We start from the raw sequence: 54,430 nt of genomic DNA, 5'->3' as shown, positions 1-54,430 counted from the left end.
ACCGCTGAATTCCCGATGCGCGGCCACGGCACCCGCTACCGCGCACAATGATCGCCCAACTTCCCGTTGAGCGACGATGCGGCACCCGCTTGGTGCTCGCACCGGGACCCGCTGGAGAACCCGATGCCAGCTCGGGCATGAACCGCCAGAATCCTGATCCTGCCGAACCCATCAGAGGAGCAAAATATGCTGTCAGACACCGCCTACCCCGTTGTGAAGGCCACCCTGCCCGTGGTCGGGGAGAACATCCACGAGATTGCCCGGCGCTTCTACGCGCACATGTTCGGCGAGCACCCCGAGCTGCTGGACGGGCTGTTCAACCGCGGCAACCAGGCCGACGGCCGTCAGCAGCAGGCCCTGGCCGGGTCCGTGGCCGGCTACGCCGGATACCTGGTGAACCGGCCCACCGAGCTGCCCGACCATCTGCTCTCGCGCATCGCGCACAAGCACGTCTCCCTCGGGCTGCACCCGGACCAGTACCAGATCGTCCATGACCACCTCATGTGGGCCATCGTCGATGTCCTCGGCGAGGCCGTCACCGAGGAGGTCGCCGCGGCCTGGGACGAGGTGTACTGGCTGATGGCCAATGCGCTGATCACCCAGGAGCGTGGCCTCTACGAGGCCACCCGCCTGTCCCCGGACACCGTGTGGCGCACCTGGCGGGTGGCCGAGAAGATCCCGGAGACCGCCGACGTCACGACCTTCGTGGTGGAGCGCGTCGATGAGCGGGAGGTCAAGCCCTCGCTGCCGGGCCAGTACGTCACGTGCAAGATGCCGATGCCCGACGGGGTGCACCAACCGCGCCAGTACAGCCTCACGAAGGCCGACGACGGGCGGCACCGGGTGTTCGCCGTCAAGCGCGTCCACGGCAATGGCACCCCGGCCGGGGAGATGTCGACCCTGTTGCACGATCAGGTGCAGGTCGGCGACGAGATCACCCTCTCGGCGCCCTTTGGGGACGTGGTCCTGGAGTACACCGACCGCCCGGTCGTGCTGGTCAGCGCCGGGATCGGCATCACCCCGATGGCCGGGATGCTCTCCCACCTGGTCGCGGCCGGGGCTCAGCGCAAGGTGGTGCTGCTGCACGCTGATGTCTCCCCTGAGGCCTTCGCGCTGCGCACCCAGGTCACCACCGACCTCGGAAAATTGATGGACGGGTCCCTGGCCGTGTGGTTCGAACACCCCTCCTCCACCCCGGGCTCGAACGAGCACGCCGGACTGATGGACGTGCGGGCGGTGGAGCTGCCCACACAGGCCCAGTACTACCTGTGCGGGCCCCTGCCGTTCATGCAAGCGGTGCGCAGCGACCTCATCGCCCACGCAGTGCCGGCCAAGGACATCCAGTACGAGGTGTTCGGCCCCGACCTGTGGCTCGCCGATTTCGAGTAGGAACGCAAGTTCTGAGGAGGATGTCATGACCGAGGAGTACGAGGAAAGAATCGAAACGCTGTCGGCCAGTGCTTGCTGGACGCTGTTGCGGGCGACCGGCATCGGCCGTCTGGCGGTCTGGGTGGAGGACCACCCGGAGATCTTCCCGATCAACTACGTGGTGGATCACAGCAGCTTGGTGTTCCGCACCACGGAAGGCACCAAGCTCTCGGCGGCTCTCTCAGGTGTGCCCGTGGCCCTGGAGATCGACGGGTACGAAGCGTCGGTCAACCGGGCGTGGAGCGTGGTGGTCAAGGGACGGTCCGAGCAGATCCGCGGTATCGAGGAACTGACCGACACGCTGAGCCTGCCGCTGCTGCCCTGGCAGAGTGGACCGAAGGGACGGTTCGTGCGCATCGGCCCCACCACCGTGTCGGGACGCCGGTTCCAGGTGGCCGACCCGAAGGCGTGGCGCACCGGTCTGTCGGAGGCACCGCGTTCACCCGTGGACTGACCCACCGCAACGCCGACCGTCTGGGTCGGTTCTTCAGTCCAGCCCTGTGGCCTCGCCCGTGCGAGGCCACAGGGCTCGACGACGAGCACCGGTGACACTGGGCGATGCGCCGGGGCCGGCAGTGCTGCCGGTGTCAGCAGTCCGCTCTGACTCCGCCCTGCTCGGTCCTGCTGGCTCCACCCACCGTCCCCGTGGCGAGGCCATGCGAGCCCCGGAACAGGGACGGGGCCGCGGTGGTGGCGGGCGCGTTCATCCACGGCATCACCAGGCACCTCGACACCGCAGCTGGGGTTGTGCCAGGAGCCGGGGCAGGATCAGGTGTCTTGTGGATCCGCAGCAGGTACCGGTACGACCGCGATGACGTCCTGAATGGTGTGGGCGGCGCCGTGATCCGGTGCCTGCCGGGTGCGTAGTGCCGCGAGGTATCCGGCGACATAGGCCGTGACCGGCACGGCGGGGCGAGCCACCCCGGTGGAGACTACCCCGGCCAGAGCCAGCAGGTCGTCCAGAGGCACGTCCATGGCGTCCAGCTCGAACTCGGTCTTGAGCTGGGCGATCCATTCGGAGAGCAGGCGTCGTTCCTCAGACGTCATCTTCTTCGCCATGCCGCGTTCCTTTCCTCGGGGTCTTCTGTCAGCTGAGCCGGAACTTGTGCACGTCGTCCCAAGTGTCCACGTCCGCGGTGGCGTCCTCGGCCACAGTGACCTCCTGCAGGAGAAGGTCGTGGGTGAAGGAGCGTACCGAGCGGTTGGTGGGGTCCTGGTCCGCGTAGGCCGCGCGCAGCGCCTCGGTGCGGTACAGGGCGGCCAGCGGCTGGCGGCGACCGTCGGGGGTGACGCCGATGTGTCCGTCCGTTTCGGGCGCGGCCCCGGCGGACCCCAGCAGCAAGGGTACGGCGCGGGCCACTTCGGGCATGTCGCAGGCCAGGGTCATGGTCCAGTCCGCCAACGGCAGCGCCTCGAGGGCGGCCAGCCCGGCCGCGATGCCCGCAGCCGGCCCGGAGAACGGCGGATCCTCCCGGGTGCGCAGAACGCCCGCGGGGACGGCCAGCTCCGCGGGTCCGACCACAACGACCCCGGCAGCCCCTTGGACCGCTTCCACCGTGAGTTCCACGAGGGTGCGCCCGTTTCGCCGCAGGCTCGCCTTGGGTGTGCCGCCCAGCCGGGAGGATCGGCCCCCGGCCAGGACCACAACATGGAAGAGCAGAGCACCGGCCGGAGTGTTCATCCGCCGGAAAAGGGCGGCAGGACGTCGAGCACGGCCCCGTCCGGGATCTCGGCCGCCGCATCTGGGCAGGCCACCCCGTCGAGCAGGAAGCTGGCACGGGACAGCACCTGGCCCAGCAGCGGTTGTCCAGGCACCGGTTGCTGGTGGCGTTGCGCGAGCAGTACCTCCACATCAGCGCGGGTACGGGGCGCGCCGTCTCCGGTGGGCAGCTCAAGGGTCTCGGCCTCGGTCCCGGCGGCTGCGCGTGCAGCCGCGAAGTACCGTACCCGCATGGTCGTACTGGTCGCGGAGGTCAGGGTACGGGGGTTGCTCTCTGTGGTGTTCTGGGTCATCGTTCCTGTTCCGGTCGGTGTGGTGGGGCGGCCACGGGTTCAGCCCCCGATCGCGCTCATCGGCCGCTCCGGCTGGACGTAGTCGGGTGAGTCCAGGCCCGTGTGGTCCATGCCGTGGGCGGCCGGCTTGGCCCACATCGCCGCCCGCCACCGCTCGGCGAGCTCGGCGTCGGTCGCACCGGCGCGCAGCAGCGGCAGCAGCTCGACCTCCTCGTGGGAGAACAGGCAGGACCGGACCCTGCCCTCGGCGGTGATCCGGGTCCGCTTGCAGTCGGCGCAGAAGGGCTCCGTCACCGAGGCGATGACACCCACGGTCCCCAGCGGCGCCTCCCCGGCCCCGGGAACCTCCTCGGGGGCCCCGGCGGGGGTGGTGGGGTGGACGTCCCAGAGCTCGGCCGGGGCGCCGTCGCGGGCGCCGGGGTGCGGGGTGAGCCGGAACCGGGTGCTGAGCCGGTGGCGGATCTGCGCGGCGGTGACCATCTCCGCCCGGGTCCAGCCGTGGTCGGCGTCCAGCGGCATCTGCTCGATGAACCGTAGGGCGAAACCGCGCTCCAGGGCCCAGGCGAGCAGCTCGGGGGCCTCGTGGTCGTTGACCCCGCGCATTAGCACCGCGTTGATCTTCACCGGGGCCAGCCCGGCGGCGGCCGCGGCCTCGGCCCCGGCCAGCACCTGCGCCAGGCGGTCCCGGCGGGCCAGGGCCCGGTAGGTCGCCGCGTCCAGGGTGTCCAAGGAGATGTTGATCCGGCTCAGCCCGGCCGCGGCCAGGGCCTGGGCCCGGGTAGCGAGGCCGATGCCGTTGGTGGTGAGCGAGACCGGCAGCTGCGGGTGGGCGGTGCGCACCCCGGCCACGATCTCCTCCAGGTCGGCCCGCACCAGGGGTTCCCCGCCGGTCAGGCGCAGCTCGGTGATCCCCAGCTGCCGGACCCCGACGTCGACGATGCGGGTGATCTCACCGGCGCTCATCAGCCGGGCGGCGGGCAGCCAGGGCAGGCCCTTGGCGGGCATGCAGTAGGTGCAGCGCAGATTGCACTTGTCGATGACCGACAGCCGCAGGTCGGTGGCCCGGCGGCCGTGCCGGTCGGCGAGCCCCGCCTCCCGGGGCGCGCCGCTGGGGCCCGGACCGGCACCGCGGATCTGCGGAAGTCCCAGGGAAACGCCCACGTCACCGCCTCCAACATATCGATCAGCGCAATAGCACAGACATCACTTGCGTTATTTGACCCACCTTATGGGGTCACCTTGCTGGTCCCCAAAAGTTACTGATCGTTCCTTGGGTTGCGCACAACACCGTGCGTCCCGGGCATTAGGGACACGATTAGGGCAGGCCGATATGACGAAATCCCAGTGATTCGAATCGAACGATTTTCGAAGCTTTCGGCTAGGGGAGCCAACCGCCCTAGATCCCCGACATGCCGCCTCAGGGAGCGCAATGGGCTCGCCTTCTGAAACAAAGTTCTCTTTCTGAAACATATGACACGTCAGCATTTACCACGGAATGCATTATGGCCAGAACAAGTCGTGGCGCGACGATCAGTAACGCGTAAGAATGGCATTCTTGCCGGCGCATTACTAGGTTTCTTTCCATGACGACCGAATCCGTCCCGCCGCGCACCGATGGTCCTGCCTCCGACGCCCTGCTCAAGCTCGGGAAGTTCTTCACCCGCTGGGAGGAGTCACCGGACGGCCGCGCGGTCTTCCGCGAGGGCGGGCGGGCCGGGGACGCGTTCTACCGGAACCGGTGGAGCCACGACAAGGTGGTCCGCTCCACGCACGGGGTGAACTGCACAGGCTCCTGCTCCTGGAAGATCTATGTCAAGGATGGGATCATCACCTGGGAGGCCCAAGAGACCGACTACCCCTCCGTGGGCCCGGACCGCCCGGAGTACGAACCACGCGGCTGCCCCCGCGGGGCCGCCTTCTCCTGGTACACCTACTCCCCCACCCGCGTGCGCTATCCGTACGTGCGCGGGGTGCTGCTGGAGATGTACCGGGCCGCCAAGGCAGAGGTCGGCGGGGACCCCGTCCTGGCCTGGCAGGCCGTGGTCGGGGACCCGGAGAAGCGCCGGGCGTTCCAGCAGGCCCGGGGCAAGGGCGGGCTGGTGCGCTCCAGCTGGCAGGAGGCCCTCGAGATGACCGCGGCCGCCCACGTGCACACGATCAAGACCTACGGCCCGGACCGGGTCACCGGGTTCTCCCCGATCCCGGCGATGTCCATGGTTTCCCACGCGGCCGGCGCCCGGTTCTTTAACCTCATCGGCGGGGTGATGAACAGTTTCTACGACTGGTACGCGGACCTGCCGGTGGCCAGCCCCCAGGTCTTCGGGGACCAGACGGACGTGCCCGAGTCGGGCGACTGGTGGGATGCGACCTATCTGATGATGTGGGGCTCCAACATCCCGGTCACCCGCACCCCGGACGCGCACTGGATGGTCGAGGCCCGCTACCGCGGCACCAAGGTCGTCTCGGTGAGTCCCGACTACTCCGACAACACGAAGTTCGCCGACGAGTGGCTGCCCGCCCAGGCCGGCACCGACGCCGCCCTGGCCATGGCCATGGGCCACGTGATCCTGAAGGAGAACTTCGTGGACCGGCGGGTGCCGTTCTTCGAGGACTACGTGGTGCAGTACACCGACCTGCCCTTCCTCGTCACCCTCGAGCAGCGCCCAGACGGCACCGTGGTGCCCGGCAAGTTCCTCACTGCCCAGGACCTGGGGCAGACAGAGGCCGCGGACGCGGCGTTCAAGACCGTGCTCCTGGACCGGGACGCGGGCACTCCGGTGGTGCCCCAGGGGTCGACGGGCTTCCGCTACAACGAGGCCGACGAGGGGAAGTGGAACCTGGACCTGCAGGGGGTGCGCCCGGCCCTGTCCGTCGCCGACTCAGCGTCCTACGAGCAGGCCACTAGCGTGATCGATCTGCCCGCGTTCACCGATGCCACGGGCGAGGGCTCGGTGGTCCACCGCGGGGTGCCGGTCACCGAAGTGGCCGGACGCACGGTGACCACGGTCTTCGACCTCATGCTCGCCCAGTATGGGGTGGGCCGGGCCGGGCTACCCGGCCAGTGGGCGTCCGGGTACGACGACGTGGCGACCCCCTACACCCCGGCGTGGCAGGAGGAGATCACCTCGGTCCCGGCGGCGGCGGTGGCCCGCATCGCCCGGGAGTTCGCCACCAACGCGGAGAAGTCCGGCGGCCGGTCGATGATCATTCTCGGGGCCGGCATCTGCCAGTGGTACCACGGGGACGTCACCTACCGGGCGATCTTGGCGATGCTGATGCTGTGCGGGTGTCAGGGCCGCAACGGCGGCGGGTGGGCGCACTACGTGGGCCAGGAGAAGACCCGACCGATCACCGGCCAGGCCACGATGGCCGCGGCCACCGACTGGACCCGCCCGCCGCGGTTCATGATCGGCACCGCGTTCTGGTACATGCACACTGACCAGTTCCGCTCCGACGGGTACTCCTCCGACTCGCTGCAGTCCCCGCTGGCCCAGGGTCACCTGAAGGGCATGCACACCGCCGACGTGGTCGCCAAGTCCACCCGCATGGGGTGGATGCCGTTCTTCCCGCAGTTCGACCAGAACTCCCTGGACGTGGCCGACGCCGCTTCCGAGGGTGTGGCCCGCGGGGAAGCACCTGATGAGGCCCGGTGGGTCGCGGATCGACTCAAGGCGCAGGACATGCGTTTCGCCGTCGAGGACGTCGACGCTCCGCAGAACTGGCCGCGCACCCTGATGCTGTGGCGTTCCAACCTGCTGGGCTCCTCCGCTAAGGGTGAGGAGTACTTCCTCAAGCACCTGCTGGGCACCCACCACAACGTCCTGGGCTCCGACCACTCCACCTCCCGCCCGAAGGACGTGACCTGGCACGAGCAGGCCCCGGAGGGCAAGCTCGACCTGCTCGTATCGGCCGACTTCCGGATGACCAGCTCCACCCTGCTCTCCGACGTCGTGTTCCCCGCCGCGACCTGGTACGAGAAGCACGACCTGTCCTCCACCGACATGCACCCCTACGTGCACGCCTTCACCCCGGCGATCAACCCGCCGTGGGAAGCGAAGACGGACTACGACCTGTTCCGGCTGCTGGCCGAGGAGTTCTCCCGGCAGGCGAAGGTGCACCTCGGGGTGCGCAAGGACATGGTGGCCACCGCGCTCACCCACGACACCCCGGGCGAGCTCGCCCAACCCGGGGGCCACGCCCCGGATTGGAAGGGCACCGACGTCCCGGCGGTACCGGGCAAGAACCTGCCGAACCTCCAGGTGGTGGAGCGCGACTACACCGCGGTCGGGGAGAAGTTCTCCGCGGTCGGGCCACTGGCTGAGAAGCTGGGCCTCACCACGAAGTACATCACCTACGACGTCTCCCACCAGGTGGACCAGCTGGCGCGCCTGCACGGGGTGTTCGACTCCGGGGCCGCGGCGGGCCGCCCGGCCGTGGACACCGACGCGCGGATGGCGGAGGCGATCCTGCTCTTCTCCGGGACCACCAACGGGGAGCTGGCCGTGCAGGGCTTCGAGACCCTCGAGAAGCGCACCGGGGTGGAGCTCGCAGACCTCGCCCGCGGCTCCGAGGAGAAGCGCATCACCTTCGCCGACACCCAGGCCGGCCCGGTCCCGGTGATCACCTCCCCGGAGTGGTCCGGCTCCGAGACCGGGGGGCGGCGCTACGCCCCGTTCACCGTCAACATCGAACGGCTCAAGCCCTTCCACACCCTCACCGGGCGGATGCACTTCTTCCTGGACCACGACTGGCTCAAGGACATGGGTGAGTCCCTGCCGATCTACCGGCCGCCCCTGGACATGCACCGCCTGTTCGGGGAACCCAAGCTCGGGCAGCGCGGGGAGCTGTCGATCGCCGTGCGGTATCTGACCCCGCACAACAAGTGGTCGATCCACTCGGAGTACCAGGACAACCTGTTCATGCTCTCCCTGGCCCGCGGGGGCACCACGGTGTGGATGAGCCCCCAGGACGCCGCACTCATCGAGGTCGCCGACAACGACTGGGTCGAGTGCCTCAACACCAACGGCGTCTACATCGGCCGGGCCATCGTCTCCCACCGGATGCCGGCCGGGGTGGTCTACGTCCACCACGCCCAGGAGCGCCTGATCGACGTCCCGAAGTCCGAGGCGACCGGGCGCCGCGGCGGGATCCACAACTCGGTCACGCGCATCCTCGTCAAACCCACCCACATGATCGGCGGCTACGCGCAGCTGTCCTGGGCCTTCAACTACCTCGGGCCCACCGGCAACCAGCGCGACATCGTCTCCGTGGTCCGCAAGCGCTCCCAGGAGGTCCAGTACTGATGCGAGTCATGGCCCAGGTCGCCATGGTGATGGCCCTCGACAAGTGCATCGGGTGCCACACCTGTTCGGTGACGTGCAAGCAGGCGTGGACGAACCGCGCCGGCACGGAGTACGTGTGGTTCAACAACGTGGAGACCCGTCCCGGGCAGGGCTATCCCCGCCGGTACGAGGACCAGGAGAAGTGGAAGGGCGGCTGGGAGCTCAACCGCCGCGGCAACCTCAAGCTCAAATCCGGCGGGCGCTGGGCGAAGCTGGCCGGCTTGTTCGCCAGCCCCGTCCAGCCCGAGCTCAACGACTACTACGAGCCGTGGACCTACGACTACGAGACCCTCACCAACGCCCCCGCCGGCACCGACTTCCCCGTCGCCCGACCGAAGTCCCTGATCACCGGCGAGGACATGAAGATCTCCTGGTCGGCCAACTGGGACGACAACCTCGGCGGCGCCCCGGAGATGGGCCACCTGGACCCGATCGTGGAGAAGGTCCGGAAGGAGTCGGAGGAGAAGATCAAGTTCGAGTTCGAGCAGACCTTCGCCTTCTACCTCCCCCGGATCTGCGAGCACTGCCTGAACCCCTCCTGCATGGCCTCCTGCCCCTCGGGGGCGATCTACAAGCGCACCGAGGACGGCATCGTACTGGTCGACCAGGACAAGTGCCGCGGCTGGCGCCAGTGCGTCACCGGCTGCCCGTACAAGAAGATCTACTACAACCACAAGTCCGGCAAGGCCGAGAAGTGCACCTTCTGCTACCCCCGCATCGAGGTCGGGATCCCCACGGTGTGCGCCGAGACCTGCGTGGGCCGGCTGCGCTACATCGGCATCTTCCTCTACGACGCCGACCGGGTCACCGAAGCCGCCGCGACCCCGGACGAACAAGACCTCTACGAGGCGCAACTGGACCTGATGCTCGACCCGCACGACCCGACAGTGATCGCCGCCGCCCGGGCCGAGGGCATCCCCGAGGACTGGCTGGACGCGGCGCGGAAGTCCCCGGTCTACACCCTGGCCAAAGAGCTGCGGGTGGCCCTGCCCCTGCACCCCGAGTACCGGACGATGCCGATGGTCTGGTACGTCCCGCCACTGTCGCCGGTCGTGGACCTGCTCAAGGACCAGGGCCACGACGGCGAGGACGCCGCCAACCTCTTCGGGGCGATCGACTCCCTGCGCATCCCGGTCGAGTACCTGGCCGAGCTGTTCACCGCCGGGGACACCGAGAAGATCCGGGAGGTGCTCAACAAACTGGCAGCCATGCGCTCCTACATGCGCGACATCGCCCTGGGCGAGGAAGCGGACGAGGCGATCGCCGAAGCCGTCGGGATGACCGGGACCGAGATCCAGAAAATGTACCGGCTCATGGCGATCGCCAAGTACGAGGAACGCTACGTCATCCCCTCCGCGCACCTGGAGGACGCGCACAACCTCGAGGAGATCGGCTGCTCCCTCGACGTGGACGGTGGGCCCGGCATGGGCCAGACCGGGGTGTTCGGCGAAGCCTCCGGAACGCCGATGCCGGTCGCGGCCGAGAACTTCGCGGCCCTGCAGGCACGGCAGCGCGGGACCGACCCCACCGGAAACGAGGAACTGGGAGGGCGGGTCAACCTGCTCAACTGGGACGGGCGGGGCAAGCCCCAGGGCCTGTTCCCGCCCCAGGACGGGAACGGGGCGCGCTGATGGGGCTGCTGGAGAAGCTGCTCGGCAAGGCCGGGCCGGGCACCCTCGACCCGGGCGCCTACGCCGACCCGGACCCCCGGCGCAGCGCGGTGACCCGGCAGGCCGCCGCAGTGCTGCTGGGCTACCCGGACCCGGCGATGCTCGAGGTGCTCCCGCTGCTGCACGGGGCGCTCACAGAGGTAGAGGCCCCCGTGGAGGAGGTCGAGGAGCTGTTCGAGTGGTTCACGGCTCGCCCCTTGGATGAGGTGCAGGCCGACTACGTCCAGGAGTTCGACCTGTCCCGGCGGCACAGCCTGCACCTGACCTACTGGACCGACGGGGACACCCGACGCCGTGGGGAGGCACTGGCGGCCTTCAAAGAGATCTACCGCTCCCACGGGGCGCAGCTGGACGAGTCCGAGCTGCCGGACTACCTGCCACTGGTGCTGGAGTTCACCGCGAAGGTCTCCCCCGAGGACGGCTACGAACTGCTGCAGCGCTACCGCCCGTCCCTGGAGCTGCTGCGGCTGTCCCTGCGCGACGACGGCCTGCCGCACCGCGGCGCCCTCGCCCTGGTGTGCTCCACCCTGCCCGGGGTCTCCCCGGAGGACCGCGACGCGGTGATGCGGATGGCCGGCTACGGCCCGCCCACCGAATCCGTGGGCCTGGACCCCTACGACCCCCGGCTGCTGCCCGTCACCGAAAGGAACAGCCCATGATCCCCACCGCTCCGCCTCCCGAGACCGTCGAGATCGGGGTGGGGGACGTCCTGTTGTGGGGTGCCCTGCCCTACGTCGTGCTGGCGCTGATCATCGGCGGCTCGATCTGGCGCTACAAGTACGACCAGTTCGGTTGGACCACCCGCTCCTCCCAGCTCTACGAGTCCCGCATCCTGCGCATCGCCTCCCCGCTGTTCCACTTCGGCATCCTCGCAGTGCTGGCCGGGCACGTCATGGGGCTGGTGATCCCCCGCACCTGGACCGACGCCGTCGGGATCAACGAGCACCTGTACCACATCATGGCCCTGGGCATCGGCACGATCGCCGGGGTGGGCACCCTGGTCGGGATCGTGCTGCTCATCTGGCGCCGGCGCACCACCGGGCCGGTGTTCATGGCCACCACCAAGAACGACAAGCTCATGTACGTCATGCTCGTCGGCGCGCTGCTCACGGGCCTGGGCACCACGGTGCTGTCCCTGTTCGACACCACCGTGGTCGACTACCGCCAGACCGTCTCCCCGTGGTTCCGCTCCATCTGGATCTTCCAACCCGACGTCGCCGCCATGGCCGCGGCCGGCCCCGGCTTCAAGGTGCACGCCCTGTGGGCGATGGCGCTCTTCGCGCTGTGGCCCTTCACCCGCCTGGTGCACGCCTTCACCGCACCGGTGCACTACCTGTTCCGCCCCTACATCGTCTACCGCTCCCGTGACCGCGCCTCCGGAACGAACCTGGCCCCGGTGCGCCGGGGTTGGGAGCCCGTGGGCACCCGGGACCGGGCCCGTGGCACCACGAAAGCACCCACGGGCCGCAACCGCGCCGGTCGCCACTGACGTCTCGCCCTGCCCACCGAACGCACGAGGACAGCCATGTCATCCACCTCCCCCGCGACCTCTTCCGGCACCACTGCCCCTGACCTCAAGGCCGGGCAGCTGCGCAACCTGCTCCTGGCCACCCTGGCGTCCGCAGTCGGCTTCTGGGCCTGGACGATCGTGGGGCCGCTGGCCAAGCGCTATGCCCAGCAGATGGACCTCGACGCCACCCAGACCTCGGTGCTGGTGGCCATGCCGATCCTCGTCGGCGCCGTCTGCCGGGTGCCCGTTGGCGCGTTGACCGACCGCTACGGCGGGCGGGTGATGTTCACCGTCATCCTGGGCATCACCGCTCCCCTGGTGCTCGTCACCGGGCTCGTCGGGCAGCTGGGCAGCTTCGGACTGCTCGTGGCCGTGGCGTTCTTCCTCGGCATCGCCGGTACCGTCTTCGCCGTGGGCGTCCCGTTCTGCTCGGGGTGGTACGAATCCCACCGCAAGGGCTTCGCCACCGGGGTCTTCGGCGCCGGTATGGCCGGCACCGCCGTCTCCGCGTTCCTCACCCCCCGCCTGGTGACCGGGATCGGATACCTGGGCGCCCACGTCCTGATCGCGGTGATCGTGGGAGTCATGGCTGTGCTGTGCTGGGCGCTGCTACGGGACTCTCCCGTGCACGGGGCCAAGGCCCCCGAGCCGGTCCTACCGAAGATCAAACACGCGTTCACGCTGAAAGTCACCTGGCAACTGTGCTTCCTCTACGGGGTCGTCTTCGGGGCGTTCGTCGCGTTCTCCAACTACCTGCCGACCTACCTCGACAACGTCTACGACTTCGACGCCACCGCCGCCGGCACCCGCACCGCCGGCTTCGCCCTGGCCGCCGTCATCGCCCGACCCATCGGCGGGATCCTGGCCGACAAGATCGGGCCGAAGACGGTGACCCTGACCGCTCTGTCCGGCACCGCCGTGCTCGCCATGGTCGTAGCCTTCCAACCCGGTCAGGAACGCGTCTACGGCCCCACCTTCCTGCTCATGGCACTCTTCCTCGGCCTGGGCACCGGCGGTGTCTTCGGCTGGGTCGGCCGAGCCGCCCCGGCCAAGGACGTCGGCACCATCGGCGGCATCATCGCCGCCGCCGGCGGCCTGGGCGGATACTTCCCGCCGCTGGTCATGGGCGCCACCTACAACGCCGAGCACAACAGCTACTTCGTGGGCCTGACCCTGCTGGCCGGCTTCGCGATCCTGTCCCTGCTGCTCGCCCTCACCGTACGCAACGGCGGGAAAGTCGACGAACGAACCCACCCCTGAACACCACCACCAACTGCCCCCACCGCCGGCGCGGAGGTCCCCGCGCACCGCGCTGACGGCCACCCACGACAGGACACACATGACAGGCCATCCCTCGGCCGATGACGCCATCCCCCACGCACCCCCGCTGGCCGGACCCGCCACGGCACCGGGACCGGCCACGGATCCCGTCCGGTCCGATTGGAACCCGCGGGGCCCGCAGGTCCGTCGCGATCCTGTGGCCGCCTACGACAAGCTGCGCTCACGCTGTCCCGTGGCCCGCGATGCCAGTGGTGCTTGGACGTTGTTCACCCACGCTGACGTCACTGCCGCCGCGCTGGACCACGAGAGCTTCTCCAACGCAGTCTCCCGCTACCTCCAGGTGCCCAACGGTCTTGACGGCCCTACCCACACGGCCTTCCGCGCCCTCGTGGAGCGGTTCTTCACCCCTGAGCGGATGAGCGCCCTGGAGCCGGTGGTGCAGCGGGTCGCCACCGACCTGGTGGGCCAGCTCGAGGTCCCCGGCCCGATCGACGCCGTGGCGGTCGGCTCCCGCTTCGCCGTGCGCGCACAGACGGCCTGGCTGGGGTGGCCTGCAGGCCTGGAGGAGGATCTGCTGCAGTGGATGCAGGACAACCATGCCGCCACCCGCTCCCGGGACCGTTCCCGCACCACTGAGGTCGCCCAGCGCTTCGACGCCATCATCCGATCCTTGACCGACGTCCGCCGCGAGGCCGGCGACGGTGCGCCCGATGACGTGACCACTGAGCTTGTGCGTGCCCAGGTTGATGGGCGGGAGCTCAGCGACGATGAGATCGTCTCGATCCTGCGCAACTGGACCGGCGGTGACTTGGGGTCGATGGCGTTGTGCACCGGCGTGGTACTGACTTATCTGGCCGATCAACCCGAGTTGCAGGCCCGGCTGCGCTCGGGGGTGTCCGACCGGGAGTTCGACGCGATCCTCGATGAGATCCTGCGGATCGATGACCCGTTCGTCGCCAACCGCCGCATCACGACGGAACCCGTCACAGTCGGTGGTCGAGAGCTGGCCGCCGGCGACCGGGTGCTCCTGAACTGGACCGCCGCCAACCGCGACCCGCGGATCTTCGCTGACCCGGACGCGTTCGACCCGGTCGGCAACGCCCCGTACAACCTGGTGTACGGGATCGGCAAGCACGTGTGCCCTGGCAGGCCGCTGGCGACCCTCGAGCTGCGAGTACTGACCCGCGCCGCCCTGGCGGCGACGGCCGTGATCGAGCCCGATCCGGACCGGCCCCGGGAACGCGAGTTGCCGCCCGTGGGTGGGTTCGCCACCGCTCCGCTGCGCCTGCGGTGACACCCACCGCTCCGGCGGGAACACCGACCCCGTGTCGGGGTGGAGGAATCAGCCTCTCCCCGGCCGGGGCCGAGCACGCGTCGCTTGTCGGGACGCCCGAGCAGCCAACCCCTGGGGTTTAGTAGTTCTGGGGCGGGTCGGAGGCGGGGAAGGAATCGAGTCCCCACTGCTCGATCTTCGCTTCGTTCCGTTCGTACTGGGCGGCGGCTGTTTCCGCGTTCTTGATCAGCTGCTGGAGCTGGACGGTTTCGACGCTGGTGCGCGTCGCCGTGGCGATGCGGGGGCTCGTGGTCGGACTGGTCTTCTGGCACATGGGATGTTCCTTCTGTGGGCTGGATCCGCTCTCTCGCGCCCCGCCTCAAGATGAGTCGACAGGTGCCGGTGTGACGGCCCCCGTCAATGGGCTGGGGCCGCCACACCGGCGCCCTTGTTCTCACCGCATGAGGCTCCGGGCGTGCCCATGATCAGCACACGGGGGTGGGTTCGATGACGATCTTGCCGGTGGCGTGACCGGCCTCGACCTCGGCGATCGCCCGTCCTGCTTCTGCCAGGGGATAGCAGGCGGTGACGTGGGGATCGACGAGTCCGTATTCGATGACCTCGGTGATCTTTTCCATCGCCTCCTCGGTGCGTTCCAGTGCCGCCCCGCCCAGTTCTGTGGCGGTCGTGGCGTCGGCCGCCGAGATGATCCTGGCCGGATCGGTAACCAGGCCGGCGACCTCGCCCAGGGCCTCACCCCCGACGAGGTCGACGATAAGGTCCACCCCCTCGGGGGCGACCTCGCGGACGCGGTCAGCAGCTCCTTCCCCGGAGGGGACGAAGGTCGCCCCGGTGCATTCGACGATCTTGCGCTTGGACTGGCTGGCGACGCCGATGACGGTGAACTGGTGGACGCGCCCAATTTGGGCGGCCATCAGTCCCACCCCGCCGCCGGCGCCAAGAATCAGCAATCTCTGGCCGGGTTCGAGTTCGAACTGGTGGGTGGCGTCATAGGCGGTGGCCGCAGCCACCGGGATGGTGGCGGCGTCGGCGAAGGAGATCTCCTCGGGCTTGGCGACCGCCTCGGCCGCCCGCACGAGGGTGTGCTCGGCGAACCCGCCGTGACCCGGAGCGACGGGGCCGAGGATCTCGTCGCCGACCGCGAAACCCTTTACGCCTTCCCCGAGATCGGTCACGACGCCGGAGACCTCCCGGCCCATCGGGGCCGGCAACTCCCGGTCCCGCCCCAGTACCCCGGAGCGGATCTTCCAGTCGACAGGATTCACCCCGGCGGCCCGAACCTCCACGGCCAGCTCGCCCGGGCCAGGCTGCGGGGCGGGCCGATCGAGGAGCTGTTGGGTCTCAGGACCGCCGAAATCGGTGAACACGTAGACCGTGGACATCGTCTTCCTCGTTTCTTCTCTAGAGGGTGTGGATGAGTGCGGGCTCAACCGGTCGGGGGTTCGTCCCGGCCGGTGGCCTCGGCCGCGTCCGCCTCCTCCTTGGTGGCGTAGGCGGCCTCGGCGGCGTGCTCGGGCGGGCTGTAGACGGTGTAGAGCACCAGGGGCTCATCCCCGGTGTTGCGGAAGTTGTGCCGGGCCCCGGCCGGGACCGCGCACTGGTCACCGGCCTCGATCGGATGCGTGTGCCCGTTCAGGTCGGCTTCCCCGGTGCCGGCGACGAAGGTGAGGATCTGATCGGTGTGCTCGTGGACCTCCTCGCCGATCTCACCACCGGTAGGGATGGTCATGACAACGATCTGAGCGTGTTGGCCGGTCCACAGCACCTGGCGGAAGTCGGGGTTGCTGCCAGCGATGTCGGCGATGGTGAAGTGCTCAATGTTGCCCTCGATGATGAAGTGCTCTTGCGCGCTCATGATGCTCCTCCTGCAGTGATGGTGGTCTCTCCGCCCGGGGCCGGGCAGGACTGGTGGTGCGTTCCGCCCCGTGGCGGGCGGTCCTGGTGTGGGGCCGCCCGCCACGGTGGTGTCCTAGGACCGGGATGTCACCCGGTCTGTGGCCGGGGCGGCCGGTGTGGTGCCCGTCGCGGGGGTGGTGTCCTGGGCGCGGCGCAGCAGCCGCATGGCGTTGGCGATCACGACGAGCACAGAAGCCTCGTGGACGAGCATCCCGATCGACATCGTGACCCCGCCGGCGAAGACCCCGGCCAACAACAGCACCACGGTGATCAGGGCGACGGTGATGTTCTGATGCATCACGGCCACGGTGCGCTTGGCCAGCCCGATCGCTTCGGGCAGCTTCAGCAGGTTGTCGCCCATCAGCGCGATGTCGGCGGTCTCCACGGCCACAGCCGAGCCGGCCGCGCCCATGGCCGCGCCGATGTCCGCGGTGGCCAGGGCGGGGGCGTCATTGACGCCATCGCCGACCATCACCACCAAGTGGCCCTCCCGCTGCAGCGCCGCGACCGCCTCGAGCTTGTCCTCGGGCAGCAACCCGGCGCGGATCTCGTCCACCCCGGTGACCTTCCCGATGGCCTGAGCCACCAACGGGGCGTCACCGGTGAGCATGACGACCTTCTCCACCCCGGCCTCGTGGAGCCGGGACACCATCTCGGTCGCGTCGGCCCTCACCTGGTCGGCCACGGCGATGACACCGATCACGGCATTGTCGACGGCCACGATCATGGGTGTCCGCCCAGCCGCGGCGAGCTTCTGGGCCGCAGCTGCAGCCTTCGGGTCGGTGATGCCGTACTGCTCCAGCAACACGGCGTTGCCGATCAGCACCCGCACCCCGTCAGTGGTCGACACGATGCCCTTGCCCGGGACTGGGTCGACCGCCTCGGGGACCACGGAGGCGCCCACGCCCTCGGCCGCAGCGGCGTCGAGGATCGGGCGGGCCAGGGGGTGCTCGGAGCCGGCCTCCGCGGCCGCGGCCCAGCCCAGCACGTCCGCGCGGTCCAGCGCCGGGTCCAAGACGACCACGTCGGTCAGCTGCGGGCGGCCCTCGGTGAGCGTGCCGGTCTTGTCCACGGCGACGGCGGTGATCCTCGCGGAGGTCTCCAGGAACTCCCCACCTTTGATCAGGATGCCATTGCGGGCCGCACGGCCGATGCCGGCCACGATGGCGACCGGGATGGAGATCACCAGGGCTCCGGGACAGCCGATGACTAGCAGGGTCAGGGCGAGCACCACGTCCCCGGTGATCAAGCCACCGACCAGTGCCAGGACCATGATTGCGGGGGTGTACCAGGTGGAGAAGCGGTCGATGAATGCCTGGGTGGCCGCCTTGGCGTCCTGGGCCTCCTCCACCCGGTGGATGATGCGGGCCAGCGTGGTGTCGGCGCCGATGCCGGTGGCCAGCACCTGAAGAAACCCGCCGCGGGAGACGGTCCCGGCGAAGACCTGGTCGCTCTTGGCCTTCTCCACCGGGATGGACTCACCGGTGATGGAAGCCTCGTCCACGGCACCGGTGCCGGCCACGACTTGGCCGTCGACGGGAACCTTGGCGCCGTTCTTGACCAGCACCACCTCGCCCATCGCCACGTCCGCGGCCGGAACCTCGACCTGCTCCCCGTCACGCAGGACCACGGCGGTGTCCGGGGCGACCGCGACGAGCTCGGCCAGCGCCGAGCGGGTCTTGTTGAGGGTGGCCGACTCCAGGGCGTGGCCGACCGCGAAGAGGAAGGTCACCGCGGCGGCCTCCCAGTAGTTGCCGATGATGACCGCCCCGATGGCGGCGACCGCCACCAGCAGGTCGATCCCGACCGTACGAGCGACCAGCGCCCGGGCAGCCTTGACCACGATGTTGTAGCCGGCAACCACGGCCGCAGCGATCATCAGCACATCCGCCCACCGGACCGAGCCGACGACATTGGAGGCCGCGAACGAGGCGAGGATCAGCGCCCCCGCAACCGCGGGGATCGCCCACCGGCCGTACATCCAGCTCTGCACCCTGTTCATGGTGTCCGTCCTTTCCGAGGACTCCTACACCCCCGATGGGGGGCTTGTTCACGACGCTACGCAGAACCCACAGACCAGAACATGACGGGGGTCAATCAACCGCGAACCGCTGAGAAGACCCGCCACGACTCAGTGATGCGGACACAGCGAAAGCGCCGCTGCCGGGCCTCCTGGGAAGGTCGCGGCAGCGGCGCGGGCCGTGGTGATGGACCAGCTCAGAAGACGGCAGGGCGGGCGGTGTAGCCGGCCTTGGCAACAGCGGCGACGATCTCCTCCACACTCACGTGGGCAGGGTCGTGGTCGACCTCGATGCGGGCCGAGGCGAAGTGGACCTTCACCGCCGAAACGCCCTTGAGACGCCCGACGCGCTTCTCGATCTTGGCCACACACGACGGGCAGGAGAAGCCCTCGGCACGCAGGACCGTGTGAGTGGTGGTGGCTGTGGTGGTGGTCATGGTCGGGGTTCCTCTCCCTGTTGTGGAGTACTCACCTCATCGGGTGTGTCTCCAACCTACGCAGGGCCGGGTCCTCGAACCATGACGGGCGTCAATCAACCGCGAAGCTCGGAGGACCAGGCCTCCGTTCCGGCGATCTCCGTCAGCCGGCGCGGGTCGCGCACAGCGGTCCAGCGGCGGCCGGCGTTGATGACACCGTCCTTGCGCCACCGGCTCATCACCCGGGAGACGGACTCCGGGGTCGACCCGGTCATCCCGGCCAGGTCCGCCCGCGACAGCGGCAGCTCGATCAGCGTCCCGCCCTCGCGAGCGGGCTCCCCGAACTTCTCCGCCAGGCGCAGCAGGACCGCCGCCAGTCGCTCGGCCACGGTGGCCGTGGACTGCCGGGTAACGTCGGAACGGGCCTGGGCGAGCAGCGCGGCGGTGTCCTCAAGCACCCGCAGCCCCACCACCGGGTGCTCGCCGAGGATCTGACGGAACGCGTCATCGCCAACCCGCAGGGCGCACACGGTGGTCAAAGCCTCGACTGTCTCGGCGTAGGCTTCCTGGCCGAGGGTGCGTAGCCCGCCGAACAGGTCTCCCGGCCCTAGCAGCTCCACCACGACCTCTTGCCCATTCGGTGCGGTCCGGTAAGCCTTGGCCCGTCCCGCGGCCACGAGGTAAAGGTGTTCGGCAGGCGCTCCTTCGACATGGAGCGCGTCCCCCTCAGCCCAGGACAGGGAGGTCATCCTTCGGTCGATGTCCGCCAGCTGCTCCTCGACCAGCCCGGCGAACATCGGTGTCCGGGACAGCACCTGCATCCGCACCGGCGCCGGGCAGGAGTGGGGCTGCGCGCAGGTCGACCGCAACGGGATCCGCCGCCGAGAAGACACCGGGCTAGCATCCGGGGACATCCGCGCCGGCGACCCCTGCAGGCCCTCGGCGTGCGAGGAGGTGCTCATGCTGTTCCCTTCAGGCCAGGTAGGGGAAACGGCACCAGGTACGGGGCGCCCACCTGGTCACCGGATCGCGTCGTTCGAATTCCACCGTACTCCCACAGCATTCGGCCCCGGCCCCGCGTCCCGCTTTCACGGACCCCGACCCGCATCAGCAACATGGCTTCTTCCCCCAGACCTTCTCCAATGGGGGTGCATCTCACAGACACCACCAGTGCGCGCAGAGCTTTCCCCGCTGACGTGTCGCTGGCGCCCGTTCGGCGTGGCGCGCGGGGAGTCCTGCAGCTTCCAGGAGGAGCGTGGACGCTGTGAACACCTCACGTCCCGAATCGACTCCTCCAGCCCATCAGCAGCGGAAGCCGCCCCGGGACTTCGCCGCCGTCCTGCCGCTGTTGGTGGGCTCGGCTGTGGGCGCGGCCGGGGGCAGCACCTTCGTGCTGGCCAACGCCTCCGCACTGGTCCCACCGCGGCCCGGACTGACCCTGGTTGCCTAGGGCGTGCTCGCGCTCGGATGGTTGGCCGCGACACTGCTGCACCGGCACGACCCCGCCGTAGCACGGCCGCGCCGGCATGCCCTGACGATTTACGTGACGAGTGTGGTGGCGACGCTGGTGCTGATCCCACTCGCCACCACGGCCTTCGGCACCCTCGAGGCAGAGCCCCTGCGTCCCGCGGCCATCGCCGCGGCGGTGGGTCTTTTCGTCACTCCCACGGCAGGGCCCGCAGCCGCAGTGCTGGCCGGGTTGACGATGCTGGCCTCGATCACGCTCTACAACCTCCGTCACTAGCCAGCACTCCACGGCCCGGAAAGCAACCCACAGTGCATCAGACCCGCCGGGTTCGGCGTGAGGTCGTTGCACGGAGGCCGGACTATGGACGAGGAGGTTCAGGAGGTGTCTCCGTCGACGGGTTCGACCTTAGGGTCCGTTGCCGGGGTGCAGCGAGTATGTGGGGGCAGTGCTGCGCTCAGATGCGGGGCGATGTGTGCCAGCTGGGCGAGATAGCCGTGGGCGTCCAACTCGGTCAACGCGAGGCGAACCTGGGCCTTGGCCGTGCTGGCGCGGGCTGCGAGCTCAGCCAAAGCCAGGGTGTGCTCGGGGCGGGTGCGGGCCACCGCGCGCAGCACCCGACGGGCCTCCACGCTCAGCCGGGAGTCGGCGCCCGCCTGGTGGATCAGAGCCTCCAGGGCCGGGCGCAGGGCGGCAAAGGCCGCCGCCCGCGACAGCGGATCGGCCACGGGGACCGCCCAGTCGGCGTGCGCTGCGGCAGGGTGGGCATCGTTCATGCGGGCCTCCTCAACCGGGGCAGCTACCTGCGAATGGACGATGTGCTGCCACAGGGACGGAGGGACGGTCATGAGTGCCGTAAGGGGCCGCCAGCCCGACGGCAGAAGCGTCGCCCCCCGACGACGGAGCCCAAGGCCCCAGCTCTTCTGCCGCCAGGACGGCGGCTATTCGACCGGTCTGGAATGGGCCAGCCCCCCGGCTGCGCCCTCTGACACGGTCCACACTAGGTGGCCCAGCCCCCCGACTGAGCACCGTGCGCGATACCCCAACCGTACCGACCGGTAAGGAAAAGATCGACTTTCATAATGTCCCCACTTCCGCCGGTGAGACGCCCCGCCGTGCTGACGAGGCGGTCCGGGGCCGGGTTGTCCGCCCAGAGGCGGTTTCCGCCGGCGCGTACGGCAGGCTGGAATTGCTGGGCCCCCCGGTCCTGCGGACACCGACTCCGACCGCATCGGCTAAGCCTTCCCCTGGGGATGCCGTCTGCGTGGTGCTGGCCCGGTGCCTGTTATGGGTTCCAGGCCATGACGCCATCGGCTGCACGTCCGGGGACGTCGACGAAGCCCTCCGCCGCATAGAGCTTCTTGGCGTAGTTGTCGGCCTCCACCGACAGGCTGAGCCGGGGCACCCCTCGAGCTCGCGCGTCGTCCTGCACCCGGCGCAGGAGCGCCCTGCCCACTCCCCGGCCACGCCAGTCGCCCCGCACCCACAGGCTCACTTCCGGGGTGTCCTCGGCGAGGAATCCGTAACCAGGATCATCCGGGGGCAGGAATTGGGCCCAGACAACGCCGATGGCGCCCTTACCGACTTCGGCCACCCAACCGAAGTCGCCGCGCTGGGGATCAACGACCGTGTAGTGGGCGAACTCCGACCGCGTGCGCACATCGGCCGCTATGAACCGCTGCCCGCACCAGTTGAGGTTCCCGAGCGTGGCCGCGGCCAGCAACGCGTTCTCCGCTGCCATCAACGGTCGCAAGGAGAAGTCATGGAGCACGGGGTCATCGTATGGCCGCAACCAGATGCCGAACCTCAACTGCATCATCATTCCCGCGGGCAATGTCCGGTAGCACCGCAGCCACCCTGATGCTCACCGAAGGCTGGGACGTGAAGGTCGTTGCCCAGCTGCTGGGTCACGCTTCGGTGACCACCACCTCCAAGTACCTCGACGAACTGCCCGGACAGCTGAGGTGGCGGTCAACGCCCTCCTGACTCCGGTGGATCCGTAGGAGTTCGCTGCACCGTTGCCGTGGGGCGTGTGCTGCCCCCGAGAGCTTCATGGGAGTTAGCACATGAGATAAAGCCTTGAATAGCCATTCGAGTGTGATGTTGCTTACTATGTCTCCACCATTCGCGGAGCTGCTCGTGGGAGCAACTCCGGCTCCCTTGGGCGATCGTTGTTCTGAGGGAGTCTGATGTCTATCACCTTTGAGCCCGTGCCCCTGACGGATCGACGGCTCTTCGAGGCCCGGGTCAGTGAAGCCGCGGTCGCCCTGCACCACGAGGGCCACGATCCGGAGAGGATCTGCCAGGAAGCGGCGCGGATTGGTCAGTGGTACCCCTGGGTGGACGCCCGCACGGTGGCCAATGCCCTGGTGGACGCCTTGGGCCCGGGATGGGGCGCCATCTACCTGCATTGGCTGTGGGGCCAGGACGACGACTCCTGACCCATTGCTCCTCGGTAACAGCACCCTGTGGAGAGCGTGCAAGCACGGCCAGCACGCCCATCAGGACAGGACCTGCCCCCGCACGGGCCAACCCCACAGGCAATGTCGTTCTCGTGGAGCGGCTGATAATCGGCCATATGTAAAGCAAAGTCGACCTCAGCGGCTGCGGCGGCGCCAGAAGCACGTCCGGACGCGGAGCCGATCCCCGGACGACGCTTGTGGAGGTGGTTCAGTCGGTGCGGATCAGGCACCACGCCTGGTCGAAGCGGCGGGCTTCGAGGTCGGTGGTGCGCATCCAAACCTCGAGGCTTCCGGCGTCGCCGAACCACCCCTCCAGGGCCGTCCAGCTCTCCAGGTCCAGGACCAGACGGTGCTCATCGCCAGGACCATGTAGCGGCAGCGCCTCGGCCAGCAGGGCCCGGGAGTTGATCTCCCCGTGCTGGCTGTGGCCGTAGACGTGGCTGACCGGCACCGGGTATCCCTCGGTGGAGCCGGTGCGCTGAGCCAGCCATGCCCTTTGCAGGGCCTCTTCGAGCGCTTCGGCGGTCTCGAAGTCCTCCTGGGGCCCGCCGGCGGCGTCAGCGGCGGGGGGCAGAGTGAACCCGGGCAGGGCCAGCACGAGCTGGCAGGCCGGGGCCGGGACCTCGACATCGGCCGGGGGCTCCACCAAGGTGGTGCGGTCCGGCTCGGCCACCCAGCGCACCGACCACGCGCCCGCGTCCCGGTCGCCGGTCTCGTCGCCGAAGGTGCGCAGGTCGTGGAAGACCTCCAGCACCCCGGTGGTGGGCAGGCCTTCGCGCAGCCCCGGCCAGGCGGCCTTGCCCTGGGCGTCGAGCACTCCGGCCGTATCTGCCAGGTCAAGGGTGAGGACATGGGCCAGGGCCGTGCCATCGGCCGCCCGGGGCCACTGCTCCAGGGGCGCTGCGGCGGGCCCGCCCAGCCAGCTGACCCATCCCCCGGTGCTCCACAGCTCGGTCAGCTCCTCATCGCCGGGGGCGAAGGACTGCTCGCTGAGCACCGGGGAGAACGCCACCTGCTCCAGCAACCGGTCCGCGCCGGTAGGCCTGTTCTGCAACCAGGCTTGGATCTGGCCGAAGGGTCCATGCAGGGGCGCCTCGACGGCGCCACGCTTTTTGGCCATGACCGTCCTCTCTTCACGGGGGTGGGGAAATCGTAACGGCGGGCGAGTCGGCAGCAGCCCAGCGACGCTGCTGCCGGCCCGCCCGGATGGTGAGGGGCGCTCAGATGCGCACACCGCAGTGGCGTAGCAGGTTCACCCCGATCTGGTGCTGCTTGGAAAAGCCCTGGGCGTGCACCCACTGGCGCATGGTCTGACTGCTCGAGGCGTTGACGCCGAAGGACCGCACGCCCTTACGGGCCATCCAGGAGTTCACGCACCTCTGATGCACCTGAGTGGGGATCTGCACGAGGTTGTTCCGGTTGTGGATCGCCCGAGGATCCCAACCGCGATTTCTGATGGTGGACTGCTCCACCACGTGGTGCCACTGGTAATTGGCCCGCGGCGCCCCGACGGCGTTCTTGAACGAGGCGAACGAGCGGTAGCCGCCCCGGGTGGTGTAGGCCACCCCCGCCCGGATGGTCTGGGTGGCGAAGGCTCGGATGGCGTGCGGAGCCAGGGCCCGGGCGGCCGCGCCCAGGGCGATGGCCACCAGCGGCAGCGGATCCGAGACCACCGGGAAGACCGCATCGGTGGTGTCTACGACCTGGACCAGGTCCGTGCCCTGGACCTCGAAGCGGGTGGGCAGGGCCTGCCCACCGGCGTCCACCGCCCAGGGGGCTTGGAAGACCCCCACCAGGCTCTGCCCCTCCGGCAGCTCATCGCCGGCCGGGCCGAGCATTTCCGCGGGAGCGGTGTTGGCCGCCACGTCCTCGGCATCGATTTCGGCGGGATCCGGCAGCACCGACGCCAGGTCCACGGCCGCGACGTCGGCGGCGGTGACGCCATCGGCCACAGCGGTGGACTCCTGTGCGAGGGCGACCTCACCGGTGGGCAGTTCCATCAGCTGCACACCGTCCGGCAATCCCACCGCGTAGGAGTACTCATGCACGGCGGTGTCGCTGTAGGCCTCCTCCGCCACGGTCAGCACTCGCGCCGATCCGTCCTCGACGTTCTGGACCTCGGCGTGCAGATGGGGTGACTCCCCCGGATAGACCAGGGTTCCGTGATCCGTCAGCTGCGGGTCTGCGGTGGTGTCTACCGGCAGGGACAACTCGACCTCCAAACCGGCCCCCACCATGGCCGTCACCGTGGCTCCGTCGACGGCCACGGTGCCATCGGCTGCGGTGAAGCCTTCCCCGGTCGCCGCGAAGGCCTCCAGGGGCAACATTTGATCCGCCGCGGCCACTGCCTCAGTGGTGCTCGTTGTGACTTCCTGGGCCGCGGCCACGGCCTCCTCGGCCTGCGCCGGGCCCCCACCTACCGTGAGCACCAGCGCAGCAATCGCACCACCCGCCACGCACCCCTTGAACCTGCCCCACCGCGCCATCACGAGCTCCTCGTCTCCCACCCAAAAGTCCATTTGCAAAAACAAATGACTGTGAACGGGATGAAGCCTATAGCCGGCATGACAGGCGCGGCAGAACCTGCTGGGGCGGGTCCTTCCGCCTCAGCGAAGGCCTCACGTGACGGGTGTCCGGTCAGTGCCTGACCTCCGGATCTGCATGCCCGCGAGGGATCGGGCGATGTTCCGAGACTGAGGATCGCCGCTGGTAGGAACTGAACTCCCGAAGCGCTTCCCCCTGAAGCTGTTGCTGCACAGCCTGGCAACGGTGACATTGCGCAATCTGCAGAGCCCTCGAAGAAATCCCTTCACGAGGATGCCGACAGACCCGATGGAGGCAGTCACCGGCAACCACCACCACCGATCTGTCCCCTGAAACGGGGACCGCCTGCCGGCACCACTCCCGCCCAGTCCACCGATGACGCCCGTGGTCACCTGCAGTGCGTCGGCGAGCATGGCCGACGCCAGTTCAACGGCCGCTTCGCGACCACTGCGAGGTGGCAGGGGTTTGCCCACCGCACGGATGCACTATGGTCCTTCCGTGCAGGGCAGCCCTGCACAGCAACGCCTTTCCCAGGAGGACGCACCACATCATGGCCACCGACTACGACGCTCCGCGCACTCGCCCCGAGGACGAGCCGGCCAACGAGTCCCTGGAAGCGATCCAGGTCCAGCGCAGCGCCGCCACCCAGACCGCGGTCATCGACGCCGAGGACTTCGACACCGCCGAGGGCATCGACCTGCCCGGGGCGGACCTCTCGCACGAAGAACTCACCGTGGCCGTCATCCCCGAGCAGAGCGACGAGTTCACCTGCGGGGCCTGCTTCCTGGTCCGCCACCGCTCCCAGCTCGCCCGCACGAGCGCGGGCACCAGCTACTGCACCGACTGCGAGGGCTGAGGCGCGGCGCACACCCCCACGGATAACCCGACAGATCAGGGATGGACCCACGCAATCGCCTGTCGCAATCAGCGCTCCTGCAGGCAACCGCTAACCGGCCATATGTTAAGCAACAACGACTCCCGGGGGCTTGACCCGCTTGAGCGGGGGCTCGAGCTGCTGTGGGCCCACGAGGATGGAAAATTCAATCAGTGGGTGGGTCAGCGCAGTTGATCATGGCAGCAGTAAGGGGCGCTTCCGTTAGGTAAGCGCCCCTTGGGGTGTTCTGCTCCTGGCCTGGGCGAGGTGTTACGGGCGGTGCGGGCCGGACTTGCGGATCAGCGCTGTCAGTGCGATACCCGCCAGAGCCAGTCCGACGATGGCCAGCACCCAGGCGCCGGTCGTCAGGCCTGCGGCCACGAGGACCATTCCGCCGGCGGTGCTTTCTTGTGCTCCGTACATCTCATACTCCTTCTGCCGCGTACTGCGCGGCCCATCGGTCAGTCTTCTTGTTGGTGATCTTGGAGGTCAGCACGTCGAACCATGACCGGACGAACCATCCGGCCCGCATCCACATGAAAGCCTCATTGGGGAAGAAGGTGGCCGCGAGGAGCAGGTCCTTTTTGTCCCGGTGCGGTATTCGCATCGCTCGCTTGAGATCCAGGGCGACGAACAGCACCGGCAGCAGCCACCAGAACAAGATGAACTGCAGGTCCCCGATCGCCGCGAACCCGACCAGCACCACGATCCACAGCAGCTTCAGTGCAGCGTTCATGAGCCCCATCGCCTGCTGGGCCCAGTCCCGGAAGGTGAGGCGGTTGACCCCGAAGCTCAGCAGGTCCTCGATGGTGCCCACCTGCCACTTCAGCCGCTGGTTCCACAGGGACTTCAGGTCTTTCATGCTGTCTGTATACGCGCGCACTGTCGGGGACACCTGGCAGAAGTAGCCCAGCTCCCGCAGACGGTAGGTCAGCTCGAAGTCTTCAGTGGCACTGGTGTAGCACCAGGGCCCTTCCCGGTCCTCGCGGGCGGCCACCGCGGCCAGGGCCGCGCCGCTGATCGCGCAACCGGTGCCGGCGAGCACGTGGGTGGTGCCGCGCCGCAGGCTGGTGTCGGTCCACGTAGCGAACTCAGCCTTCTGCAGCCTCGACAGCAGGTCAGGTGCCTGCATGGTGAACTTCGACGAGGACCCGCCCAGGTGGGGCGCGTCGGTGAACTCCTGCGCCCAGTCCGCGAAAGCGTGCGGCGGCAGCCAGGTGTCGGCGTCGATGCACACGACCATGTCGGCGTCCTGGGCGTACTGGGCCCAGGCACGGTTGAGCGCCTCGGACTTCCGATGCTCCAGCTGCGGCAGCTCCATGACGGTCACCGGATAGCGTCGTGCCACCTCGGCCGTGTCATCGGTGCACCCGTTGGGAATCACCACCACCTGATCCGCGGGCCGCTCCTGGTCAAGGACGGCTTGGATCGTGGACCCGATGCTCGCGGACTCGTTGTAGGCAGGCACCAGCGCAACGATTTTCATTCGGCCCCCCAGCCATGAACATGCGGAGGCCATCTGGATCTATCAGCACCACCCCCACGGTGTGAACGAGGGCGACGTCTTCGCGCGAAGTCCCCACTTCGGCACGGCTCGTCGGAGCCCCCGCCCCTGAACTACTCAACAGTAAGGTCATCTGGTCTGTTACCGACAAGTATTACTTGATATGTCATTGGTGGACTCGTCACCATCAATGAAAGCGGCAAACCGGCAGGGTTCAGTAGGTAAGACCCCCTTGGCGCTGGCTAGACTTGGCTGTCCATGATGACCCCTCGCCTGGCGCATGGTGTGCCATCCTCGTTGCTTCCGAGCCACGAACACGTCCGCCGGCCGACCCGCCGGGTGATGCTGCTCGGAATGGGGGCGCTCATACTCACCGGATGCAGTAATTCCCCGGCGCCACGGCCTTTCCCTCCGCCTGTGCGCATCCGTGCCCTGGAGCACGGGGTGTGCCTACCCACAGGCCCCACGGACCGTGCGGGCGTAAGCACCTACAACACCATGGTCGGATCCCCGGTGCAATGGTTCCTCCTGTTCTGCGACTGGGCTGTGGAGCGCCCGCCGCTGCAGGCCCTTGATGCGGCTCTGGCTCAGGGGGCGGTGCCCGCTCTGACCTGGGAGCCGTGGCACGCGCCCTCCTCGGAGGAGTTGCCCTCGGATGTGGTAGAGCAATCACAGTTCAGCCTGCGCGCCATCGCCGCAGGAGACCACGACGACCACATCCGCACCTGGGCCCAGGAACTGCGGCGATGGGGGCGCGATGTCGTGCTGCGTTTCGCCCATGAGATGAACGGTGACTGGTACCCCTGGGGCGCCGGCGTGCAGGGAAACACCGCGGAGCACTACGTGCAGGCCTGGCACCACGTCCGCGGCATCTTCGACACCGCCGACGCCGACAATGTGCGCTGGTGCTGGGCCCCCAACGTCCCCGACGGGCTCACAACCGAAGCGTCCGGGACACTCACCGACTATTTCCCAGGCCCTGAGACCGTGGATCTGCTCGGCCTCGACGGTTACAACTGGGGCCAGGCCGGCCCCACCGGCTGGATCCAAGCACCGGAGCTGTTCCAGGAAGGAATCCAGCAACTGCGGTCCCTCGACACCAACCTGCCGATCATCATCACCGAAACAGCATCGGCAGAAGGCCCCGACGACGGTGAAGCCAAAGCCACCTGGATCACCGAGGCCTTCACGTACTTCGAACAACAAGGCGACGTGCAAGCCATCATCTGGTTCCATCTGGACAAGGAACTCGACTGGCGCATCAACTCCTCACCACAATCCCAAGCCGCCTACCGCAACGCCGTGGCACGGCTGTAGCCCACGACACTGACTGCGGTAGGTGAAAACCGACCCCGTGGTGGCCGGCCATGATGTCCTTAGATCGCCAGTTGAGGGAGTCCCCGAATACGCCGGTACAAAGTGGCCCGCGACATCCCGAGGTCCTTGGCCACCTGGGTGGCCGGCTCCCCACCGTCGATCAGCCGCAGCGCGTTGCGGATCTGGGAGTCGGTGAAGGTCTGGCGCCGCCCGCCCAGGTCCTTGCCGGCAGCCCTGCGCTTGGCCACCGAGTCGGTGATCCGTTCCCGCTTGATCTCCAGCTCCATCTGCGCCAGGGCGGCCATGACCGTGAACACCATCGAGCCCATCGGGGTCGCGGTGTCCACATCTCCCCCACCAAGGTTGAGCACCCGCAGACCGGCACCTCTCCCCCGCAGCACCTCGGCGAAGGTCAGCATGTTCTGCGTCGACCGCCCCAGGCGATCCAGCGTGGTGATCACCAGCGTGTCACCCTCCTCAAGCGCAGCCACGGCACGGTCGAACTGCGGACGGGACGCGCGTCCTCCAGACACTCCATGGTCGATGTAGATGTCATCGCGCCGCACGCCGGCGGCCAAGAGGTCAGACACTTGACGGTCCGCATCCTGCTGCCGCGTCGACACCCGGGCGTAGCCGATCAACTTCCCCATGTCCACCTCATCTGTCTCGCAACTGACGTTGAGTATCCGATTCTAGGGGTACGAATAAAGCACAAGGATGCGAGACACCCAGATCGGCGGAAACATGCGGACGCAAACTTTCCGGACGAGACGTCTCTCATCCCATGAGTTGGGAGGGGCGGTGGGCTGATGAGCAGCAATTGGTCCAAGGCACATACTTGTGAGAGTGGAAAGTATTTGCTTTGATCGTGACATCATGTCTTTTCTGCAGGAGGACCCCGTGGGCCATCACCTCACCCCCGACCAAGCCCGGCAGCGGCTGGACGCTATCCGGAGCCGTCCCCTGGTCACCTCCCGAGACCGTGCGGTGCATGCCGGGGCGACGGCGGTGTTCGGGGTGATCACGGTCCTCTACATGGCCGCCCAGAACATGCGCTCCGACCGGGTGAGCTATACCGTGGCCACCGCGGTGTTCGTGGTTGCCTGGGTGGTAGCGGTGTGCTGGATCGAGCGGGTGGCGCGGACCGTGCCGCGCCGGGCCAAGGCGTGGTCGCGGGGCGGGATCGCAGCCTCTTTCGTGCTGACGCTGACCGTGGTGCTGCCGTGGCTGAACCTCTCCGCCCAGAATTCCCCCAATACCTGGCCCATGGTCGCCGCCGGGGCGACCGTGGCCGCCGTTCCCGCTCTGGTGGCTGCGGTCGTGATCCGCTGGGGGGCCAGATGAGCACCAGGGCAGGACGCCACGCCCGGCACCGGCTGGACGAGCTCATTCACGCCCCGGTGCGCCTGAGCATCGTCGCGGCCCTGGCCCAGGTCGACGAGGCCGAGTTCGCCCGGGTGCGCGACACCGTGGAGGTCTCCGACTCGGTGCTCTCCAAACAGGCGGCCCAGCTCGAGGCCGCCGGCTACGTGAAGATCCGCAAGGGCTACGTCGGCAAACGCCCCCGCACCTGGCTCTCGCTCACTCCCACCGGGCGCACCGCCTACACCGGTCACCTCGAGGCTCTGCGCGCCATCGCTGAGGGCGTGTAGAGGTTCAGACGTTCCCTTTTCCGGAACAGGACAGCCAGGAGCAGCCACCTCATTTGCCCGGCTGGAGGGGCTGATCCCTTTTCCCGGACGAGTCATCGCGCACCCCTTACCGTGCGCACTTCCACACCCTGGGTCTTTTCGGCGATCGATTGACATGAATCGAAGCGGTGCTCCAGGCTGGGGAGTTCCCGGGCGGAGAGGATTCGCCCTGACCGATCGAGGAAGGAGTCAGCATGGTGGACATCGGAGGCTTTGCGGACAAGGCTAAGAATTTCGCCGGCGAGAACCCGGACAAGGTGGAGCAGGGCATCCAGCGCGGCGGCGACATGGTCGATGACCACACCGGCAACAAGTTCCAGGACCAGGTGGACCAGGCTCAGGAACACGCCGGCGGCCTGCTCGGCGGGCAGAACCCTGAGGACCAGCAAGGCTGATCCAGACGGGGTATCACGGGCCTCGGCCCCCCCTGGGGGGACCGAGGCCCGCGCCGTGCCCGCCCCCTTGAGCTCGAAGAACCGGCGCCCCGACCCGGGCACGGGAGGCGGATCCCCCGACATCGGGCAGACCCGCTGCTGCGCACTCCGAGCCGGCTACTACCGCTCTCCCCGTCAAGACCCGCCCCCTGCACCCGGTGCCACCCCCCTGTCCACCCGCAGGAGACGGGCATACAGAACCCGTGGGTGCCGACAGTAGTGGCCGCTCAGACCGATATGCCGCCACCGGCGCATCGCAAGTTCTCGAAAGCGTCTCTAAGTAGGTGTTGGGAAAGCGTTATGCGCTTCCGTGTGACTGCCGGGACGCAGGAGCGGATCGTGGTCGCATGGTGTCTTCCCCGCGCCCGTATCCCTCCGACCTGACCGATGAGCAGTGGGCTCTGATTGAACCGATGGTGCCGGTCAAACCCGGCGGTCGCCCCGCCAAGCATCCGCGCCGGCGGATCGTCGAGGCGATCCTGTACGTAGACCAGACGGGGTGTTCGTGGCGGTCCCTGCCCCACGACTTCCCGCCGTGGGACACCGTCTACTGGTACTTCAAACGGTGGAACGCCGAAGGCACCACCGACCGGATCCACGACGCGCTGCGTGCTGCGGTCCGCGATGCCGCCGGACGGGACCCGATGGCCAGTGCCGGGATCGTGGATTCACAGTCGGTGAAGGGCGCCGACACCGTCGGGGCGGACTCCCGTGGCTATGACGTGGGCAAGAAGATCAACGGCCGCAAACGGCACATCGTCACCGACACCCTCGGGCTGTTGATCGTCGTTGCGGTCACCACCGCCGGACTGCAAGACCGCGACGGTGGGCGCCTGGTGTTGGACCGGGCGAAGATGAAGATGCCCTCGATCGTGCTGGTCTGGGCCGATGGCGGCTACGCCGGCAAGCTGGTCGCCTTCGCCCAGTACTACCTGCACGTCCTCGTCGAGATCGTCCGCAGGCCGACAGGTCAGCGCACCTTCGAGGTGCTGCCCCGGCGCTGGGTCATCGAGCGCACCCTGTCCTGGATGATGCGCACCCGCCGCCTGGCCCGCGACTACGAACGCCTGCCCGAACACTCTGAGGCCTTCATCAAATGGTCGATGATCGGGCTGATGACTCGTCGCCTCGCTCCCGCACCAGGACGCCGACCATGGCAACCAAACACTGGCAGATGACTCCTTTCCCAACACTTACTAAAGGTGGATGGGAGCGGCTCCGGGGGAGCTCAACACCGGTAGTCTGAGCGCATGCTTAAAGGATTCAGAGAATTCATCATGAAGGGCAACGTCCTGGACCTCGCCGTCGCCGTGATCATCGGCGCCGCCTTCGCCCAGGTCGTCAACGCCCTGGTCGAGTCCGTGCTCATGCCCGCCATCTCCGCACTGGTGGGCTCACCCAACTTCGACTCGTTCGCGATGGTCACTCTCAACGGCAACGACATCAAGTTCGGGGTGCTGCTCACGGCGCTGGTGAACTTCCTGCTCGTGGCCGCCGCCGTGTACTTCGCGATCATCATGCCCATGAACAAGCTGATCGAGGCCCGCAACCGGCGCCTGGGCATCACCCCGGCCGAGGAGGAGGTCGACCCGCAGGTGCAGCTGCTCACCGAGATCCGCGACTCCCTCAAACAGCGCTCCTGAGTTCAAACCCATCCTTGACGGGGGCCTGTCCCTACCCCGGGGCAGGCCCCCCGTTCCTGTCCTCCGGACGAGGTGACACCCGTCAAGCCAGACCCGGACAGCAGTCGTCACTACCTCGCCCTGGTGAGCACCTCGACCCCATGAGCGCCTCGACCCTATGAGCGACTCGGCCCCGAGGGAGCGAAACCTCAGGCGCAAGGGATCCGATCTGGGAGTGCTAAGCCACAACCAACCACAGCGGCGCTCCACCGCACCGGAATGGTGTGGGGCGGGAACACCGGGCAGCTGGCGCGGCGCAACATCCTGTGACGCTGGCCGCGAGGGGCGCATTGGCTCACGATCGCACCACCCATGGGGATCCCGCGACATGACCTATGGCCGGCATCGCTCCCGCGCGAGTCGAGCAGCCGACACACCGTGGACGAGACGTCAAGCATCCCCTCAGTTGAAAGATGCCGCAGGTCACATTGATCAGCGTGCTTCCCTCGGTGTCCGTGTGGTGTCTACCGTGGACCATCACCATCGGGTTTCGTCTTCGTCCGCAGTGGGGTTCATCCCTGGCCGCTTTCGCGACGTGATTCATCACCAGCAACCAGGAAGCCGGCATGGACACCTCCGCCTCCGGGACTCTCGCCGTCGAGCTGTACCCGCACTCCCCCACCCACTGGGTCGCCACCTACTACCCCATGGTGACCACTCCTGCAGGCCGCTGGGCCGATGTCACCTGGGTGCTGCACCAGTGCCTGATGCCCCTCGCCCGTTATCCCTTGACCTCGGCACGGTGGTTGGAGGTCGGCAGCTCCGATCCGGCGCACTCGGGATACGACCGCCACCCGCTCTGGAGTGCGGCCCTGGCCGCCGGCTATGCCACCGCGCGAGTCGTGCACGCCACCGAAACCGCGAACACCACCGGTGCGACTCTTTCGCCCGAGGAGGCCCGGCAGCTGCGTGCGGCCACGACCGTGGTGCCGGCCGGACAGCTGACGGAATGGCTGCTCGACGATCTCCAGCACCTGGACTGCTGAAACCACCCCGATCACCTATCGACCGGCCACCAACCCCGAGGTGGAACGAGATCCACCTGAAGCTGTGGCTGACCCCGTGGCCGGAGCGCAACCTCCACACCGGACCCTGCCCACCCCCAGCCACCGCCGTGACCTGATCAGCCCGCGGCACCCCGCTCGGCGTCGGCAGCAGTGACGGACTCGACCGTGACCGACTCGACCGGCCGGGGCGGCAGGTGCCGGTAGAGCGTGGTGCGGGTGATCCCGGTCTTCGCCACGATCTGCGCCATGGTGTGCCCGGTCTCGCGCAGGTGCACCGCGTAGGCCAGTTTGTCCGCATCCACCACGGAGGGCCGCCCGATCCGCCGCCCCTTGGCCGTGGCCACCGCCCTCGCGTGGGCGGCCCGCTCCAGGGTGTAGGTGCGTTCCATCTGACCGAACAAAGCCAGCAGCACCACCGCCAACTGCGCCATCGGATCATTGGGGTTGGTGGAGTCCACCTTGATCGGATCCGCCAGGTTGCGCACCCCCACCCCCCGCTCGGCCAGATCATGGATCAGGTTCAGAGTGTCGCGCACGGTGCGCCCCAGCCGGTCCAAGGTATGCACCACGATCACATCGCCCTCCCGGGCATAAGCCAGCGCCGCGGTCAGCCCGGGGCGGTCAGTCGTGGCCCCGGACTTCTTGTCCACATAGATCCGCTCCGCCGCGATCCCCACCTGTCGGAGGGCATCGATCTGCCGATCGAGGTCTTGTTTGGCCGTCGAGACCCGCGCATAACCCAAATCCATGACGACAGCGTACCGAAGGTCGGATCCGTACGGCTGAAACGGAACTGTACTTTTGACCCAACTTGTGGAACAGGGATCGCCGATGCCAACCTCGATCTGACGCTCTTGCGACCAGCCGTCCCACTACCAAGGAAGTGGGACGGTCGCCCGCGGCCGGTCAACCCGTTGATTACCTCGAGCTCGGCCGGTCCGACGACTCCGATCGAGAGGCAAGACCTCGATGCCGCCGTATAGCTCTGTCACAACACCACCACTTGTCGCCGCGGCTCACACCCGAATGGACGGTTTGGGCCGGTCGGCGAGTTTGTAGCAAAATCCTTCGTCTCAGTAGCACAGGTCGACCGCACTATCCACGTGATAACTGGCCCGAGAGTGCGGTCGGCTCCTGAAAGCGACACTTGGCGGCGTCGAGCGGCACCACTGACCGAGAATCGCTCATAAGAGACTGATGAATCGGCAGGTGTCGACGCGTCATCCGCGTCCTGCCCCGGACCCGGCTCGGTCGCCCCTTCCGGGGCGACCGAGCGGGGCGTAGCGTGGCACGTAGTCACCAGCGCCCTCCCACCATTGGGTCGGGCGCGCCCGTCAATCCAGTCCTCGGGGAGACCACTATGGCACTGCTCCTGATCCGGCACCGCGTGGCCGACTACGACGCCTGGCGAAAGGTCTACGACTCCGTCTCGGACGTACCGGCATTCAGCAACATCACCGGCGAGTCAGTGCACCGCATGGTCGATGATCCGGACAACGTGCTCGTGCTCCACTACTTCGATTCGGTCGACGAGGCCCGCGCCTTCACGGCACTGCCGGAATTGCAGGAGGCGATGCAACGCGCAGGTGTCCAGGGTGAGCCGCGCTTCAAGTACTACGAATAGGACTCCCGAGGCGAGCTCAACTGTGGTACAGGTTCAGCAGTCGCCAGCCCTGGGATGCCGGCCACGCTGCTCGGTGAAGCCGGGAGTCTCCGGTGGCCGGTGGCCGTGTACGGCGAGGGACCGCACAGCCTTCAGGGAGGGTGTTTTCAGTTGAAGGGGCACACTGAGACCGCTGCGTGGCGGTGCGGTGAGTTCCTCGGCCACCCCAACCGGAATCACGAACCCGCGGGGCACCGTCCGGAGTAGCTCAGTGACGATGTGACGGCTCGGGTGCCGCCCAACTTTGTCAGTGAGTGATGGTCCGAGAATCTATGCGCAGAATGCCACCCGACCGGACAGGGTGCGCCGCCATTCATATTCGGCAGAAGGCCGCCACTTCATCCGGACCCTTGGCGGAACAGGCACCGGCATCGCTCCGGCGATCAGCTGTCCCGACCGACAAGTTCCTCGAGTTGGACGTCCTGAGAGCCCCCTCACCCCCTGGATGCTTACCGCCCGGGCGTGGGCGCCGCGGCTCGTGGTCGAATGGTCGGACGGCCCCGATCGGTGCCGTGGAGCCATCCTCGTCCCACGGAGTCATGATGACCACTGCACCCTTGGATCACGCCACTGACGTCCTCGTGATCGGCGGCGGCAATGCCGGGATCTCCCTGGCCGCACGACTGCGCCGCAAGGGCATCACGGACATCGTGATCGCGGAGCCGAAGTCCACGCACCACTACCGGCCGATGCTCTCCTACGTGGGCGCCGGACTGAAGAGCGTGCCGCAGATGTCCCGGGCCCAGCACCGCGTGATGCCCCGCGGCGTGCGCTGGGTCCAGGACCGTGTCCAGGCACTGGATCCGGCGGCACGGATGGCCACACTGTCCTCCGGCGAGCACATCGGCTACCGGCACGTCGTGATCTGCGCGGGGTCCACCCCGGACTGGGACCGTGTCCCCGGCAGTGCCGAGGCGATGGCCGGCCCGCACGCCTCGACCAACTACACCGTGGAGCTGGCCCCCAGGACCTGGGAGCTGATCCGCGGGCTGCGCCGCGGCCGGGCACTGTTCACGATCCCGGACGGCCCGGCGCCCACGCCGCAGATCGGACAGAAGATCCTCTACCTGGCCTGCGACTACTGGCAGCGCCAGGGTGTCCTGCAGGACATCGAGGTGACCCTGCTGACGCCCACCGCCACCGTGTTCGGCCAGCCGGACGTGGACCGGGTGCTGCAGCCCTGGGTCCGGCGCTACGGCATCACGGTCCTGACGAGCGCCCACGTGCAGTCGATCGACGCCGCCTCCCGCCGGCTGCGGGCCACGATCGAGGGGACGCCGCGGGACCTGCCCTACGACCTGCTGCACCACAGCCCAGTCCACCGGGCCCCGGCCTGGATCGCCGACGCGGGACTGGGCGTCGCGCCGGGCGCGGGCACCGCTTGGGCGGGCTACGCGGACGTGGATGCACAGACCCTGCGCCACCGCCGTGTGCCCACCGTGTGGGCCTGCGGGGACGCTGCCGCACTGGAGACCGCCTCGTCCGGCGGGGCACTGCGCCACCAGACGAAGATCCTCACCGAGAACCTCCTGGCCACCCGTGACGGCCGGGAGCCCACGGCCTCCTACGACGGGTACACCGTGACCCCCGTGACGGTGCAGCGGGGCCGGGCCGTGCTGGCCGAGTTCGACCGGGACAACGAACTGGCGCCCAGCATCCCCGGCGTGCCGCTGCTGGCCCCGAACCGCGCCTCCTGGTTCTTCGACCTCGAGGTCCTCCCCCGGGACTACTGGAACGTGATCCTCCGGGGCTTCTAGCTAGCGGACCATGTGTGCACACATCCGTGGCGCCTCGTTCCCCGCTCCGATGGCACGTGATGGCCCGCGTCCCCAGTCGTCGCGGCACGAGCCGGGAGAAATGAGGGTCGGCAGTCGGGAGACCCCGAGGAGCACAATTCATGCATCCGCACAGGATGGTGCACCGCGATATTACCGTCTGGTACTTTTCGGGTGGCACCGGCCCCCACGCCGGTGCAGCGACCCCCATGATCCGTTCCCCGGCGGTCGGGGGCCGCCTTCTGCGCCTCGGCGCGGCGGAGCGCTCCTGCCCTCTCCCGGGCAGGAGCGCTCCGTGCCGAGGAACCGGGACGGCGGACAGCCGTCCCGGGCCGGTCGAGCGGCGAACCCCAAGAGCCCTGCGGTCACCGGCGGTAGGAGGCCCCGCGGTGGTCGTCGGCCAGCCTCGGCCCGGCGCCCGCCAGCGCCTCGCGCAGCGTCCTGCCGGCGGGCAGAGCCCCGGGCTCCGGCAGCAGGCCGCGGCGCCGCAGCTCCGGCGACACCATCGTGGTGAACCGCTCCAGGTCCGCCGGCCGCACGGCCGCCGAGATGTTGAAGCCGTCCACGCCGGCCTCCTCCCGCCAGCGCTCGAGCTCGTCCGCCACGGTGCCGGGGGCCCCGGCGATGACGGGCCCGCGGCCGCCGATGGCCACGAACTCGGCCAGGTCCCGCACCGTCCAGGTCCGGTCCGGGGACAGCGAGGTGAACGCCGCGAGCGCGGACTGGTTGGCGTCGGTGGCCACGTACTCGAGCGGCGCGTCGGGGTCCGCCCCGGCCAGGTCGACGCCGGTCCAGCCGCCGAACAGGGACAGCGCTCCCTCGATGTCCACGTGCCGGCGGTATCCGTCGAGCCTGGCGTGGGCCTCGTCGTCGGTCTCGGCGACCACCACGGTGGCCATGGCGAAGGTCTTCACGGCGTCCTCGGCCCGTCCCTGCGCGGCCAGTTCGGCCCGGACGCCGTCGGTCCACCGGCGCACGAGCTGCGGGGTGTTGCCGATGAAGAAGATGGCCTCGGCGTGGTCCACGGCGAACTGCTGTCCGCGCTTCGAGGCGCCGGCCTGGAACAGGAACGGGGTGCCCTGGGGTCCGGGGTGGGCCAGCGCCTGGCCGGGCACGGAGAACCAGGTGCCCTCGTGGCCGATGGCGTGCACGAGCTCCGGGTCCACGAAGACCCCGGCGCCGGCGTCGGCCTTCACCGCCCCGGGCTCGAAGGAGCCCTCGAGGAGCTTGTACATGACCTCCATGTACTCGTCGGCGCGGTCGTAGCGCTCGTCGTGCGGGATCTGCCGGTCCATGCCCAGGTTCCGGGCGGCGGAGTCCTGGTAGGAGGTCACCACGTTCCACGCCACCCGGCCGCGGGTGAAGTGGTCGAGGGTCGCGAAGGTGCGGGCCAGCAGGTAGGGGGCCTCGTAGGTGACAGAGGCGGTCACCCCGAAGCCGAGCTGCTCGGTGGCCGCGGCCATCGCCGGCACCGCGACGAGCGGGTCGAGCACCGGGTACTGCACTCCCCCGCGGGCCGTGGCCTCGGCCCCGCCCCCGTACACGTCGTAGACGCCGGGGACGTCCGCCAGGAACAGCGCGGTGAAGCCGCCCTCCTCGAGGGTGCGGGCCAGCGACGTCCAGTACTCGAGCGTGTCGAAGCCGGCGACCCCGGCCTCCGGGTGGCGCCACAGTCCCGGTGACTGGTGCACGGGCACCATCATGTCGAAGGCGTTCAGCAGCAGGGGGCGGCTCATACGGTGGTCCTCTCGGGGGTGGTCCGGGTGGCGCTCGCGGCGGCGGGGGTCGCGAGGGCCGGGGCGGCCGCGGTCCGGCCGGCGTGCAGATCGGTGAGTTCGGTGCCGCGCTGGTCCCGGGCGGGATCCTTCGCGGCCAGGGCGGCGACGACGGAGAGCACGGCCAGCACGGAGAGGTAGCCGGCGATCAGCCACGGGGTGTCCCCGCCGGCGGCGAAGAGCAGGGCGGCGATCATCGGCATCAGCCCGCCGCCCAGGACGGTGCCGACCTGGTAGCCGAAGCTCACGCCCGAGTACCGCACGTGCACGGGGAACTGTTCGGCGAACCAGGCCGCCTGCGGTCCGTAGATCGCGTCGTGGACGAGGTTGATGCCGAGGATGACCACGAGCGGCAGCAGGGCGAGCGGGCCGGCCTCGAGGAAGGCGAACAGCACCCAGCCGAAGACGCCGATCGCCGCGTAGGCGGTCACCGAGACGACCTTGCGGCCCACCCGGTCGGAGAGCCAGGCCCAGAACGGGGTGGAGAACAGGCCGATGGCCGAGGCGATCATCACCGCGGTCACGCCCGCGGCGCTGTCCCCGCGCACGTCCCGCAGGTAGGTCAGCATGTAGACCGTCACCAGGTAGTAGACGGCGTTCTGGGCCAGGCGCAGGCCGATCGTCACCAGCACCGGGCGGCGGTGGTGGACCAGCAGCTCCCGCAGGGGGGCCTTGGCCACGTTCCCCGAAGCCCGGTGCTCCAGGAACTCCGGGGCGTCGGCCACGCCGAGGCGGATCCACAGGCCCACCGCCACGAGCAGGGCCGAGAGCAGGAAGGGGATGCGCCAGCCGTAGGCGGCGAACTGCTCCTCGCTCATGACGTTCTGCACGATGAAGAACGCGCCGGTGGCCAGCAGCATGCCGGCGGAGGAGCCGATCTGGGTGAAGGACCCGAAGAACCCGCGGTGCCGGGCCGGTGAGTGCTCCACGCTCAGCAGCGCGGAGCCGCCCCACTCGGCACCCGCGGACAGGCCCTGGAGGATGCGCAGGACCACGAGCCCGACGACGGCCCACCAGCCGATCACCTCGTAGGTGGGCAGCAGGCCGATCAGGGTGGAGGCCACGCCCATGAGCAGCAGGGAGGCCACCAGCAGGGCCTTGCGGCCGATCCGGTCCCCCAGGTGCCCGGCGATGATCCCGCCCAGGGGCCGGGCGATCACCCCGACCGCGAGCGTGGCGAAGGACGCCACGATACCGCCGAGCTCGGTGGCCATGGGGAAGAACTGGACGTTGAAGACGAGTGCGGCGGCGGTGCCGTAGAGGTAGAAGTCGTACCACTCGATGGTGGTCCCGGCGAAGGCCGAGGCCAGGACGCGCTTCTTGCCGTGGACGATGCTGCTGCGGCCCGGGGCGGCCGTGGTCGTGGTGCTCATGCGTCAGGCTCCTGGGGTTCGGTCGGCGTCGGTCGTGGCATCGGTCGTGGCATCGGTCGCGGCGTCGGTCGTGGCGTCGGTCGTGGCGCCGGTCCTCGCGTCGCCGATGGCGTTCAGGCCCTCCGGCAGGGTGCCGTTGATGAGGTAGTCGCCGAGGGCTCGGGCGCGGAAGGCGATCGGGTTGTGGGTGGCCACGGTCTGGGCGTTGCGCCAGTGCCGGTCCAGGCCCTTGGCCGTGGACGTGGCGGAGGCGCCCACGGTGAGGAACAGGTCCTGGGCCGCGCCGAGCGCCAGCTCCGGCACGGTGACCTGGGCGTGCTCCACGGCGATCTCGGACTCGTGCAGCGCCGCCGGGAGGGCCCCGGTGAAGTCCGGCCGGTCGGCGCCGGCCGCTGCGGCGGCGGCGATCCCGGCGTCCAGGGCGCGGGCGGCGTGCAGGACGGTGGCCTCGGCGGCGAAGGCCTTGGCGGAGATCCGCCCGGTGGCCTCCTGGATCAGCGGGTCGTCGCGGAACGGCAGGCCGAGCCCGGTGTTGAAGGTCCGCCGGCGTCCGGCGATGGTCTCCACCGCGTCCCGCCGGGCCGCCCGGGCGATGCCGGCCAGCACGGCCAGCAGCACGAGCTGGAAGAAGGCGGCCTCGTGGACGGCCTCCGCGCTGCCGGCGGTGCGGTCCAGCACGGCGTCCTCCGGGACGCGCACCCGCTCGAAGACCGCGGTGCCGGTGCCGGTGAGCTTCTGCCCGAAGCCGTCCCAGTCGTCCTCGAGCGTCACGCCCTCGGCGTCCGTGGCGACGACGGCGAAGCGCCGCCCGTCGCGGCCGTCCAGGGCGGCCGAGACGCGGGTGTAGTCGCAGAAGACGGAGCCGGTGGCGTAGAACTTCCGGCCGGTGAGCTCCCAGCCCTCGGGGGTCCGGCTGAGCACGGTGTTCAGGGTGCCCAGCGCGTTGCCGCCCTTCTCCGTGGAGGCGTTGCCCACGGTGGCCCCGGCCAGCACCCGCGGGTACCAGACCTCCTGGAGCTCCCGGGGCAGGAAGCGCAGGGACTCCACGAAGCCGTGGTGGGAGCGGTAGAGGTGGGCGATGTTGGAGTCGGCCTCGGCCAGGTCGACCAGCAGTTGGGTGAAGTCCTCGAGGCTGACCCCGGGGCCGCCGTGGGCCGCCGGGACGCGCAGGGCGCCGAACCCGGCCCGGTCCAGCCGGTCGACCTCCGCGTAGGGCAGCGCGCGCCGGAGGTCCCGGTCCAGGGCGCCGGCGGCGATCTCCGCGAACAGGGGCCGGAAGTGCTCCCGCAGCCCGGCGTAGTCCCCGGGCAGGCCGGCGGGGAGGTCCGTGCCGGCGCGGGGATGGGCGGTGGTCTCCTCGACCGTGCTCGGGGTCATGCGGTGGTCCTCTCGGTCGCACCGAGGATTGCCGGTCGGCCGGTCGCGCCGGGGGCGGGCCCGGTGGCGGCAGCGCCGGAGGCTGACGTCACGGACCGACTGCAGATCCGGGATCTCCATCGGTTCTGGCATTAGCACCCTGACCCCGGAGGAGGGCGGGTTGCTGCGGCGTCGTCGAGCCAGATCTCTCAACCGCTCTGAATGGGGCGCTTGCCATGGCATCAGACCGCCCGGTCCGGGACCAACCGGATGACGGGCGCACGTCATGGAATGTCACGACGGCGTCACAGAAAGTCACGTGCTCCGTAGCGGTGTAGTGGTGTGCCGCAGGAGACCGGGTCAGTAGACCGGCTGGTCCGGGTCGACCTGCGCCACCCAGGCGAGCACCCCACCCTCGAGGTGGCGGACCCGCTCCTCCCGCCCGGCGTAGAAGGACCGCAGCGCGGCGAGCGCGGTCGCGGAGCGGGCCCCGGCCTTGCAGTGCAGCACGAGGTCCGTGCCACGGGCCTCCGGGGGCAGGGCGTCCGCGCCGCGGTCGAGGATCTCCTGCAGCGGGACGGGCACGGCGCCGTCGATGGCCACGAGCTCCCGCTCCCAGTCCTCGCGCACGTCCACCAGGGCGAAGGACGCCTCCCCGCGCTCCCGGCGCTCGAGCAGCCGGGCCAGCTCGGCCGACCCGACGGTCTCGGAGGCGTCCGCGCCGGGCAGCGCGCAGACCGCGGCGGGCTGGGCCACCGCGGTGACCGGGGCGGCGTCGGGATCCGGGGTGAGCCGCATCTCGCGCCAGGTCATCGCGAGCGCGTCGTGCAGCAGCACCCGTCCGAGCAGGGGCTCCCCGGTGCCGGTGACGAGCTTGACGGCCTCGGTGACCATGACCGCGCCGACGGTGGCGGGGAGCATGCCGAAGACCCCGCCCTCGGCGCAGCTGGGCACCTCGCCGTCCGGCGGGGCCTCGGGGTAGAGGTCCCGGTAGGTGGGCCCGTGCCCGGCCCAGAACACGCTGACCTGCCCCTCGAAGCGCAGGATGGAGCCCCACACGCAAGGCGTGCCGGTCAGGGCGGCGGCGTCGCTGACCACGTAGCGGGTCGCGAAGTTGTCGGCGCCGTCCAGGACCAGGTCGTACCGGCCGATGATGTCCACGGCGTTGTCCGCGTCCAGCCGGACGGGGTGGGTGCGGACCTCCACCAGCGGGTTGAGCGCGGTGACGGCCTCGGCGGCGGAGACGGCCTTGGGACGGCCGACGTCGGCGGTCGTGTGCACCACCTGGCGCTGCAGGTTGGAGAGCGCCACCACGTCGTCGTCGACGATTCCGAGGGTCCCGATCCCCGCCGCGGCGAGGTACTGCAGGGCCGGGGACCCGAGCCCCCCGGCGCCGACGACGAGCACGCGGGCGTTCCGCAGCCGCCGCTGGCCGAGGGTCCCGATCCCGGGCAGGGTCAGGTGCCGGGCGTAGCGCTCGAGCTCCTCGCGGGTCAGTTCGGGGCCGGGCTCCACGAGCGGGGGCAGCGGGCTCACGGCCGCTCCCCCACGGGCGCCCAGTCCCCGCGCGGCACGTCCGCCGGGCCGGCTGAGGGGCCGGCGGACGGCCCGGCACCGGCGGCGTCCGTGTCGATCCGCCCGGCCATCGGCGAGGACGCGTGGGCGTGGCGGCGGGCCGGGATGCGCCCGGCACCGGCGGCGAGCCGGCCGGCGAGCACGGCGTGGCGCATGGCGGTGGCCATCGCCACCGGGTCCTGGGCGCGGGTGACGGCGCTGGCCAGCAGCACGGCGTCGCAGCCCAGCTCCATGGCCAGGGCGGCCTCGGAGGCGGTGCCGATCCCGGCGTCGAGCACCACGGGCACGGACGCCCGGGAGGCGATGAGCTCGATGTTGTGCGGGTTGAGGATGCCCAGCCCGGTGCCGATGGGGGCGCCCAGGGGCATCACCGCGGCCGCGCCCAGATCCTCGAGGCGGCGTGCGACGGCCGGGTCGTCGGAGGTGTAGGCGAAGACCTTGAAGCCGCGGGCCACGAGCTGCTCGGTGGCGTCGAGGAGCTCCACGACGTCGGGCAGCAGCGTGTCCTCGTCCGCGATGACCTCGAGCTTGACCCAGTCGGTCTCGAGGGCCTCCCGGCCGAGCTCGGCGGTCAGCAGCGCGTCCCGGGCGGTGTAGCACCCGGCGGTGTTGGGCAGGATCCGGATGTCGTTGCGCTCGAGCAGCGCGAAGAGGGAGTCGCCCTGGCCGGGGGCGTAGCGGCGCAGGGCCACGGTGGTCAGCTCGGTGCCGGAGGCCAGCAGCGCCTGTTCCAGGGTGTGCAGCGAGCTCAGGCCGCCGGTGCCCATGATCAGCCGGGAGCTCAGCTCGATGCCGTCGAGCACGAGGGGGTCGGGGTGCGGGGCGGTCACGTCAGCCTCCCTGGACGGCGGTGATGATCTCGATGGACTGGCCCTCCGCCACGGGGGTCCGCCGCCAGCGGCTGCGGGGCACGACCGCGGCGTCCACGGCCACGGCCACGCCGAGGCGCCCGCCGTCCAGCGGGGCGCCGTCGGGGCCCAGGGGGCGGCCGACGGTCTCGGCGACGAGGTCGACGACGGTCGCCTCCGCCGCCACTTGGCGCGGGCGGCCGTTGAGGGTGATGGCGGTCATCGGGTGCTCCTGCTCCGGGGCCCGGGCCCGGCGGCGGCCGGCGCGGGATCCCCTGGACGGGCCTCGACGGGGCGGTCGAAGCGGTGCGGGTCGGTGGTGGCGAGGTGCTCGGCGTCGGCGGCCGGATCGGCTCCGGTCCCGCCGGCCACCAGCTGCGCGGCGAGCCGGGCGGCCAGCGGGGCGAGCAGGACGCCGTGGCGGAAGTAGCCGGTGGAGACCACGAGCCCCGGCACCGGCGAGCCGTCCGGGTCGCGGACCCGGCCGAGGTAGGGGATGTCGTCCGGGGTGCCGGGCCGGGCGCGGGCCAGCACCTCGACCAGCTCGAGGTCGGCGATGCCGGGCACGAGCGCCTGGGCGTCGCGCAGCAGCCGGAACACGCCGCCGGCGCTGGGACCGGTCAGGTCGTCCTCGCGGGAGGTCGCCCCGATCACCACGGTCCCGTCGGCGCGGGGCACCAGGTAGACGGGCACCCCGTGCACCAGACCGCGGACGGTGCGCCCGAGCAGCTCCGGCGCCCCGGCGGGGACCCGGGCGCGCAGGATGTCCCCGTGCACCGGCCGCAGCGGCGGGTGCCAGTCCTCCGGCAGCCCGTCGAGCTCGCCGAGCCCGGCGCCGGGAGCGAGGACCGTCCAGGTCGCGGAGACCATCCCGCCGCCGGCCAGGCGGACGCCGGTCGCCGCTCCCTCGGCGTTGCGGCGCAGCCCCGTGGCGAGGTCGTGGACGAGGCGGGCCGGTCCGCCGTCGCGCGCGGCCGGGAGCCCGGCGGGCTCCGGGAGGTCGGGGAGCTCCGGGGCGACGAGGGCCGCGAGCAGCCCGGCCACGAGGCGGCGCGGGTCCACCTGGTGGTCGTCGGGGATCCGGAACGCGGCGGACAGCCGCGGGCTCAGGGCCGGCTCGAGGGTGCGGGCGGCGCGCAGGGTCAGCGCCTCCACCGTCATGCCGTGGCGGCCCTGCAGCGCGCGGAGGTCCGTCAGGGCCTGCCGGTCGGCGGCGTCCACGCCGCACACGAGGGTCTCGGTGGCCCGGTGGCCCACCGTCCCGCCGGCGGCCTGCTCGAGGGCGGCCACGAACGCCGGGTACTCGGCGGCCGAGGCGGTCATGAGGGGGTACAGGGGCTCCTGCTGGTACTGGACCTCGCTCACCGGGGCGAGCATCCCGGCCGCGGCGCGGCTGGCGCCGGAGCCCGGCTCGGGGTCCACCACGACCACCGAGCGGCCGCGGCGGCGCAGCTCCCAGGCGGTGGCCAGGCCGATCACCCCGGCGCCGACGACGGCGACGTCGGCGCGGACGTGCTCGGGCCGGTCGACCAGCGGGTGGGGCGCGGTCGTGGGGGCGGGGTGCGCGGCAGTCACAGGGAACGTCCTTTCCTCCGGCGGCATGACCCGCATCAGGTGTGGCGGTCGGCGCTGGACGCCCTCTCAGCCCCCGGTGGGGCTCCCGCAGAACCGCTGACCTATCATCAGCGTGTGACCCAGCCTACCCGTGACGCCTCCGCCCCCGCCGAGTCCTCCCTGCGAGAGACCCGGACGGCCAGACTCCTCGCCGCCCGGCTGTACGTGTGCACGGACGCCCGCCGGGACCGGGGCGACCTCGAGGACTTCCTGCACGCCGTCTGTGCCGGCGGCGCTGACGTCGTCCAGTTGCGGGACAAGAGCATCGACGCGGACGAGGAGATCGCCGCGCTGGAGCTGCTGGGCCGGGTGGCCGCCGAGTACGACACCCTGTTCGCGGTCAACGACCGCGCCGACATCGCCGCGCTCGTGGGCGCCGACGTCTTCCACGTGGGCCAGCACGACCTCAGCCCCGCCCAGGCCCGGCGGCTCCTGGGCCCCGACGTGCTGATCGGGCGCTCCACCCACGACCTCGGACAGGCCACGGCGGCGCTGGAGGATTCGGACGTCGACTACTTCTGCACCGGCCCCGTCTGGGCCACGCCCACCAAGCCGGGGCGCCCGGCCACCGGGCTGGAGTTCGTCCGCGCGGTCGCCGAGCTGACGGAGGCCCGGCTGGACGCGGACCCGGAGGTCCTGCCCGTGCCGTGGTTCGCCATCGGCGGCATCGACGAGACGCGGCTCCCGCAGGTGCTGGAGGCCGGGGCGCGCGGCGTCGTCGTCGTCCGCGCCGTCACCGAGGCCCCCGATCCCCGCACCGCCGCCGGGCAGCTGCGCGGTCTGCTCCCCGCCTGAGCCCGGGGCGGCCCCCCGCCCGCCTCACCGTCGGCTCCCCGCCGCCGTCCAGCACGTTCTGAGAGCATGGACGCAGGACGACGACGGAGAGGTGGCCCATGGACCCCGAGCTCGACCCCCAGGTGCGGCACGCGGTGGAGCGCCCCGCGGAGACCGCCCGCGGCCCGGAGGACGCGCAGCTGCGCGTCCGGCTGGCCGGTGAGCCCGCCCGCCGCGCCCTCGGCACGCACTGGGAGCAGGGCCTCCCGGAGGACGCCGCCCCGAGCGACGACCGGCTCGCCGCCGCCGTGCTGCTCGCCACCCTCTTCGGCGACACCTTCTGGCTGGAGCGCGCCGCCCGGCTGCCCAGCGACGTGCCGGGGTGCCCGTCCGCGCCGCCGAGCGGGCTGCTGGAGCTGACCCGGGTGCCGGGCGCCCGGGCGGCCCTGGCTGCCGTGCTCGAGCGCCCGCTGCTGACCGGGCTCCTGGAGTGGGGCACCAACCCCCTGCCGGAGCAGCCCCCGCTGGCCGTGGCCCGGGCCGCCCGGGACCTGGGCATCCCCGACGACGGGCGCGTCTACAAGGTGGTGCGCCGCCGCGCCGAGCGCTTCCTGGCGCGGGAGCACGACGGGTCCGAGCCGCTCGAGCAGTTCGTGACCCTGCTGAACGAGGCGGAGCGGGGCCACCGCGAGGACGGCCCCGTGCTCTCGGGCGAGACCCTGCCGCCGGCGGCTCCCCCGGCGCCGGGTCCGACCGCGGGATCCTCCTCCGCGGCCGGCCCGGCCGCGGACGGTGACATCCGCCCGGGAACACCCCCGCCCGGCGCCCCTCCGGCGGGCTCACCGGGGAACCCCCAGTGGGGGGTGAGCCCCGCGAGCCCGGCCCCGCCGCCGCCCGGGCAGTTCCCGGGCCAGCACCCCGAACCCGGGGCACCCGGCCCGGGCGGTACTGGTGCCGGCACCCAAGGCGCCTCCGGGCCGGTGTTCGGGCCCGGCCCCGGCGGGTGGCCGCCGCGCCCGGCAGAGCCCGAGGAGGACGACTCCGACAACCTCAAGGCGTGGGGATTCGTCTTCCTGGGCATCCTGGCGGTGATCGCCGCCCTGATCTTCATCCTCTGAGCCCACAGCACCACCATTTACTTGCACCGGAAAGCTTCTGAGGCTATTTTTGGGGACATATCAACCAATGCGCCGCCCCTGCCGACGGAGAACCCCGCGATGCCGATCTTTCCCCAGAACCCCGCTCCCCAGAGCCTGACGAAGCGCCCCGCCGAGGACCTGCTGTCCGCGGACACCCGGATGGGCGCGGTGGAGCTGCTGGTCTCCGACCTGGACACGATGGTCGCCTACTACTCGGACGCCGTCACCCTCGACGTGCTCGCCCACGCCGGGGACACCGCGGTCCTGGGCCGGGACGGCCGGACGGTCGTGCGGCTGCGCCAGGTCAAGGAGCTCCCGCCGGCCCGCCGCGGGCAGGCCGGCCTGTTCCACACCGCGGTGGTCTTCGACGACGAGCCGGCCCTGGCCGCGGCGCTCGCGTCCGTGGCGACCGTGGCGCCCCGCTCCTTCACCGGCAGCGCCGACCACCTCTACAGCCAGGCCTTCTACTTCGACGACCCCGAGGGCAACGGGGTGGAGCTCTACACGGACCGCCCCCGCGACACGTGGCGGCGGGAGCCCACCGGCCTGCTGACCCTGGCCTCCAACCCCCTGGACCCGAACGGGTTCCTCCAGGAGCACCTGGCCGAGCAGAGCGGGCGACCCCCGGCGCCGCCGGTCACCCTGGGACACGTGCACCTGCAGGTGGGCGACATCCCGCTGGGCCGGCAGTTCTACGTGGACGTCCTGGGCTTCGAGGTCATGAGCGACATCGGCTCCGCCCTGTTCATCGCCGCCGGCGGCTACCACCACCACATCGCGCTCAACACCTGGCAGAGCGCCGGGGCCGGCCCGCGGGCGGCCTCGCTGGGGCTGGGCCAGGTCAACATCGACCTGCCGGACGCCGACGACGTCGCGGCCCTGGCGTCCCGGCTCGCGGACCACAGGATCCCCACCCGGCACGACGGCGCCGTGCTGCGCTTCGAGGACCCCTGGAACACCCTGATCCAGGTGGGCGTCGCGGCGTAGTCCCGGCCCGGCGCGGCGTCCGCGCCCGCCCGCCGGCGGCGCCGTGCTCGACACCGGCGGGTGCTCACCGGCACCCCGGCCCGCCGGTAGGTTGGGCCTCGTGCCCGGGGCGCCCGGGCACCGAGGGCGTGCGGCGACACGGCGGCCGCCCGGTCCGAGAGCGAGGAGCAGGGCATGGGCGAGCAGGACGACACCACCGGCAAGGACTTCGACGAGGCCGTCAACATGACCGCCAAGCAGCTGTCGACGTGGCTGGACACCGACGAGTCCACCTCGGTGGGCCAGGACGACGGCGGGGAGTCGGTGGGCCACCGCTCCGGGCGGCGGATCGTGGAGATCCTGCAGAAGCCGAAGGGCGAGCGCACCGAGGCCGACCACGAGCACATGCGCAAGGTGGTCGGCTACGTCCACCGCCACCTGGCCCAGCGCCCCGACGGGGACGTGCGCGAGACCCGGTGGCGCTACTCCCTGATGAACTGGGGCCACGACCCCCTGAAGGACTGAGCCAGAGGGCCCGCCCGGCACCGCCGGGCGGGCCCGGCCATCCCGGCGGGCATCCCGGAAAATATTGCAGTTGTGCAAAACTTGCAGAAGTGCAAAAATATGGGCGTGAATGACGACTCCCCTCCCACCCTGCGCGCCCGCAAGAAGGCCGAGACCTGGTCCGCGATCCACGAGGCGGCCGCCGCCCTCGCGGTGCAGCACGGGGTGGAGGGCACCACGGTGGAGGCCGTAGCCGCGGCGGCCGGCGTCTCCCCGCGGACCTTCTTCAACTACTTCCCCGCCAAGGAGGACGCCGTCCTGGGCATGCGGGCCCCCTCGCTGGACCCTGAGCTGCTGGACGGCTTCTCCCTCGAGCACGACCTGCTGGGCCAGGTCTCGCGCCTGCTGCTGGCCGTCTCCCGCAGCGCCTACGCGGGACGGGACGCCGAGCGGCGCCGCAGGCTGCTGCAGGACCACCCGAGCCTGGGCCGCCGCCGGCACGAGCTGATGCTCGAGGCCGAGGCCCTGGTGCGCCACACCCTCGCGGAGCTGCTGGCCCGGGACCCCGCGTGGTCGGCCGGGATCGGTGAGCACCGCGTGGACGAGGTCGCCCGGATGCTGGTCCTGCTCGGCGGCGTCCCGCTGCGCTTCGCCATCACCGCCGAGGGCTACTCCCCGGCGCACGGCCTGCCGACCGAGGACCACGAGTCGGCGCTCACCCTCCTCCACCGTCTCCAGGAGAAGCTCGCATGACCCGCGCCCCCGCCCACCGCGCCGCACCGGGCTCCGGCTCCCGGCACCTCGCGCTGCTCTTCGTCGGCCTGATGCTCTCCATGCTGCTGGCCGCGCTGAACCAGACCGTCCTCAGCACGGCGCTGCCCACGATCGTGGGCGAGCTCAACGGGGTCGACGAGATGCTGTGGGTGATCACGGCCTACATCCTGGCCTCGACGATCATGATGCCCGTGTACGGCAAGCTCGGGGACCTGATGGGCCGCAAGCCCCTGCTCCTGGGCGCGATCCTGGTGTTCATGGCCGGCTCCGTGGTCGGCGCGCTCGCCGGCACCATCGAGGTCCTCATCGCGGCTCGCGCGATCCAGGGTCTCGGCGGCGGCGGGCTGATCATCCTCTCCCAGGCCGCGATCGCCGACGTGGTCCCGGCCCGGGAGCGCGGCAGGTACATGGGCGTCATGGGCGGGGTGTTCGCGGTGTCCTCGGTGGCCGGCCCGCTGCTCGGCGGCTTCTTCACCGAGGGGCCCGGCTGGCGCTGGGTCTTCTGGATCAACATCCCGCTCGGGCTGCTCGCGCTGGCCGGGGCCGTCCTGTTCCTCAAGCTGCCCCGGCACAGCGGCCGGCCGCGCCTGGACATCGGCGGCATGGTGCTGCTGGCCGTGGCCACGACCTGCCTGGTCCTGTTCGCCACCTGGGGCGGCGGCAAGTACGCCTGGACCGACCCCGTGCTCCTCGGCCTGATCGCCGGGACGCTCGTGACCGCCGCGGCGTTCGTGGCCGTGGAGCGGCGCACCGCCGAGCCCATCATCCCGATGCACCTGTTCCGCGAGCGCAACTTCGTCCTCACCACCCTCGCCGGGCTGCTCACCGGCGTGGCGATGTTCGGGGCCCTCGGCTACCTGCCCACCTACCTGCAGATGGTCTTCGGCGTCGACGCCACCCGGTCCGGGCTGCTGATGGTGCCGATGATGGGCACGATGCTCGTGACCTCGGTGCTCGCCGGTCAGGCCGTGAGCCGGACCGGGCGCTACAAGTGGCTGCCGGTGGCCGGCAGCGTGATCGTGGCCGCGGCCATGGGGCTGCTCGCCACCCTGACCTCCGAGCAGGGGGTGTGGCACGTCTGCCTCTACATCGCAGTCCTCGGCCTGGGTCTCGGCCTGTCCATGCAGGTGCTCGTGCTGATCGTGCAGAACACCTTCCCCCTGCGCCAGGTCGGCACGGCCACCGCGGCGAACAACTTCTTCCGCCAGATCGGCGCCACCCTCGGCTCGGGAGTGGTCGGCAGCGTCTTCGCGAGCCGGCTGGCCGAGCTGATGGCCGAGCGCGTCCCGGCGGCCGCGCTCGAGGGCGGCGCCGGGGGTGCCAACTCGCTCACCCCCGCCGTGGTCGCGTCCCTGCCGCAGGCGCTGCAGGACCCGATCGTGACCTCCTACAACGACGCCCTGACGCCCATCTACCTGTGGATCATGCCCCTGGGCCTGCTGGCGGCCGCCGTGCTGTGCTTCGTCGCCGAGAAGCCGCTGGCCACCACGATCGAGCAGGACGTCGAGCCGGAGGCGCTCGCCGAGGGCCGCCTTATGGTCACCGCCGACGAGCCCGCCGCCCCGCGCGCCGCCGACGGGGAGCGGGACGCCGACGACGACGACGCGCGGAACGCCCGCGGCGCGCTGGCCGGGGCGCGGAGCGCTCCGTAGGCTGAGGACCGCGCACGGGCGATGGTCACGGGGCGCACGCGCACCGGACCGGACGAGCGCCGGAATCGACGAGCAGAGGAGCAGCGGATGGGTCTGAGCAAGGGCACCAGGGTCACGTGGAACACCCCGCAGGGCAGGACCGAGGGGAAGGTCGTCGAGAAGAAGACCGAGGACTTCGAGCTCGACGGACGCACGTACCGCGCGAGCACGGACGATCCGCACTACATCGTGGAGTCCGACAGCTCCGGGGCCCGCGCGACCCACAAGGCGGACGCCCTCACCGAGGCCTAGCCGGAGACCGGCCCCGCCGCGGGCCCGAGGACGGGCGCGGCGGCAGGCGGGCGGGACGCGGCGTTCAGCCGCGGACGCCGGGAGTGCCCCAGACGAACGGGCCGAAGGACGGGCCGGCCGGTTCGAGGTACTCGACGTCGGACGCCGGGACCAGGGCGCCTGGGCTGTACCCGTCGGCCTCGCAGCGCACCAGGACGACCATGCCCAGCTCGACCGGGTCGTAGGGTGCGCACAGCACCTTCTCGCCCGCCCGCAGGTTCAGCCCTGCGCGGTCGGTGCGCATCCGGTAGCGCGCCACGTGGGAGACGGTGATGGAGGAGATCGGGTCGACGACCGGACCCACGCCGATGCCGGGGAGGACGTCGAGGGGTCCCGTGTCGTCGGGAACAGGGGTCAGTTCGGAAAGGCTCATGGCGGGGATCTCCAGTCGTGCGAGCGCATCGGGAGCTGCAGAAGGTCCCGGTGCCGGGCGGGTGTGCTCGACCACGCTGTCCCTTCCCATGATAGAGAGCCACGTCACACAGGGGAAGAGTCCTTCGCATCGGTCCACGGGCCGCCGGCCGCGGTGCACGAACTTGCAGACGCCGGCGTCCCAGCCGTCGCCGGGCGTCACAGAGTCACAGTTCCCGAGCACGTGACCCCTTTCTGACCTGGGCGGACAGGCGACACAGCCGAGTGTGACGCACGGAACGCCCCGAGGTCTGCGCCGCGGCCCTGCCGCGCGCCTACATTCACTGACATGAGCTACGAGGGGTCGATGCCGTGATCACGATCAACATGAACAACGCCGCGCTCTGCCGGCTGGAGCAGCAGGACCGGGGGCGGCCCGGCGCGCTGCCGGACCGGCGGTCCACCGCCGCGGGCACCGGCCCGCTGGACGCCCGGAAGACCGTCCGGGAGACCACCCTGCGGCCCGAGGCGGCGCCTCCGATGCCGGAGCACACCAGGGGCTGATGCCCCCGGTCCGGCTCAGTGGCTGCCGACGAGGCCGGACGCCCGCAGGGCGCCGAGGTGGGCCTGGCGGCCGGCGCCGACGATGCCGGCGGCGTTGCGCAGCTGCGCGGGGGCCACGCGGGCGCGCAGCCGCAGGTGCGGCAGGAACTCCTGGTGCCGTTCGCTGATGCCTCCGCCGAGGACGATGAGATCCGGGGAGATCAGGCGCTCGAGGTGGGACAGGTAGCGCTGGAGCCGGTCCGTGTAGGTCGGCCAGTCCAGCGCCTCCTCCATCCGGGCGGAGGCACCGGCCCAGCCGTCCACGTCCCGGCCGTCCAGCCACACGTGGCCGAACTCGCTGTTGGGGATCAGCTCCCCGTCCAGGAACAGCGCCGAGCCGATCCCGGTGCCCAGGGTGATCACCAGCACCGTCCCGGTCGCGCCCCGGGCGGCGCCGAAGCGCACCTCGGCCAGCCCGGCGGCGTCGGCGTCGTTGAGCACCGCGACCTCGCGCCCCAGTCCGGCGGCGAGCAGCTCCCGTGCGTCCGTGCCGATCCAGGAGTCGTCGAGGTGGGCGGCGGAGCGGGCGATGCCGTGGTCGATGATGGCTGGGACGCCCACACCGACCCCGGCCAGGGGCCCGCCCGGCCCGGGCTCGCGCTCCAGCTTCTCCAGGACCCCGCGCAGGACGGCCACCACCGCGGCCGGGGTGGCCGGCGCGGGCGTGGGCACCCGGCGCACCGGGCCCACGGTGGTGCCGCGGACCGGGTCCACCACCGCGTACTTGATGGTCGTTCCGCCGATGTCCACCCCGAGGCAGCGGGCGTCGTCGTCGCCCCCGGCGGAGACGGGCGGGACGGTCGGGGGCGTCCGGACGGACGGCAGGGCACAGGTCATCTCACGGTCCTGGATCGAGGCGGGGACGGCGCGCCCTCGGGCGGGCGGCGCCTGTTCGACTGTACAACCGGGCGGGGACGGCAATTATTCGCGCCGGCCCCGCCACCCGTCCGGCGCCACCGCCCCGCCCCGGGCGTTCCCTAGAATCGAGGGGTCCCGGTCACTCCGGCGAGCGCCCGCGCCCCGCCCGGCGCCCCGGCGTCCCGCCGCCTTTCGAAGGGCTTCCCCGCATGACCAGTCCCACCACCGCCGCGTGGCCCGTCCCGCCGAAGACCACCAACCGGGTGCTGCTCGCCTGCTGGCTCGCGATCCTGGCCGAGGGGTACGACGTCGGCGTGCTCGGCGCCGTGCTGCCCGCCCTCGCGGAGCACCGGGAGTGGAACCTCACCCCGCTGGAGCTCGGCGGCCTCGGTTCCTACGCCCTCGTCGGCATGCTCATCGGGGCCATGGTCATCGGCACGCTCTCGGACCGGATCGGCCGGCGGAGGATGCTGCTGGTCTCGATGGCCATCTTCACCACCATGCAGCTGGGCGCCGCACTGGCCCCGACCCCGGAGGTCTTCGGGCTCTTCCGGCTGCTCGGCGGCCTGGGCATGGGCGGGATCATCCCGGTGGCCGCGGCCCTGACCATCGAGTACTCGGCGCCGCGGCGCCGGTCCTTCAACTACGGC

The 54,430-nt window shown here is 70.3% G+C and carries 59 protein-coding genes and 2 riboswitches (2 of these 61 only partly in view); of the genes, 32 read left to right on the top strand and 27 right to left on the bottom strand.

What is annotated here, in order from left to right; translation table 11 throughout:
- The 3 genes from E7Z53_RS03925 to E7Z53_RS03915 form a co-directional block, all read left to right on the top strand.
- Positions 1 to 8: the 3' portion of a cupin domain-containing protein gene (locus E7Z53_RS03925; protein ID WP_058874019.1), read on the top strand. Its footprint begins 325 nt before the window's first position; only the last 8 of its 333 coding nucleotides appear in the window; its start codon lies off the left edge, out of view; the stop codon is at positions 6 to 8.
- A 178-nt stretch (positions 9 to 186) separates the two neighbouring features.
- A complete protein-coding gene (locus E7Z53_RS03920) occupies positions 187 to 1,389 on the top strand; it encodes a globin domain-containing protein (protein WP_176337201.1) in 1,203 nt (400 codons plus the stop codon).
- Between the two features lie 25 nt (positions 1,390 to 1,414).
- The gene (locus E7Z53_RS03915; protein WP_058874003.1) at positions 1,415 to 1,882 is read left to right on the top strand and encodes a pyridoxamine 5'-phosphate oxidase family protein; all 468 of its coding nucleotides are present in this window, start codon (positions 1,415 to 1,417) and stop codon (positions 1,880 to 1,882) included.
- Positions 1,883 to 2,196: 314 nt separating this feature from the next.
- Here E7Z53_RS03915 and E7Z53_RS03910 read toward each other — a convergent pair whose 3' ends face one another.
- The 4 genes from E7Z53_RS03910 to moaA are packed head-to-tail and all read right to left on the bottom strand — an operon-like array spanning position 2,197 to position 4,602.
- Entirely contained in the window at positions 2,197 to 2,487 is a 291-nt protein-coding gene (locus E7Z53_RS03910) for a DUF6457 domain-containing protein (RefSeq protein WP_058874004.1), read from the bottom strand.
- 28 nt (positions 2,488 to 2,515) lie between these two features.
- Positions 2,516 to 3,109, bottom strand: coding sequence for a molybdenum cofactor guanylyltransferase (gene mobA, locus E7Z53_RS03905; RefSeq protein WP_051063819.1), 594 nt, complete (start codon positions 3,107 to 3,109; stop codon positions 2,516 to 2,518).
- Positions 3,106 to 3,441, bottom strand: a complete 336-nt coding sequence (locus E7Z53_RS03900) for a MoaD/ThiS family protein (protein WP_017834538.1) — start codon at positions 3,439 to 3,441, stop codon at positions 3,106 to 3,108. Before E7Z53_RS03900 ends, mobA begins: the two co-directional genes overlap by 4 nt.
- A 39-nt stretch (positions 3,442 to 3,480) precedes the next feature.
- A complete protein-coding gene (gene moaA, locus E7Z53_RS03895) occupies positions 3,481 to 4,602 on the bottom strand; it encodes a GTP 3',8-cyclase MoaA (RefSeq protein ID WP_058874006.1) in 1,122 nt (373 codons plus the stop codon).
- A gap of 422 nt (positions 4,603 to 5,024) precedes the next feature.
- Here moaA and E7Z53_RS03890 point away from each other — a divergent pair, with 422 nt between their 5' ends.
- The 6 genes from E7Z53_RS03890 (at position 5,025) to E7Z53_RS03865 (ending at position 14,538) form a co-directional block, all read left to right on the top strand.
- Positions 5,025 to 8,744 carry a nitrate reductase subunit alpha gene (locus tag E7Z53_RS03890; protein ID WP_176337200.1) on the top strand — a complete coding sequence of 1,240 codons (3,720 nt, stop codon included), beginning with the start codon at positions 5,025 to 5,027 and terminating at the stop codon, positions 8,742 to 8,744.
- On the top strand, positions 8,744 to 10,414 hold the full coding sequence (gene narH, locus E7Z53_RS03885) for a nitrate reductase subunit beta (protein WP_176337199.1): 1,671 nt from the start codon (positions 8,744 to 8,746) through the stop codon (positions 10,412 to 10,414). The genes E7Z53_RS03890 and narH overlap by 1 nt, the downstream gene beginning before the upstream one ends.
- Positions 10,414 to 11,112, top strand: a complete 699-nt coding sequence (gene narJ / locus E7Z53_RS03880) for a nitrate reductase molybdenum cofactor assembly chaperone (protein ID WP_017834488.1) — start codon at positions 10,414 to 10,416, stop codon at positions 11,110 to 11,112. The genes narH and narJ overlap by 1 nt, the downstream gene beginning before the upstream one ends.
- On the top strand, positions 11,109 to 11,942 hold the full coding sequence (gene narI / locus E7Z53_RS03875; protein ID WP_109244522.1) for a respiratory nitrate reductase subunit gamma: 834 nt from the start codon (positions 11,109 to 11,111) through the stop codon (positions 11,940 to 11,942). Before narJ ends, narI begins: the two co-directional genes overlap by 4 nt.
- A 36-nt stretch (positions 11,943 to 11,978) precedes the next feature.
- A complete protein-coding gene (locus E7Z53_RS03870; RefSeq protein WP_176337198.1) occupies positions 11,979 to 13,223 on the top strand; it encodes an MFS transporter in 1,245 nt (414 codons plus the stop codon).
- A gap of 283 nt (positions 13,224 to 13,506) precedes the next feature.
- Positions 13,507 to 14,538 (top strand): cytochrome P450, encoded by a 1,032-nt coding sequence (locus E7Z53_RS03865; protein WP_242630410.1) that lies wholly within the window; start codon positions 13,507 to 13,509, stop codon positions 14,536 to 14,538.
- A 118-nt stretch (positions 14,539 to 14,656) separates the two neighbouring features.
- On the opposite strand, the gene E7Z53_RS03860 is transcribed toward E7Z53_RS03865, so the two are convergent.
- From E7Z53_RS03860 to E7Z53_RS03835, 6 genes are all read right to left on the bottom strand, one after another.
- Positions 14,657 to 14,851 (bottom strand): hypothetical protein, encoded by a 195-nt coding sequence (locus E7Z53_RS03860; protein WP_017834492.1) that lies wholly within the window; start codon positions 14,849 to 14,851, stop codon positions 14,657 to 14,659.
- Positions 14,852 to 15,002: 151 nt separating this feature from the next.
- Entirely contained in the window at positions 15,003 to 15,920 is a 918-nt protein-coding gene (locus E7Z53_RS03855; RefSeq protein ID WP_017834493.1) for an NADP-dependent oxidoreductase, read from the bottom strand.
- A gap of 44 nt (positions 15,921 to 15,964) precedes the next feature.
- Entirely contained in the window at positions 15,965 to 16,393 is a 429-nt protein-coding gene (locus E7Z53_RS03850) for a cupin domain-containing protein (protein ID WP_017834494.1), read from the bottom strand.
- Positions 16,394 to 16,507: 114 nt separating this feature from the next.
- On the bottom strand, positions 16,508 to 18,436 hold the full coding sequence (locus E7Z53_RS03845) for a heavy metal translocating P-type ATPase (protein ID WP_176337197.1): 1,929 nt from the start codon (positions 18,434 to 18,436) through the stop codon (positions 16,508 to 16,510).
- A gap of 215 nt (positions 18,437 to 18,651) precedes the next feature.
- Entirely contained in the window at positions 18,652 to 18,891 is a 240-nt protein-coding gene (locus E7Z53_RS03840; RefSeq protein WP_058874014.1) for a heavy-metal-associated domain-containing protein, read from the bottom strand.
- A 95-nt stretch (positions 18,892 to 18,986) separates the two neighbouring features.
- The gene (locus E7Z53_RS03835; protein ID WP_058874015.1) at positions 18,987 to 19,832 is read right to left on the bottom strand and encodes a Crp/Fnr family transcriptional regulator; all 846 of its coding nucleotides are present in this window, start codon (positions 19,830 to 19,832) and stop codon (positions 18,987 to 18,989) included.
- A 302-nt stretch (positions 19,833 to 20,134) separates the two neighbouring features.
- Between E7Z53_RS03835 and E7Z53_RS03830 the strand changes: the two genes are divergently transcribed.
- Entirely contained in the window at positions 20,135 to 20,320 is a 186-nt protein-coding gene (locus E7Z53_RS03830) for a hypothetical protein (protein WP_176337196.1), read from the top strand.
- A gap of 3 nt (positions 20,321 to 20,323) precedes the next feature.
- Positions 20,324 to 20,614, top strand: coding sequence for a hypothetical protein (locus tag E7Z53_RS03825; protein ID WP_176337195.1), 291 nt, complete (start codon positions 20,324 to 20,326; stop codon positions 20,612 to 20,614).
- Between the two features lie 98 nt (positions 20,615 to 20,712).
- Here the strand turns inward: E7Z53_RS03825 and E7Z53_RS03820 are convergent, their stop codons facing one another.
- Both E7Z53_RS03820 and E7Z53_RS03815 read right to left on the bottom strand, forming a co-directional pair.
- A complete protein-coding gene (locus E7Z53_RS03820) occupies positions 20,713 to 21,111 on the bottom strand; it encodes a helix-turn-helix domain-containing protein (RefSeq protein WP_058874016.1) in 399 nt (132 codons plus the stop codon).
- A 509-nt stretch (positions 21,112 to 21,620) separates the two neighbouring features.
- Positions 21,621 to 22,106, bottom strand: coding sequence for a GNAT family N-acetyltransferase (locus E7Z53_RS03815; RefSeq protein WP_242630411.1), 486 nt, complete (start codon positions 22,104 to 22,106; stop codon positions 21,621 to 21,623).
- 62 nt (positions 22,107 to 22,168) lie between these two features.
- Here E7Z53_RS03815 and E7Z53_RS03810 point away from each other — a divergent pair, with 62 nt between their 5' ends.
- Positions 22,169 to 22,321, top strand: coding sequence for a tyrosine-type recombinase/integrase (locus E7Z53_RS03810; protein ID WP_242630412.1), 153 nt, complete (start codon positions 22,169 to 22,171; stop codon positions 22,319 to 22,321).
- Positions 22,322 to 22,524: 203 nt separating this feature from the next.
- A complete protein-coding gene (locus tag E7Z53_RS03805) occupies positions 22,525 to 22,776 on the top strand; it encodes a hypothetical protein (RefSeq protein WP_176337194.1) in 252 nt (83 codons plus the stop codon).
- A 229-nt stretch (positions 22,777 to 23,005) separates the two neighbouring features.
- On the opposite strand, the gene E7Z53_RS03800 is transcribed toward E7Z53_RS03805, so the two are convergent.
- On the bottom strand, positions 23,006 to 23,917 hold the full coding sequence (locus E7Z53_RS03800; RefSeq protein WP_058874195.1) for a DUF1963 domain-containing protein: 912 nt from the start codon (positions 23,915 to 23,917) through the stop codon (positions 23,006 to 23,008).
- 100 nt (positions 23,918 to 24,017) lie between these two features.
- Positions 24,018 to 25,316 carry a hypothetical protein gene (locus E7Z53_RS03795; protein WP_176337193.1) on the bottom strand — a complete coding sequence of 433 codons (1,299 nt, stop codon included), beginning with the start codon at positions 25,314 to 25,316 and terminating at the stop codon, positions 24,018 to 24,020.
- Between the two features lie 575 nt (positions 25,317 to 25,891).
- On the opposite strand from E7Z53_RS03795, the gene E7Z53_RS03790 reads away from it, so the two are divergent.
- Positions 25,892 to 26,197, top strand: a complete 306-nt coding sequence (locus E7Z53_RS03790; protein ID WP_035929432.1) for a DUF4193 domain-containing protein — start codon at positions 25,892 to 25,894, stop codon at positions 26,195 to 26,197.
- 288 nt (positions 26,198 to 26,485) lie between these two features.
- Here E7Z53_RS03790 and E7Z53_RS03785 read toward each other — a convergent pair whose 3' ends face one another.
- Complete coding sequence (locus tag E7Z53_RS03785; RefSeq protein WP_176337192.1) at positions 26,486 to 26,638, bottom strand: hypothetical protein; 153 nt, start codon at positions 26,636 to 26,638, stop codon at positions 26,486 to 26,488.
- Position 26,639: 1 nt separating this feature from the next.
- Positions 26,640 to 27,701: a glycosyltransferase gene (locus tag E7Z53_RS03780; RefSeq protein ID WP_176337191.1), complete on the bottom strand. Its 1,062-nt coding sequence runs from the start codon at positions 27,699 to 27,701 to the stop codon at positions 26,640 to 26,642.
- Positions 27,702 to 28,217: 516 nt separating this feature from the next.
- Between E7Z53_RS03780 and E7Z53_RS03775 the strand changes: the two genes are divergently transcribed.
- Positions 28,218 to 29,036, top strand: coding sequence for a glycoside hydrolase family 26 protein (locus tag E7Z53_RS03775; RefSeq protein ID WP_176337190.1), 819 nt, complete (start codon positions 28,218 to 28,220; stop codon positions 29,034 to 29,036).
- 59 nt (positions 29,037 to 29,095) lie between these two features.
- Here E7Z53_RS03775 and E7Z53_RS03770 read toward each other — a convergent pair whose 3' ends face one another.
- Complete coding sequence (locus tag E7Z53_RS03770) at positions 29,096 to 29,686, bottom strand: recombinase family protein (RefSeq protein WP_176337189.1); 591 nt, start codon at positions 29,684 to 29,686, stop codon at positions 29,096 to 29,098.
- Between the two features lie 226 nt (positions 29,687 to 29,912).
- On the opposite strand from E7Z53_RS03770, the gene E7Z53_RS03765 reads away from it, so the two are divergent.
- The 6 genes from E7Z53_RS03765 to E7Z53_RS03740 all read left to right on the top strand — a co-directional run bounded on the left by E7Z53_RS03765 (position 29,913) and on the right by E7Z53_RS03740 (position 33,829).
- A complete protein-coding gene (locus tag E7Z53_RS03765; RefSeq protein ID WP_017831926.1) occupies positions 29,913 to 30,380 on the top strand; it encodes a hypothetical protein in 468 nt (155 codons plus the stop codon).
- Positions 30,377 to 30,688, top strand: coding sequence for a winged helix-turn-helix domain-containing protein (locus E7Z53_RS03760; RefSeq protein ID WP_017831925.1), 312 nt, complete (start codon positions 30,377 to 30,379; stop codon positions 30,686 to 30,688). The genes E7Z53_RS03765 and E7Z53_RS03760 overlap by 4 nt, the downstream gene beginning before the upstream one ends.
- Before the next feature lie 233 nt (positions 30,689 to 30,921).
- A complete protein-coding gene (locus E7Z53_RS03755; RefSeq protein WP_017831924.1) occupies positions 30,922 to 31,122 on the top strand; it encodes an antitoxin in 201 nt (66 codons plus the stop codon).
- A 386-nt stretch (positions 31,123 to 31,508) separates the two neighbouring features.
- Positions 31,509 to 32,339 carry an IS5 family transposase gene (locus E7Z53_RS03750; RefSeq protein ID WP_176337188.1) on the top strand — a complete coding sequence of 277 codons (831 nt, stop codon included), beginning with the start codon at positions 31,509 to 31,511 and terminating at the stop codon, positions 32,337 to 32,339.
- Positions 32,340 to 32,411: 72 nt separating this feature from the next.
- A complete protein-coding gene (gene mscL / locus E7Z53_RS03745; RefSeq protein WP_031282206.1) occupies positions 32,412 to 32,804 on the top strand; it encodes a large conductance mechanosensitive channel protein MscL in 393 nt (130 codons plus the stop codon).
- Positions 32,805 to 33,409: 605 nt separating this feature from the next.
- The gene (locus tag E7Z53_RS03740; RefSeq protein ID WP_176337187.1) at positions 33,410 to 33,829 is read left to right on the top strand and encodes a hypothetical protein; all 420 of its coding nucleotides are present in this window, start codon (positions 33,410 to 33,412) and stop codon (positions 33,827 to 33,829) included.
- Positions 33,830 to 33,966: 137 nt separating this feature from the next.
- On the opposite strand, the gene E7Z53_RS03735 is transcribed toward E7Z53_RS03740, so the two are convergent.
- Entirely contained in the window at positions 33,967 to 34,599 is a 633-nt protein-coding gene (locus E7Z53_RS03735) for a recombinase family protein (protein WP_176337186.1), read from the bottom strand.
- Positions 34,600 to 35,210: 611 nt separating this feature from the next.
- Between E7Z53_RS03735 and E7Z53_RS03730 the strand changes: the two genes are divergently transcribed.
- Entirely contained in the window at positions 35,211 to 35,474 is a 264-nt protein-coding gene (locus tag E7Z53_RS03730) for a hypothetical protein (protein ID WP_035929481.1), read from the top strand.
- A gap of 581 nt (positions 35,475 to 36,055) precedes the next feature.
- Positions 36,056 to 37,270 carry an NAD(P)/FAD-dependent oxidoreductase gene (locus E7Z53_RS03725; RefSeq protein ID WP_035929567.1) on the top strand — a complete coding sequence of 405 codons (1,215 nt, stop codon included), beginning with the start codon at positions 36,056 to 36,058 and terminating at the stop codon, positions 37,268 to 37,270.
- A 383-nt stretch (positions 37,271 to 37,653) separates the two neighbouring features.
- Here the strand turns inward: E7Z53_RS03725 and E7Z53_RS03720 are convergent, their stop codons facing one another.
- From E7Z53_RS03720 to E7Z53_RS03690, 7 genes are all read right to left on the bottom strand, one after another.
- The gene (locus E7Z53_RS03720; RefSeq protein ID WP_095650727.1) at positions 37,654 to 39,024 is read right to left on the bottom strand and encodes an LLM class flavin-dependent oxidoreductase; all 1,371 of its coding nucleotides are present in this window, start codon (positions 39,022 to 39,024) and stop codon (positions 37,654 to 37,656) included.
- Positions 39,021 to 40,436, bottom strand: coding sequence for an MFS transporter (locus E7Z53_RS03715; RefSeq protein ID WP_176337185.1), 1,416 nt, complete (start codon positions 40,434 to 40,436; stop codon positions 39,021 to 39,023). The genes E7Z53_RS03720 and E7Z53_RS03715 overlap by 4 nt, the downstream gene beginning before the upstream one ends.
- A gap of 3 nt (positions 40,437 to 40,439) precedes the next feature.
- Positions 40,440 to 41,813, bottom strand: a complete 1,374-nt coding sequence (locus tag E7Z53_RS03710) for an acyl-CoA dehydrogenase family protein (protein ID WP_176337184.1) — start codon at positions 41,811 to 41,813, stop codon at positions 40,440 to 40,442.
- Positions 41,814 to 41,926: 113 nt separating this feature from the next.
- A riboswitch (SAM riboswitch) is annotated at positions 41,927 to 42,021 on the bottom strand.
- 131 nt (positions 42,022 to 42,152) lie between these two features.
- On the bottom strand, positions 42,153 to 43,328 hold the full coding sequence (moeB, locus tag E7Z53_RS03705; RefSeq protein ID WP_176337183.1) for a molybdopterin-synthase adenylyltransferase MoeB: 1,176 nt from the start codon (positions 43,326 to 43,328) through the stop codon (positions 42,153 to 42,155).
- Positions 43,325 to 44,197 (bottom strand): thiazole synthase, encoded by an 873-nt coding sequence (locus tag E7Z53_RS03700; RefSeq protein ID WP_109222940.1) that lies wholly within the window; start codon positions 44,195 to 44,197, stop codon positions 43,325 to 43,327. Before E7Z53_RS03700 ends, moeB begins: the two co-directional genes overlap by 4 nt.
- A gap of 1 nt (position 44,198) precedes the next feature.
- Complete coding sequence (thiS, locus tag E7Z53_RS03695) at positions 44,199 to 44,438, bottom strand: sulfur carrier protein ThiS (protein ID WP_035929497.1); 240 nt, start codon at positions 44,436 to 44,438, stop codon at positions 44,199 to 44,201.
- Complete coding sequence (locus tag E7Z53_RS03690; RefSeq protein WP_176337182.1) at positions 44,435 to 45,790, bottom strand: FAD-dependent oxidoreductase; 1,356 nt, start codon at positions 45,788 to 45,790, stop codon at positions 44,435 to 44,437. The genes thiS and E7Z53_RS03690 overlap by 4 nt, the downstream gene beginning before the upstream one ends.
- Positions 45,786 to 45,889, bottom strand: a riboswitch (TPP riboswitch). It overlaps the preceding gene by 5 nt.
- Positions 45,890 to 45,904: 15 nt before the next feature.
- Here E7Z53_RS03690 and thiE point away from each other — a divergent pair.
- The 7 genes from thiE (at position 45,905) to E7Z53_RS03655 (ending at position 51,929) form a co-directional block, all read left to right on the top strand.
- Positions 45,905 to 46,624: a thiamine phosphate synthase gene (thiE, locus tag E7Z53_RS03685; protein ID WP_419720437.1), complete on the top strand. Its 720-nt coding sequence runs from the start codon at positions 45,905 to 45,907 to the stop codon at positions 46,622 to 46,624.
- A 98-nt stretch (positions 46,625 to 46,722) separates the two neighbouring features.
- Positions 46,723 to 47,721, top strand: coding sequence for a hypothetical protein (locus E7Z53_RS03680; protein WP_176337181.1), 999 nt, complete (start codon positions 46,723 to 46,725; stop codon positions 47,719 to 47,721).
- A gap of 99 nt (positions 47,722 to 47,820) precedes the next feature.
- A complete protein-coding gene (locus tag E7Z53_RS03675) occupies positions 47,821 to 48,729 on the top strand; it encodes a VOC family protein (RefSeq protein ID WP_176337180.1) in 909 nt (302 codons plus the stop codon).
- A 174-nt stretch (positions 48,730 to 48,903) separates the two neighbouring features.
- On the top strand, positions 48,904 to 49,233 hold the full coding sequence (locus E7Z53_RS03670) for a DUF3140 domain-containing protein (protein WP_109244366.1): 330 nt from the start codon (positions 48,904 to 48,906) through the stop codon (positions 49,231 to 49,233).
- A 105-nt stretch (positions 49,234 to 49,338) separates the two neighbouring features.
- Entirely contained in the window at positions 49,339 to 49,965 is a 627-nt protein-coding gene (locus tag E7Z53_RS20150; RefSeq protein ID WP_369597947.1) for a TetR family transcriptional regulator, read from the top strand.
- Positions 49,962 to 51,638, top strand: a complete 1,677-nt coding sequence (locus E7Z53_RS03660) for an MDR family MFS transporter (protein WP_176337179.1) — start codon at positions 49,962 to 49,964, stop codon at positions 51,636 to 51,638. The genes E7Z53_RS20150 and E7Z53_RS03660 overlap by 4 nt, the downstream gene beginning before the upstream one ends.
- Before the next feature lie 87 nt (positions 51,639 to 51,725).
- Complete coding sequence (locus tag E7Z53_RS03655; protein WP_133411606.1) at positions 51,726 to 51,929, top strand: DUF2945 domain-containing protein; 204 nt, start codon at positions 51,726 to 51,728, stop codon at positions 51,927 to 51,929.
- A 64-nt stretch (positions 51,930 to 51,993) separates the two neighbouring features.
- Here E7Z53_RS03655 and E7Z53_RS03650 read toward each other — a convergent pair whose 3' ends face one another.
- Positions 51,994 to 52,341, bottom strand: a complete 348-nt coding sequence (locus E7Z53_RS03650; RefSeq protein ID WP_035930322.1) for a hypothetical protein — start codon at positions 52,339 to 52,341, stop codon at positions 51,994 to 51,996.
- A 350-nt stretch (positions 52,342 to 52,691) separates the two neighbouring features.
- On the opposite strand from E7Z53_RS03650, the gene E7Z53_RS03645 reads away from it, so the two are divergent.
- Positions 52,692 to 52,883 carry a hypothetical protein gene (locus E7Z53_RS03645; protein ID WP_035930325.1) on the top strand — a complete coding sequence of 64 codons (192 nt, stop codon included), beginning with the start codon at positions 52,692 to 52,694 and terminating at the stop codon, positions 52,881 to 52,883.
- A 15-nt stretch (positions 52,884 to 52,898) separates the two neighbouring features.
- Here E7Z53_RS03645 and ppgK read toward each other — a convergent pair whose 3' ends face one another.
- On the bottom strand, positions 52,899 to 53,759 hold the full coding sequence (gene ppgK, locus E7Z53_RS03640; RefSeq protein WP_035930328.1) for a polyphosphate--glucose phosphotransferase: 861 nt from the start codon (positions 53,757 to 53,759) through the stop codon (positions 52,899 to 52,901).
- A 230-nt stretch (positions 53,760 to 53,989) separates the two neighbouring features.
- Here ppgK and E7Z53_RS03635 point away from each other — a divergent pair, with 230 nt between their 5' ends.
- Positions 53,990 to 54,430 carry the 5' end (the start) of an MFS transporter gene (locus E7Z53_RS03635; RefSeq protein WP_035930331.1) on the top strand. It continues 939 nt past the right edge of the window, so the window shows 441 of its 1,380 coding nt (coding positions 1–441); its start codon is at positions 53,990 to 53,992; the stop codon falls past the right edge of the window.

Origin of the sequence: Kocuria salina, assembly GCF_013368965.1 — a bacterium.
GTDB lineage: Bacteria > Actinomycetota > Actinomycetes > Actinomycetales > Micrococcaceae > Kocuria > Kocuria rosea.
Note: the sequence above shows the minus strand (reverse complement) of the source record. Positions and strands in the feature narration are given on the sequence as shown.

Excerpts from the sequence above, each read along its gene's own strand:
- E7Z53_RS03725 (WP_035929567.1), top strand. The coding sequence starts at position 36,056 with ATGACCACTGCACCCTTGGATCACGCCACTGACGTCCTCGTGATCGGC.
- E7Z53_RS03660 (WP_176337179.1), top strand. The coding sequence starts at position 49,962 with ATGACCCGCGCCCCCGCCCACCGCGCCGCACCGGGCTCCGGCTCCCGG.
- E7Z53_RS03675 (WP_176337180.1), top strand. The coding sequence starts at position 47,821 with ATGCCGATCTTTCCCCAGAACCCCGCTCCCCAGAGCCTGACGAAGCGC.
- E7Z53_RS03805 (WP_176337194.1), top strand. The coding sequence starts at position 22,525 with ATGTCTATCACCTTTGAGCCCGTGCCCCTGACGGATCGACGGCTCTTC.
- E7Z53_RS03785 (WP_176337192.1), bottom strand. The coding sequence starts at position 26,638 with ATGTACGGAGCACAAGAAAGCACCGCCGGCGGAATGGTCCTCGTGGCC.
- E7Z53_RS03760 (WP_017831925.1), top strand. The coding sequence starts at position 30,377 with ATGAGCACCAGGGCAGGACGCCACGCCCGGCACCGGCTGGACGAGCTC.
- E7Z53_RS03715 (WP_176337185.1), bottom strand. The coding sequence starts at position 40,436 with ATGAGCACCACGACCACGGCCGCCCCGGGCCGCAGCAGCATCGTCCAC.
- E7Z53_RS03780 (WP_176337191.1), bottom strand. The coding sequence starts at position 27,701 with ATGAAAATCGTTGCGCTGGTGCCTGCCTACAACGAGTCCGCGAGCATC.
- E7Z53_RS03670 (WP_109244366.1), top strand. The coding sequence starts at position 48,904 with ATGGGCGAGCAGGACGACACCACCGGCAAGGACTTCGACGAGGCCGTC.
- E7Z53_RS03650 (WP_035930322.1), bottom strand. The coding sequence starts at position 52,341 with ATGAGCCTTTCCGAACTGACCCCTGTTCCCGACGACACGGGACCCCTC.
- E7Z53_RS03720 (WP_095650727.1), bottom strand. The coding sequence starts at position 39,024 with ATGAGCCGCCCCCTGCTGCTGAACGCCTTCGACATGATGGTGCCCGTG.
- E7Z53_RS03850 (WP_017834494.1), bottom strand. The coding sequence starts at position 16,393 with ATGAGCGCGCAAGAGCACTTCATCATCGAGGGCAACATTGAGCACTTC.
- E7Z53_RS03920 (WP_176337201.1), top strand. The coding sequence starts at position 187 with ATGCTGTCAGACACCGCCTACCCCGTTGTGAAGGCCACCCTGCCCGTG.
- E7Z53_RS03900 (WP_017834538.1), bottom strand. The coding sequence starts at position 3,441 with ATGACCCAGAACACCACAGAGAGCAACCCCCGTACCCTGACCTCCGCG.
- E7Z53_RS03820 (WP_058874016.1), bottom strand. The coding sequence starts at position 21,111 with ATGAACGATGCCCACCCTGCCGCAGCGCACGCCGACTGGGCGGTCCCC.
- E7Z53_RS03845 (WP_176337197.1), bottom strand. The coding sequence starts at position 18,436 with ATGAACAGGGTGCAGAGCTGGATGTACGGCCGGTGGGCGATCCCCGCG.
- E7Z53_RS03655 (WP_133411606.1), top strand. The coding sequence starts at position 51,726 with ATGGGTCTGAGCAAGGGCACCAGGGTCACGTGGAACACCCCGCAGGGC.
- E7Z53_RS03910 (WP_058874004.1), bottom strand. The coding sequence starts at position 2,487 with ATGGCGAAGAAGATGACGTCTGAGGAACGACGCCTGCTCTCCGAATGG.
- E7Z53_RS03810 (WP_242630412.1), top strand. The coding sequence starts at position 22,169 with ATGTCCGGTAGCACCGCAGCCACCCTGATGCTCACCGAAGGCTGGGAC.
- narJ (WP_017834488.1), top strand. The coding sequence starts at position 10,414 with ATGGGGCTGCTGGAGAAGCTGCTCGGCAAGGCCGGGCCGGGCACCCTC.
- E7Z53_RS03750 (WP_176337188.1), top strand. The coding sequence starts at position 31,509 with ATGGTGTCTTCCCCGCGCCCGTATCCCTCCGACCTGACCGATGAGCAG.
- E7Z53_RS03860 (WP_017834492.1), bottom strand. The coding sequence starts at position 14,851 with ATGTGCCAGAAGACCAGTCCGACCACGAGCCCCCGCATCGCCACGGCG.
- E7Z53_RS03855 (WP_017834493.1), bottom strand. The coding sequence starts at position 15,920 with ATGTCCACGGTCTACGTGTTCACCGATTTCGGCGGTCCTGAGACCCAA.
- thiS (WP_035929497.1), bottom strand. The coding sequence starts at position 44,438 with ATGACCGCCATCACCCTCAACGGCCGCCCGCGCCAAGTGGCGGCGGAG.
- E7Z53_RS03795 (WP_176337193.1), bottom strand. The coding sequence starts at position 25,316 with ATGGACTTTTGGGTGGGAGACGAGGAGCTCGTGATGGCGCGGTGGGGC.
- E7Z53_RS03870 (WP_176337198.1), top strand. The coding sequence starts at position 11,979 with ATGTCATCCACCTCCCCCGCGACCTCTTCCGGCACCACTGCCCCTGAC.
- E7Z53_RS03740 (WP_176337187.1), top strand. The coding sequence starts at position 33,410 with ATGGACACCTCCGCCTCCGGGACTCTCGCCGTCGAGCTGTACCCGCAC.
- narI (WP_109244522.1), top strand. The coding sequence starts at position 11,109 with ATGATCCCCACCGCTCCGCCTCCCGAGACCGTCGAGATCGGGGTGGGG.
- mscL (WP_031282206.1), top strand. The coding sequence starts at position 32,412 with ATGCTTAAAGGATTCAGAGAATTCATCATGAAGGGCAACGTCCTGGAC.
- E7Z53_RS03915 (WP_058874003.1), top strand. The coding sequence starts at position 1,415 with ATGACCGAGGAGTACGAGGAAAGAATCGAAACGCTGTCGGCCAGTGCT.
- mobA (WP_051063819.1), bottom strand. The coding sequence starts at position 3,109 with ATGAACACTCCGGCCGGTGCTCTGCTCTTCCATGTTGTGGTCCTGGCC.
- E7Z53_RS03800 (WP_058874195.1), bottom strand. The coding sequence starts at position 23,917 with ATGGCCAAAAAGCGTGGCGCCGTCGAGGCGCCCCTGCATGGACCCTTC.
- narH (WP_176337199.1), top strand. The coding sequence starts at position 8,744 with ATGCGAGTCATGGCCCAGGTCGCCATGGTGATGGCCCTCGACAAGTGC.
- E7Z53_RS03840 (WP_058874014.1), bottom strand. The coding sequence starts at position 18,891 with ATGACCACCACCACAGCCACCACCACTCACACGGTCCTGCGTGCCGAG.
- E7Z53_RS03835 (WP_058874015.1), bottom strand. The coding sequence starts at position 19,832 with ATGAGCACCTCCTCGCACGCCGAGGGCCTGCAGGGGTCGCCGGCGCGG.
- E7Z53_RS03790 (WP_035929432.1), top strand. The coding sequence starts at position 25,892 with ATGGCCACCGACTACGACGCTCCGCGCACTCGCCCCGAGGACGAGCCG.
- E7Z53_RS03735 (WP_176337186.1), bottom strand. The coding sequence starts at position 34,599 with ATGGATTTGGGTTATGCGCGGGTCTCGACGGCCAAACAAGACCTCGAT.
- E7Z53_RS03770 (WP_176337189.1), bottom strand. The coding sequence starts at position 29,686 with ATGGGGAAGTTGATCGGCTACGCCCGGGTGTCGACGCGGCAGCAGGAT.
- E7Z53_RS03710 (WP_176337184.1), bottom strand. The coding sequence starts at position 41,813 with ATGACCCCGAGCACGGTCGAGGAGACCACCGCCCATCCCCGCGCCGGC.
- E7Z53_RS03765 (WP_017831926.1), top strand. The coding sequence starts at position 29,913 with ATGTCTTTTCTGCAGGAGGACCCCGTGGGCCATCACCTCACCCCCGAC.
- E7Z53_RS03730 (WP_035929481.1), top strand. The coding sequence starts at position 35,211 with ATGGCACTGCTCCTGATCCGGCACCGCGTGGCCGACTACGACGCCTGG.
- E7Z53_RS03775 (WP_176337190.1), top strand. The coding sequence starts at position 28,218 with ATGGTCGGATCCCCGGTGCAATGGTTCCTCCTGTTCTGCGACTGGGCT.
- E7Z53_RS03680 (WP_176337181.1), top strand. The coding sequence starts at position 46,723 with ATGGACCCCGAGCTCGACCCCCAGGTGCGGCACGCGGTGGAGCGCCCC.
- E7Z53_RS03890 (WP_176337200.1), top strand. The coding sequence starts at position 5,025 with ATGACGACCGAATCCGTCCCGCCGCGCACCGATGGTCCTGCCTCCGAC.
- E7Z53_RS03755 (WP_017831924.1), top strand. The coding sequence starts at position 30,922 with ATGGTGGACATCGGAGGCTTTGCGGACAAGGCTAAGAATTTCGCCGGC.
- ppgK (WP_035930328.1), bottom strand. The coding sequence starts at position 53,759 with ATGACCTGTGCCCTGCCGTCCGTCCGGACGCCCCCGACCGTCCCGCCC.